Genomic DNA, 47308 nt, shown 5'->3' on the forward strand with positions numbered 1-47308 from the left:
CTTACGAAGAGCACCAAGAGCTCTTCCAGCTCCTCGCGGGTGACGCAACGGTGGCCGAGGTAAAGCGCGCCTGGGTCTCCCATCTCGATGAGTCACGCGACTTCCTGATTCATCACCTGACGCGGGAGCTCAACACGGCCAACTAAAATGCGATACTGTTATACAGGTTTACGACAGTGTGTCGAATGTGTATTTGCAGACATCGAAGTTTGGGGCAGACGTGCACCGCAGCAGACAGAATCCAGTCGCTCTCATCACCGGGGCAACCTCGGGCATTGGGGCCGAGATAGCTAGAAAACTGCACCTCGACGGGTTCACAGTTGCGATCAGCGGCCGCTCGGAGGAACGCGGAAATGCCCTGGCGCGCGATCTCGGCGCCGGCGCAACCTTCTTCAACTGCGATCTGCGCGCGCCCAACGCTCCACTCGCCCTTGTCTAGCAGGTCACACAGCTGCTTGGGCCACTTGACGTACTCGTAAACAACGCAGCCGTGGACCACACTAATGACCTCCTCGCAGTCACTGATGAGGAGATCCGCGAGACGTTTGAGTCCAACACGTTTGCGCCAATGAATCTCCTCATCGCCGCGGCGCGCAGCATGTCAGAGCACGGCACCGGAGGCGCGATCATCAACGTCACTTCGCGACTTGCGAGCATCGGCGTACCGACAATGGGCATTTACAGTGCGTCGAAAGGGGCAATGCTAGCGTTCACCAAAGCTGCGGCCGTCGAGCTCGCCCGCCACGACATTAGGGTCAACGCAGTTGCCCCGGGAATGACCCGCACGCCGCTCTACGATGAGTGGCTTGCCGCGCTTCCCTCCCCCGAGGCGGAAGCCGCGAAAGTGTCCGCCGCAATTCCGCTCGGAAGGATCGCTGAGACACAAGACGTCGCCTCGACCGTTGTGTTCCTCGCGAGTCCTGCCGCCGCATACCTCACCGGAGTGTCGATCCCGGTCGATGGCGGCTACCTCGCCCAATAGGGGCCACTCCCGCGCGCTCACTCGGTCACGACGCAAGCAGCGCCGCAACCACGTACCGCCAGACGCTTCCAAGTCGTCGGCCAGCGCACTGCCACGCATGGAACGCGTCCCCCTCTAGCCGGGTACTCAAGAGGCGGTGCGCCCCGGCGGTTCCCGGGAAGGCCCTGGCGGGCGGGCTCCGCTTCGACACCGGAGCGGCCCTTGAACGCGGACTGGCAAGCTGCTCAGCGAAGTAGCCCACATCTACCCGAGCTCGCGCTCAGTAAGCCCCACTGGTGATGCGCATCGCGCGCAGCACGCCAGATCCCGCGGGGCAGCAGTACTCCCCGGTACTGGTGGGACGCACAACAACGCTGCTCCCCAGCATCAGCCTGTCGGGCTGGCGCTGGGGAGCAGCGTGTCTCGGGAATATGCGTTACTTCATCAACTGCGGCAAGAAGGTGCTGATCTGCGGAACGAACGTGATAACCACGAGCACCGCGATGAGGGCAATGACGTACGGCAGCGCCGCAAGGCTCACCTTCTCGATTGACAGCCCGCTGATCGCCGAGGCGACGTTCAGGTTGTCGCCAACCGGTGGGGTCGCGAACCCAATCATCGAGGCCATGATCATGACGATACCGAAGTGCACCGGGTCCATTCCGAATCCAGTAACTACCGGAACCAGGATCGGCGCCATCAGAATGATGCCCGCAAGAGTCTCCATGAACATGCCCATAAAGAGCAACAGGGCAAGGATCACGAGGAGGATTATCCAGAAGGGCACCGCGAGCGTTCCAAGCCAGCCGGACACGAGCGCTGGCACACGCTCGACAGTCAGAATGCGCGCGTACGTTGACGCAGTCGCAATGATAACGAGGATCATGCCCGAGATTAGTAGCGTTGATTTGAACATCTGAGGGATGTCCGAGCGCTTCGCCTCGCGGTAGACGAGCGCGAGCACCACACTGTACGCGACAGCGATACCGGCTGCTTCTGTCGGCGTAAATACGCCGCCGTAGATACCACCCAGCACGACGATCGGCATGAGCAGCGTCCACTTGGCATCCCAGATTGCGCGACCCCGCTGCTTCCAGCTGGCCTTGGGTACCCCCGTACCAAAGCCACCCTTCTTTGCGTAGTAGCGACTCACGAAATACAACACAATGACGATGATGAGGCCAGGGACGAAGCCCGCCATGAACAGGTCGCCGATGGACGTGTTCGTGGTGATGCCGTAGATGACGAGCGGGATGCTTGGGGGAATGACGATACCAACGCCACCCGCGGTCGCGAGCACGCCGGCGCTGTAGCCACGGCTGTATCCCTCGCGAATCATCGAAGGGATCATGATTCCGCCGATTGCTGCGACCGTCGCGGGGCCCGACCCAGACAACATGGCGAACACGGTCGTCGCGAGCAGCGCCACCGCAGCGAGACCGCCGGTGATGTGCCCGACAAACGCCTTCGCGACGTCAATGAGCCTGCGCGACAGCCCGCCGTACTCCATGATCACGCCCGAGAGCACGAACAGCGGCACCGCGAGCAGCGGGTAGGAGTCAACGGCACCGAACATGGTCTGCGTGAGGTAGCTCACCGGGATGACGCCCGTAGCAAGCACGGCAAGCACCGAGGAGATACCAAGCGCGAACGCGATCGGCATGCCGATCACAAGCAGGAGCGCAAAAACGAGGAAGAGAATTGCGAGACCCATAATCAGTCGACCTCCACCTGGGACTTAGGGATGGGCTCGTTGGGGTGCTTCACGATGTCGACAAACGCGAGCACCGTGTGTTGCGCGACCCGGAACGACATGAGCAGCATGCCGAGCGTGAGCCCGAAGTAGACAAATGACATGGGAATCCGGGCGGCAGGCGACACTTGGCCGCTCGCGACCTGCTGGAGTACCTGCTGCCACGAGAGCACGAGCATGAGCAGCAGGAACGCGAGCCAGAGCACGAACACGACGATCCGGATCACGCGCTGCGCGATCGGGACTCTGGAGCCGATGAGATCAACGATGACGTTGAACCGAACGTGCCGCAGGTACTTCACCGCATAACTACCGGCAATCCAGACGAACCAGACGAGCGCGAATCGAGCAATCTCTTCTGACCAGACGAGCGGGGAGCCGAACAGGTAGCGCATGATGACCTGTGCAACCACGAGCACCGTGAAGATCACGAGCGCCGCGGATGCGAGATAGACCTCGACGTAGTCGTCGAGGTGACGCAGGATGCGTTTGAGCATGTGGATGGCTTTCTATAACAAACCGATGGGCGCTGGTAAGCCCGATGGGCCGGAGCCGGCATCGCACTCGATGCCGGCTCCGGAAGCGAATCGCTTACTTGATGGCGTCAAGGAAGGTGGTGTTGCCTGCCGCTTCGAGGATTGCCTTCAACTTCTCGGTGTCGACGTTTGCGGCGTTCGACGCATAGAACGGCACTGCCGCATCGATCCAAGCCTGGCGCTCGGCCTCATCAAGGTCGGCCACTGTGCCGCCATCTGCCTCGATCTTGCCGCGCACCTCACTGTTGATGCCAGCCTTCAACTCCCTGAGCTTGACGATCATGTCGTCCGCCGCCGTGGTAATGATCTCCTGATCTGCCTCGGGGAGTCCTTCCAGGAAGGACGAGCCGATGAGGATAACCTCCGGGTCGTAGATCCAGCGCAGCTCGGTGAGCTTCGCTGCAGGCTCAGTGAACTTCGCGGAGTAGAGCAACTCGTACGGGTTCTCAACGCCGTCAACGACTCCCTGCTGCAGGGCAGTGAAGACCTCCGGGAATGCCATTGGCGTTGGCGAGGCTCCGAGACTCTCCCAGAACGCGATGTGCATGGGAACCTGCATCGTGCGCAGCTTCTTGCCCTTGATCTGCTCTGGCGCCGTGATGGTTTCCTTGGTCATGGCGAGATTACGGAACCCGTTCTCTCCCCAACCGAGAGCGGTGAGCCCGCTTTCCTCAATGCCCTCGAGCATCGAGTCACCAATCTCACTATCGAGCACTTTGTACGCTGTCTCAGCGTCTTCGAAAATGAATGGGAAGTCGAAGACCTGGAGCGAGTCGTCAAAGTTTGCAAGAACACCAACAGACGGCGCAGTCATCTCCAGGTTGCCTGCCTGCACAGCCTCGATCATCTCGCGCTCGCCACCCAGTTGGCTGTCAGGGTACACCTCGACCGTGATGCGCCCGTCAGAGCGCTCGCTCACGAGTTCTGCGAAGTAGTCGTACGCCTGGTTCTGCGTATCCCCGGCAGAGATGACGTTGCCGAACTTGATTGTGTAGCTCTCACCCTCGGATTTGCCTGCGCCGCTGTCACCAGCTGGCGCGCACGCGGCCAGGCTGAGCGCCGCAACAATCCCGAGTGCCACTGCACCCTTGCGGTAGAACATTGTGGGGAACCTCCATTGGTCTCTGTGGCCGACTATCGGCCATCAGCGTTCGGGGCTCACAACATCGGTGAAGCCGCCCCGCTCGCAAGTTATACTGTAATACAGTCTTGCGATTGTCGTGACCATTTTTTCAAACTTCCGCGAATCGTTACCAAACTCCTGCCCGTCGACCGCCACATGCGCCCGGGGTCGGACCGCGGGGATCCGGCAGCACCAGCACAAGCCGCTGCATCCGAAACCAACACGAGTCCCTGCCTCACGAAACCGCTCCCAAAAGACGGGCGCCAAGAACAGCTAGCCTGTGTTACTGTAATACAGTTAGAGAGTCGCGACACAGAGTTGTTTCTCCCGACTTCTCAACGTCACGAGCACTACGACAGTGAAAGGCGGCTCACAGCGTGACCACGCAAGATCGCACGGTAAGGCAGTACCGCATCGCTAGCATCCCTGGCGACGGTATAGGCCCCGAGGTAGTGGACGTCTCTCGAGTCGTCCTCGACGGGGTCTCCCGGCAAGAGGGATTCAGTATCGACTGGGAAGAGCACCCCTGGGGTTCCGCGTTCTACCGCGCTACCGGAGAGATGATGCCTGGAGATGGCCTTGACCTCCTCAGCGGCACCGACGCGATCTTCTTTGGAGCGGTTGGCGACCCGGGGCTCTCAGATGCGCTCACGTTGTGGGGCCTACTCATTCCGATTCGACGCGAGTTCGATCAGTACATCAATCTCCGGCCAGTGCGGTACGTACCCGGACTCCGCACTCCCCTGCACAACGCGGCCGGCATAGACCTGATGATTGTTCGTGAGAACTCAGAAGGAGAATACTCAGAGATCGGTGGCCGCTTCGCAGCCGGCACTCCCTTTGAATTCGCCACACAAGAGGCTATTTTTAGCCGCCGGGGCGTCTCACGGGTCGTTGAGTACGCAGCCGATCTCGCACACCGTAGAAGCGGAAAAGTCACCAGCGCGACCAAGTCCAACGGCATCATTCACACAATGACGTTTTGGGACGAGATCGCAGGCGAGGTCGCCGAACAGCACACGAATCTGGAGTGGCGCAGCGTGCTCATCGACGCGCTGTCAGCAGAGCTCGTGCTCCGACCGCAGTCACACGACGTGATCGTCTGCTCGAACCTATTCGGGGACATCCTGTCAGACCTGGCATCAGCAACGATCGGATCGCTCGGAATTGCGGCCTCGGGCAACATCAACCCCGCGGGAGATACGCCGTCGATGTTCGAGTCAGTGCACGGCTCGGCCCCCGACATCGCTGGTAAGGGTATTGCGAATCCGTTCGCCCAACTCGGCTCCGGCGTCATGATGCTTGAACACTTGGGCGAACACCACGCTGCCGAGCGCATTCGGACGGCCATGGACGCGCTCGTCGCATCTGGCGAAACCACGCCCGACATCGGCGGTTCGCTTCGCACCGGCGAGGTGCAGGACGCACTTCTCCGCGAACTCGGCATCTAACCACTTCACGCCACGACTCCCCCGTTTCACAAAGGAAGAACCAATGACACGCACCCCATCGCTGTGGAGCGCTCAAGCCCACATCCCCTCGATTGTCGGCAACCAGATTGTCGTGGCTCACGCCGAGGGCTCGTATCTCACGACTGCCACCGGTCAGCGACTGTTCGACGGCACCGCAGGGCTGTGGCACACAAACATCGGCCACAGTCGCGAGGAGATGGCGCAGGTCGCCTACGATCAGATGCGCAAGCTCGAGACCTATCATGTCTTCGGCCGGTACGTGAACGACCGCGCGGTTGAACTCGCAGAAAAGCTCGTTGAGATCGGACCAATCGCCGATTCAAAGGTCATTCTTAACAGCGGCGGATCCGATTCGATCGATGTTGCGTGCAAGCTAGCGCGCCGATACTGGACGCTGACGGGCAAGCCCGAGAAGCGGGTCATCATTAGCCGCGAGCACGCGTACCACGGCCTCCATGCCTACGGCACGAGCGTCGCAGGTCTCGATTTCAATCGGGATGGTTTCGGAGTTGATTCTCTCGTCCCCGACACCGTTCGTGTGCCGAAGCATGACATTGCTGCGCTCCAGGCAGAGATTGAGCGCATTGGCGCGAAAAACATCGCAGCGTACATCGCCGAGCCGGTGATGGGCACAGGCGGAGTCCACCCACCCCAGGATGGCTACTTCGAGGAAGTGGCTCGGCTCTGCAAGGCGCACGACATTCTCTTCATCGCAGACGAAGTCATCACCGGTTTCGGCCGAACTGGGTCGATGTTTGCGACTACTCGGTACGGCCTCGAACCCGACATCGTCACGTTCGCAAAGGGCGTGACCTCGGGCTACGCGGCACTCGGCGGCATCTACGTAGCACCTCGCTTGTGGGCCCCGTTCTTTGAGCGCGGTTCGGACAGCCCTATCTACAGGCACGGCACCACGTACTCCGGTCACGCTACCGCGTCTGCCATCGCGCTGAAGAACATCGAGATCCTGGAACGCGAGGAGCTCGTCGAGGCTGCGGGCTCGCTCGAAAGCACCTTGGAAACACTGCTCGCCGATCTCAACTCGCACGAGCTCGTCACCGAGACCCGCGTCGGCGGGTTCCTCGGAGGGGTCTCACTTGCAGAGTCGGTGAGCGCCGAAGCCGTGACCAACGCAGTTCTCGACCTGGGGTTCATCACCCGACCGCTCAACGGCAACACGATCCAGATTAGCCCGCCATTTATCGCGACACCGCAGGAGCTCACCGACCTCGTCGGCGCGATTCGCACAGTCCTCGACCGCAACTAACCCTCAGCACCACACCCCAAGGAGTCACCATGACCGTGCTACGCGCATCCGCAGAGCGCCTCGCAGCTTCAACCGCCGCACTCGAAACCCTCCCCGGTTTCGCAAACCATGAGCCCAGCGCAGATGAGTTTGCCGTGCTCGACCCGTCTACAGAGCAGCGAATTGCGACCCTCCCGAGCTACTCCGCCGAATACGCGGTCGAGCAGGTCGCGATCGCCGACGAGGCCGGGCGCGCATGGGCGGCAACCACGCCTCGCTACCGGTCCGACGTACTGCACAGCGTCTACGCTCATCTCATGGCCAACCGCGACAGGCTCGCATTCGTCATCAGTCGCGAGATGGGCAAGACGCTTGCCGAGGCGCAGGGCGAAGTCCAGTACGCATCTGACTACGTTCGCTGGTACGCAGACGAGTTGCTCCGACCCGCAGGCGGGTACCGCGAGAACCCGGCTGGCGGTTCGACGATCCTCACCAAGCGTGCTCCCGTCGGTCTCGCCTTGCTCATCGCCCCGTGGAACTTCCCCATGGCCATGATTACTCGCAAGATCGCCCCCGCGCTCGCTGCGGGCTGCGGGTCTGTGATCAAGCCTGCCGGACTCACCCCGCTCACCACGCTTCTCACCGTCGAGCTCATGGCGGAGGCTGGCGTGCCGCGAGAGCTCATGCGGATCGTCACAACGAAGAACCCCGGGCCGTTCAGCGAGGCCGTTCTCGGTGACCCGCGAGTTCGCAAAATCTCATTCACTGGTTCCACCGAGGTCGGTTCGACGCTTATGGGCCTCGCCGCCAAGAACATCGTCAAGAGTTCGATGGAGCTCGGCGGCAACGCACCGGTGCTCGTGTTCGACGATGCCGACCTGGAGCGGGCTGTCGAGGGCGTGTTCCTCGCAAAGATGCGAAACGGTGGCCAGTCATGCGTAGCGGCGAACCGGATCTTCGTGCAGGACGGGATCGCCGACGCGTTCGCCGAAGCATTGGCTGAGAAGATGGCAAGCGTTCAGCTCGGAGACGCCGTCGCAGAAGGAGCCGACCTGGGACCTGTCATCGACCGCCGCGCAGTCGACCGTCTGACCGCGCTCGTCGCAGACGCGACCGATCGCGGCGCCGAGCTTCGCGCAGGTGGCGCAGCGCCCGACGAGCCGGGCTACTTCTTCGAGGCGACACTGCTTGACAGGGTGCCCGGCGACTCAGACATCGCGAACACTGAGATTTTCGGACCGGTCGCGGCAATGAGCCGCTTTGGCTCGGAGGACGAGGCAATCGCGCTCGCCAACGGAACGCCTTTCGGGCTTGCCGGATACGTCTTCACCGAAAGCCTCGACCGGGCTCTCAACGTCGCCGACAGGCTCGAGACCGGGCTTGTCGGCATCAACAACGGCGTGCCGTCAAACGTCGCCGCGCCCTTCGGCGGCATGAAGCAGTCGGGACTTGGCCGCGAGGGCAGCCACGAGGGGCTCGAAGAGTACCAGGAGATCCGTTTCTACAACATCGCACGCCGAGACACCGCTTAGTTCGGCAACGAAGCCATCTCAACACATCTCAGAACAGGAGAACCCACTATGTCCAACAGCTATCCCAATCGCGTGACGACGGCGGTCCCCGGGCCTCGGTCGCAGAGTGCTCACGCAGCGCGTCAGCAGCATGTCTCGGCCTCCGTCGGGTCGTACATGCCGATCTACATTGAACGGGCCGACGGATCGATCCTGACCGATCTCGACGGAAACGAGTTCATCGACTTCGGGTGCGGCATTGGTGTCACGTCGCTCGGCCACGCAAATGAGGCGGCAGTCGGCGCGATGCGCGAGCAGCTCGAGGCATTCACGCACACGCTGTTCACTGTCACCCCGTACGAGCTCTACACGGAGGTCGCGCGCCTCCTCGGCGAGATCACGCCGGGAGACTTCGCGAAGAAGTCGGTGCTCAGCACGACCGGCGCCGAGGCGATCGAGAACGCAGTAAAGATCGCGCGATCCTTCACCCGCCGCAACGGTATCGCGGTTGTCGAGCACGGCTACCACGGCCGCACAAATCTCACACTCGGCATGAACTACAAGGCACAGCCGTATTCAACCGGAGTCGGCCCGCGCGCCGGCGAGATCTACCGTGTACCGAACTCCTACCCGTTCCGCGATGGTGAACAAGACGGGTCGGTCATCGCGCGGAAGGCCATCAAGACGCTCGAGAAGATCTCAGGCGCAGACAACCTCGCCTGCCTCGTGATCGAGCCGATTCAGGGCGAGGGGGGCATCGTCGTACCCGCTCCTGGCTACCTCGAGACGCTGCAGGCGTGGTGCGCCGACAACGGCATTGTTGTGATCGCCGACGAGATCCAGACCGGGCTCGGGCGTACAGGCAAGCTGTTTGCGAGCGAGCACTTCGGGTTTGTCCCCGACCTCGTCGTCACCGCAAAGGCGATTGGCGCAGGTATTCCACTGTCGGCCGTGACCGGCCGCGCAGATATCATGGACGCGATTCCCGCAGGCGGGTTGAGCGGCACCTACAGCGGCAACCCTGTCGCCTGCGCGGCCGCGATCGAGGTACTCTCGCAGCTCACCGCTCCGGGCGCAATGGACCGCACAACCGAGATCGGCGAGCGGCTGCGCGCGGGTCTCGCTCAGCTCCAGGAGAAGTACCCGGTGATCGGAGACGTCCGCGGCCACGGCGCCCTGTTTGGCATCGAGCTTGTCGACGCCGATGGCGAGCCCAACGCCCCGGCGTTTGCCACTGTCAGCCAGGCCGCGCTTGCGAACGGCCTGCTGGTCATGGCGGGTGGCAGCGACGGTCACGTCCTGCGCCTGCTCCCGCAGGTGAACATCAGCGACGAGCTCATCGACGAGGCTCTGAGCATTCTCGATACTGCGTTCTCTGCCCTGTAGCACCGCAATCACACGTTGGGGCGTTCACCGGGGTCCCGGTGAACGCCCCAACGTGCTCGCGAGAGCATGGCGAGACACGCGTCGCGTCAGCTAGTTTCTCCCGGTGACGACGTCCGCGATCGTTGCGATGGGCGATGTAGTGCGTCGTCCGCGATCCTCCGCCGTGTCAGCGACCCCGTATGCCGCGTAGAGCCCCTTGGTGGCGATCCAGCGCAGCGGCTCCGGCTCCCACTTGCGCACCCGGTGCCCAACCCACGGCAGGTCTGTGAGATCCGAGTCGTTGCCGAGGATGAGATCCGCGAGGGTCCGACCGGCGAGGTTGGTAGTCGTCACACCCGTTCCCACGTACCCTCCTCCCCAGGCGAGACCCGTCGCGCGATCGAGCCCGACTGTCGCTGCCCAGTCCCGAGGCACCCCGAGCACGCCAGACCAGAGGTGCTCGATCTCCGCCCCTGCAGTCGCGGGAAAGAACCGCTGCATGATCGCCGCCAGCGTCCGCGCAGTTTCGGGCGGCGTCTCACCATCAAGGTCAACGCCCGATCCCCACTTGTAGGGCACACCGCGACCTCCGATCGCGATGCGGTCGTCAGCGGTGCGCTGCGCATACATGTAGACGTGTGCGAAGTCGCCGAGCACCTCACCGTTGTCCCAGCCGAGCTCATCCCAGACGGCTGCGTCCAGCGGCTCGGTCGCGATGAGCGACGAGTTCATTGGTAGCCACAGGCGCTTGAGCCCCTTCAATCCTGCAGTGAACCCTTCGGTCGCGCGCACCACAATCTCGGCGGTGACCACTCCGTGAGTCGTACGCACGTTGCCCGGGGTGATCTCGACAGCGCGCGTGTTCTCGTAGATTTCGACGCCGAGCCGCTCAACCGCGTCAGCAAGGCCTTTCACGAGTTTCGCGGGCTGTATCCGTGCCGAGTGGGGATGCCAGACCGCCGCGCGAGTGTTCGCTACGTTGATCTTCGCCATGGCCTCGGGCGCTTCGAGTAGCTGCAAATCCGTCGAGCGCCACGTCTGCTCGGACGCTGCAAACGCACGGATCCTGGCTTCTTGCGCCGGGGTGTAGGCGACGTTGAACTCGCCACCCTTCTGAATGTCGGCGTCGATGCCTTCGTGCGCGGCGACGCGGATCACCTCGTCAACCGTCGCGTTCATCGCGAGCTGAAAGCGCTCGGCCGCATCACGCCCGTGCTCGGCGACGTATTGCTCGCGTCCACCGGTGATGGCGTTCGTGAGCCAGCCCCCATTTCGGCCCGAGGCGCCGTAGCCAACGTGGCGCTGCTCAACGATGACGACTCGAAGGTCAGGGCGCCGCTGTTTGAGGTAGTACGCGGTCCACAGTCCGGTGTAGCCCGCTCCAACGATGGCGACGTCTGCGGCGAGCGCGCCGGGCAGTTCCGGCCGGGCCGCCGGCACCCCAACCTGCTGCCACCAGTGAGAAACCTTGCCGTTGATCATATGCTGTCCTGCTCGATTCGTTCCCCGCACGCCACTGTGCGACAGGCAACAGCGTAGCCTGGGGGTATGCCTACCCGCTACGAAGCCGCGATCCATCTCGATATTCCTTTGGAAATGGCAAAGCGCCACGGGATTCCCTCGCAGATCAGCAAGGTCGAGCTCGAGAAGATCGCCGCCGACCCGCCGGCCTGGCTCGTTCAGTCGCGGGCAAACCGCACCGGGAAGAAGCCGGTCTGGCAGACGCTCACGTGTGCGGTCTGCGGCGTGGAGGAGATCACCCGCCCGAAGAAGTGGTGGCCCGTCTTCTCGCTCCTCGCGTGCGACACCCACGAGGCAGGTGAACTGCCCCAGCCAGTCGTGGGAGCAGAGCGCTCATTCGTCTATGGTGTTGGTACTAGCTTCTTCGGTGTCGTTGACGCCGCCCCGTCGGCAGGGAGCCATTCGGGAACGTGACACTCGCGAAGGACGCGCCCTAGGGTGTGGTCATGTACCCAGACATTATGTTCTTCGCCCGCACGTTGTTCGTGCAGCTCTTCATTTTTGCTCTCATCGGCGCCGCCCTCTGGGTGATTATCAGGACTGCCGTGCTTTCGGCCCTTCGAAAGCACGCAGCTGAGCAACACGCTCTGCATGGCCCGACTCCTGGGCCGACTCCTGGGCCGACTCCTGGACAGGAGCGTTCGAGCGCATAGCGCCGCTCACAGCAGCGCTGCCTCCAGCAGAATCGCTCGACCGTTGCTGCGGAGGGAGCGAGGCTTGAGGCATGAGCGAATCATCTCAGCCACCACTCTTCACCGACCCGTACCGACGCGAACTGTTCGAGCGCCGCGTGCTCGTACTCGACGGCGAACTCAACGATGACAACGGCGTGCTGCTCGCGACCCAGCTTGTCGCACTCTCGGCCGCAGACCATTCCGCGGACATCGCGCTGTGGATTCACTCGCCGGGCGGCTCGGTGCCTGCGATGCTTGCGATCCGTGATCTGATCCGGATCATTCCAAACGACGTCTCAACCCTCGCGCTCGGGATCGCCTACAGCGCGGGTCAGTTCCTGCTCACGGCAGGCACCCGCGGAAAGCGCTTGGCGCTCCCCCATTCCCGCATTCTCATGCACCAGGGTTCGGCGGGAATTGGCGGCACCACTGTCGATGTCGAGCTTCAGGCTGCGCACCTTCGGCACACCCGCGACACAGTCCTCGGTCTCACGAGCGCCGACACCGGCCAGCCGCTTGACAGGATCTTCGAGGATTCCCTTCACGACCACTGGTACACGGCTGCGGAGGGGGTTGAGTATGGCTTCATCGACGGCATTGTTGCGTCGTTCGACGAGGTGATGCCGAGCACGACAGCGCATGCTGGATTCTCACGTGACAGAAGTGCACGCGCACACGAGACCCCGGAGGGTACACGATGAGCGAGAGCTACACGATTCCAAACGTTGTCTCGCAGAGCCCGCGTGGAGATCGCATAATGGACGTCTACTCGCACCTGCTCGGAGAACGAATCATTTACCTCGGCACCCCCATCGACGCCGGTGTGGCGAACGCAGTCATCGCCCAGCTCCTCTATCTTGACGCCGGTGGCGCCGAGTCAGACATCAACATCTACATCAATTGCGCGGGCGGCGACCCGAGCGCCATGCTCGCGATCTACGACACCATGCGTTACGTGCGGGCGCCCATCGCCACGACCTGCGTCGGCCAGGCGGTCGGGGTCGGAGCGGTGCTGCTCGCTGCGGGAGCCGCCGGGAGGCGCATGGCGCTGCCTCACACCCGCGTGATCCTCCATCAGCCCAGTAATGAGGGCAGGCGCGGGACGATCCCTGACCTCATCTTGCAGGCTGACGAGGCGGTGCGCCTGCGCGCAGACCTCGAGAGTGTGCTCGCGGCGCACTCCGGGCAGTCGACTGAAAAGCTGCGGCGCGACACCGACCATGACCGTGTCTTCACGGCGACCGAGGCGCTTGAGTATGGCCTCCTCGATCGGATCATCGTCGAGAGATAGTCTCAGCGCACGACGGGGTCGTTCGGGGCGCTCTTGTCAGCCTATGCGGCGAGCGCGAGCACAGGGGCTAGTGATGTTAGACGGGCAGAACGTGCAACTGAACGTGGAGCGGGCGACCCGCTGATTACAGACACGGCGGCCACTGATCCGGATCTGGCCTCCCCGACCCGCAACGCTTCCGTGACGGCGAGCGTCAGATCGAGGAGGGTAACCTCGAGCGCGCCGGCGACGGCCTCGATCATCTCGCTCGAGGGATCCTTGCTCCCCCGCTCCATCTCTGAAAGATACTGGGGCGATACGCCGGCTCGCTTCGCAGTGTCGCTGAGCGTCTCTCCGCGATCGTGGCGGAGCCTGCGCATCTCCGCCCCAAGCATATGGCGCCACAAGGGCAGTGGACTCTTGGCGCCAGTAGCGGGGGCATCCCTCCCATGAACTGGGCGTCCGGTCACCAGCCGGCGCGGACTATGCCGCACCGTCTCGCGAGGCCCGCCAGACTCTCGAAGCTCGGCAGCCCTTCGAAGCCCGGCTGCCCCTCGGTTCCAGGCCATCTCTCGATGCCCGGCCATATCTCGATGTCCGGCCAGGTCTGTGGGAGCGCTCTCGGTCATACCTGATCGTAGTCACGAGAGCCGCTCGCACCGAGGCCTCTCCGCCCAGAGCAGAATCCTCGCGAGCCTGGGCTCGTTGCGCGCCGGGCGGCGCAACATGCCGCAAGCCGCCCAGTTGGGGCGGGCACACTGGCAGACTGAAGCCATGGTGCAGACATTTACGGTCACAACGCGCGCCCGGGTCCCCATCGAAGACCTCTTTGACGCAGCGCTCAGCGTCGACTCCCACGTTGCGTCGATGGCGGCGACAGGCGAGCGGGCGATCGCTGGGGTCACATCGGGTGTCATGCGGCTCGGCGACAGCGTCACCTGGCGAGGCCGCCACTTTGGGATCTGGTTCACAATGACCTCACGCATCACCCATCTCGACCGCCCGAACGTCTTCGTCGACGAGCAGCAGCGCGGGCCATTCAAACACTTCCGACACGTGCACCGGTTCGAGCGCGAAGGTGAGCTCGTAGTCATGCACGACACCATCACGGTCGCGTCGCCGGTGTTCGGGGCGTTCGCCGAGCGCCTCGTGCTCGTGCCGCACCTGCGCAGGCTTATTCGCGACAGGGGCGAGCATCTCGCAGGCTCGCTCACAATACGCCCATAGCCTCACGCACGTCGCGCTACCCTATGAGGCATGGTGCACGCAGATCACACGTTCACGCACGGCGACTACACGATGAAGTTCTCGAGCTACCCTGGCCCGACTTCGCGTACGTTCGTACTGATCCACGGAATCGGCATGGGGCGCATCGTGTTCGACGAGGTGGCTGAGGTTTTGAGCGTTCAGGGCGGGGTGCTGGTGCCCGACTTACCAGGATTTGGTGACTCGCCCGAGCCCGGGACTGAGGCAACGATCCAGGACAATGCCGATCTCATTGAGCGATTCATCGCGAGCCAGGCGACTGGCGACGTCACGCTCGTCGGCCACTCAATGGGAACGCAGATCGTGGCCGAGGTTGCGAAGCAATTCCCTGGGAGCATCGACACGCTCGCGCTCATCGCCCCAACAATCAACAGGCACGAGCGAAGCGCCACCAAGCAGGCCGCACGCATGGTCCAAGACCTCTACGGAGAGTCACCAAAGGTGCTCGTGGAGGGCGTTGTCGAGTACGCGAAAACGAGCCCCTTGTGGTTCGCAAACAAGTTGCGGCTCATGCTCGACCACGAGATCGAGAACGTGTGCCCGGATATCGCCACCCCGACGCTCGTCATGCGCGGCGAAACTGATCACGTGTGTCCACGGGACTGGGTGCAGGAGGTAGCCGCCGCACTCCCCGATTCCGAGTACGAGGAGATTCCGGATCGCGGGCATGAGGCAGTCATCAAAAGCCCGGAACCCGTGGCGTCCATGATCCTCGAGTTTGTCGCGCGCCGCGCGCACCGCAGCCGCCACACTAGTTAACCACCTAATAGTATGGTCCTTAATGAATGCCCTCATGGACCACAAACACTCCCTACTCCTTGAACATGCCGGCCTCGGCAGGCCTGGCGGCGACGACTCAGACGACGGCCCAGGCACCGACCCGGGCACCGGCTCAGGCGATAACAGCCCCGACGGCAACGGCCCCATCGACAGGGCCGCCCAGAACGCTGCACTCGTCATGTCGCTGCTGCACACAGCCGCCCGGATTGACAAGGCCTGCGCGGCCGAACTCGCATCGTTTGATCTCACGGAGGCGCGCCTCAGCGTGATGCTCGTCGTCGCGCGCGAGCCGAAAGCCACACCAGCTTTCATCGCCTCCTCCATCGGAGTCACGCGGGCCGCAGTCACGGGTCTACTCGACGGCCTCGAACGCCAGGAGTACATCACGCGGCGCGGCAGCGCGAGCGATCGCCGCTCTTCCGCAATCACACTTACCTCGGCGGGGTCAGCCGCCCTCGATGACCTCGCCCCGCGCTACAGCGATTGGTTGACCGCGCTGTCGGCAGGGATCACGCAGGCAGACGCCCGGGGGACCTTCACGGCACTCGGCATCCTTCAGCAGAACCTTCAGGCGCTCGACGCCGAGGGCACACGATGACACGGGCAGGCGCTCAGCGCGGAGCGAGCCGCATGGCCGACGTCGCTGAGGAACATCTCGCGGCCCTCAATGCAGGCGAGGCCGAGGCCCGCACCCTCACGGAGGCGCTCGCAATCGACCACACAGCCCTCCTCGCCGTGACCCTCCCTGCTGCGAGCGAGGCGCTGCGAACAGCCATCGCGGAGGCGCAGCACCTCGGCATTCTCAGGCGCATGGCGACAATCGGGTCCGCGCTCGCTGCGCACCTTCCGGCGGATGAGCTTGCAGAACTCAGCGAACACCGCTCTGACACCGTGCGCGGCTGGTGGTGCTTTGCTATCGCCTCCCGCCGCGACGCCTCTCCCGCCGAGCTTGTCACCGCAGTGATCCCCCGCATCGACGACACGCGCTTCACCGTGCGCGAATGGGTGTGGATGGCACTGCGCCCGCGACTGATCGAAGACCTCGCCGGCGCGATCGATCTCCTCGCCCCGCTCACGGCGGACGCCCGGCCGAACGTGCGGAGGTTCGCGAGCGAGGCACTCCGACCCCGAGGCGTATGGGCGACACACATCGCCGACCTGAAACAACATCCCGAGCTCGGGGAACCCCTGTTGGAGCCACTCCGGGCAGATCCTGAGAAGTACGTCCAGGATTCTGTCGCGAACTGGATCAACGACGCTTCAAAGACCTCGCCCGACTGGGCGAAGAGCCTCTGCGCTCGGTGGCGCGCTGAGAGCGACACCCCAGAGACGAGGCGGATCGTTACCCGGGCCCTCCGCAGCGTTCAGGCGCCCTCGACGGACGGAGGCGCAAAGCGGTAGCGTCGCGGTAGGCTTGGATCGCTCGAGCATGAATAGGAGGTGCGATACGTGCTGCTTTCACTGTGGATGATGACGCAGTTCGCACTTCTCACGGCTGCCGTCGCATTTGGCGCAGCCGGGCCGCAGTCCCCCGTGCAGCTCGCGCTCGTTGGCGCGGCTGGCATTCTTGCGCTCGCACCAATCGTCACGGTGTTCTTGCGGGGGCGCCGACCGACAGCCGTCTGCCCAGCCCAAGCTTCTCGCAGGCGCTCCCGGGCTGCTTCCTTTCGCACGTTCCGTGTGGCTGCCGACCCTGGCACGCCAGGCTCAGCGCTCGCCCGCGCACCCTCGTTGTTTGTCCACTCCTCGGTCGAACGACGCGCACGCCACACCCACGCCGCCTAGCGCGGCACAGACGTGGCGCCGTCTCGCGGCACGTTCGTCGCCGAGGGGTCTTGCCCGCACGCACGACGAATTGAAACGAGCTTTCCATGACCCCCTCACACACGCATACCCAAATCCAGGCGCGGCCTGACGACTTCGACCCCGCACGTCGCTCCGACAAGCATGGCGCTCGCGTCAGCGCTGCCCTCCTCCTGGTTGGAGGCGCGCGATGAACATCTATGAGTTCCTCCCAATCAAGCTACTCATCCGGGGCGCGTACTGGCTCGTAACGACCCTGAGCGACCTCATCGAGCCGCTCGCCGGGGCACAGAGCGCCGCCATCGCTATCATCCTGCTCACGCTCGCCGTGAGGCTCGCCCTTATACCAGTCGGCCGATCGCAGGTGAAGGCGACAGTTGCGCGCCAACGCATCGCGCCGAAACTGGCCGAGCTGCAGCGCAAGTACAAGAACCCCGAGGTACTGCAGCGCAAGACAATGGAACTCTACGCGAGCGAGAAGGCGTCGCCTTTCGCCGGCTGCTTCCCCGTGCTCGCACAGATGCCGGTGCTCATGGCTGTATACGGGCTGTTCATTCTGCCGGAGGTTGACGGGCATCCAAATGAGCTGCTGACCAAAACGTTTCTCGGCATCCCGCTTGACGCGGGTCTCGCCGCGCAGGTGGCCGGCGGAACAGTCACCCCAACACACATCATCGTTGGCCTGGTGATCGTCGCACTCATTGGCGCCGTCACGCAGACCTCGAGGAAGCTCCTCACCCCGCCGATGCCCGAGCCGGCACCCAAACCCGCGAACCTCCCGGCAGGCATGCCAGACCTCAGCGGCATGACAAAGATGATGAGCTTCGTGCCGTTCATCACCGTCGTGATCGCGGCGATCGTGCCGCTAGCAGCCGCCCTATACTTGGCAACGACCACCACCTGGACACTTTGCGAGCGGCTCATCCTCGGCAAGATCTACGGCACCCTGCCGAGCGCACAGCGCGGCGCCACGGACGGCCGCGAGACAGGCGGGGCGCGGGGCCAGGAAGCCTAGCCCGGCCCGATCTGCCCTCGCCTGACGCGGGCAACCCACGCAGGTGCCCCACGCAGGTGCCCCACGCAGCCGCCCCACGCAGTTGGCACTTATTGTCGCCTGAGGTGACGAGAAGCGACCACAAGTGCCAACTGCGCCTGGCCGGGTGACATGGCGGTCCAGCCGCGGACGTCGCTACAGCGCCGTTGCTGGTACTCGCATTTCCCGACCCCAGGCCGCCCTCGTCGGTTTCAGGTTCGGCACGCTGAGCCCTGCAGGGGCCGCGCCGTGCACCGCACGGAACGCCCTCGAGAACGCCGGAAGATGCGCGTACCCAAGCCCGCGTGAAATCTCAGAGGGGGTCTCGCCGTCGCCCAACTGGTTGCGCGCCCGCGTCATTCGCAGCAGCCGCAACCAGGCCGAGAACTGAACGCCCGCGCGCCGCTGCACGGCGGCTCCAAGCTCGCGTTCGTCGACACCGAGCCGCGCCGCAGCACCGGTCATGCGCAGGTATGGCTCTCGCGCGTAGAGGTTCGCGACGCGGCCGAGCAGTACGTCGTCATTCGTGGTTGGCGCGCGAACCGAGCCTGAGAGCGCGGCTTGAAATCCGTGGTCTGGATCGACGTCGATAACGCCAACTTTGGTGTAGCTCGCGAGCACCGCCTCGAGCAGCCCTGCGGTTCCCAGCGACCCGATCGACGCCGGGCGCAGAGGCGCACCGATCTCGCCAGTGTGTGCGGAGCGAAACCCGAGCGGCAGAAGCATCGAGCCGCTCGGAATTCTGAACTCGTTCGGGGTTCCGGCCGGAACCACGACGGCGTCGCCTTCGGAGAGGTGAACATTCCTGCCTCCGACGACGAGATTTGCACTTCCGAGCGCCGCCCACACTGCGACGTGCGCACCGTTCACTCGGGTCCACGTGCGGCGCTCAGCCGCCTCCCACAGGTGCCCGAGCCCGATCTCTGCGGGGACGACACCCGCAGTCGCCGCAGCCGAACTGTGCCGCCACTGCCCCGGGGAGAGCCCCGTCGACTCTGAGAATGCCCGACTAAACGCTGGAACGCCGCTGTAGCCGACGGTGTGTGCGACCCATTGGAGGTCGCGGCCCTCGGCGAGCAGCTTGGCGGCCGCGCGGACGCGCTGCCGCCGCACCCAGGCTGCGACGCTCCAGCCGGTCTCGGCGAGGAAGCGGCGCTGCACGGTGCGCACGCTCCACCCGGGCACGGCTTCAGCCACCGCGTCGGCGAGACGCATCTCGGGGCGCTCAGTGAGCAGTTTTGCGAGCACCCCGAGAGCTTCGGAGGCGGGAGCAGGAGGGGGTGCGAGCCGCTCGGGGCCCCCGCCGGAGAGTTCGAGCTGAGCTGGGCCCGTAGCGCCGTCGACGTGTCCGAGCACGTTGGCGAATGCGTGCAGCAGGCTCGTGTGAGCGTGCTTTGGGACTGCAACCCTCGTCGCAAGAGCTCTGCCACCGCCTGCCACTGGGATCGGCAGCACAACCGCTCCGAGCGCCGGCCGAACGGCGACGACGTCGCCGGCGGGAACCCAGATTCCTGTGCAGGATTCGAGGCGCAGGATCTCGCCGCCAGTTTCGACCTCGGCGGCCCCTCGCAGCACGGCGTAGAGCATCGACTCTGAGAGGCGAACCCCCGGCAGCTGAACAGCTGGTAACACGATGTCATTTCCAATCAACAGATGAAAGTAAGGCTTAGCTAACTTTGAGGATAGCGCGCACCGCTGTGCCGCCACACAACACCAGGAACACTCGGAGGTTTCCCGCATGGCTAGACGCCTGCCCGCCCTTGCTGCCCTCGCAGCAGCCGCACTGCTGCTCGCTGGCTGCAGCCCAGCCGCTTCTGGCTCGCAAACGCCCGAGACGGAAGCCGCCGACACCGGCGGCGACTGGCCCCGCACCATTGAGCACGCCGCGGGCTCCACCACGATCGACGCCCTTCCCCTCCGCATCGTGTCAGTCGCACCATCTATCACGGGCGGCCTGCTCTCGCTCGAGGCTCCGATCGTGGCGACCGGAGCAGCTCCGGTCACACCGCTCTCCGACGAGCACGGGTTCTTCACCCAGTGGGCAGACGTCGCGGTCGAGCGCGGCGTCGAAGTCGCGTACAAGGATCTCGAGCTCGATATCGACGCCGTCGATCAGTTCGAGCCCGACCTCATCATCGGCTCGGCGAACGGCGGCGACAGCACGTCAGACGCATACGATCAACTCTCGGAAATTGCCCCGACGGTGCTCCTCGATTATGGCGACGCGACGTGGCAGGAGCTCACCGAGCAGATCGCCGAGATCACGGGGCTCGAGTCGAAGGCGAAGGAGGTGCTCGCGGAGTATGACGACTGGGTTGCTGGTCAGGCAACGAAGATCACGCTTCCACCGCAACCGACGACAGCGCTCGTCTACATGGGCCCTGAGGGGTCGTGGCCGTTTGACCCGGCGAGCCCGCAGGCGATGCTGCTTGAATCGCTCGGCTTCGACTACCAGCCGCCGCGCGAAGAATTCCTCACCGAGGGTCAGGGCGGCCGCGTGGGGATCCTCACGAGCGAGAACGCCCCAGACGGCCTCGCGGAGGCTGAAACCATCATGATCGTTGCGATGCTCGGGGGCGACCCGGTCGCTGAGTTCGCGAAGGATCCGCTGCTGAAAAACCTTCCCGCGCTCACAAGCGGCAACGTCTACACGATGGGCACGCAGGCCTTTCGTCTCGACTACTACAGCGCGAAGCTCACTGTAGATCTCATCGTCGACACCTTCTCGGGCTAACGCGTGGCCGCGCCCGTGACGGAGCGGAGCGCCGCGGACTCACCGCGGCGCTCAGCGGCGAGCCGCACCGCTGTTCTGGTTGCGGCGAGCGCACTCGCGCTCGCTGCAACCGCGATCCTCGGTATCGGTCTCGGTTCGAATCCGATCCCGCCGGCTCGGGTCGTTGAGGCGCTCGTGACTTACGACCCGACGCACAACGACCACCTCGTCGTCGTGCTCTCGCGACTGCCGAGAATCGCGCTCGGCGTGATCGTTGGCGCCGCGCTTGGGCTTGCGGGCACGCTCATGCAGTCGGTCACACGAAACCCGCTCGCGGACCCGGGCATTCTGGGGGTGAACGCTGGCGCCTCGTTCGCTGTCGTCATCGCGATCGCGTTTCTCGGCATCACTGACGTGAGTGGGTACATCTGGTTCTCGTTCGTCGGCGCGGCGGCTGCAGCCGCTCTCGTGTATCTCCTCGGCAGTTCACGCGGCAACGTCGGTACCCCCGTTCGGATCGCCCTTGCGGGCACCGCGGTGAGCATTGTCATCGGCGCGCTCACTCAGATGGTGCTGCTGAGCAACGATGCTGCCTTCAATAGTTTCAGGTTCTGGGCGATCGGTTCGCTGCAGGGCCGCGACTTTGGTGTCGCGTTCACTGTGCTGCCGTTCGTCGCCGTCGGAATTGTGCTCAGTCTCGCCTTGATCTCCCCGCTCAACGCGATCACGCTCGGCGATGACGTCGCGACGGGGCTCGGGACGAGCGCTCTTGGCGCCAGGATCGGTGCGGCCGTCGCGGTCGTGCTTCTCGCTGGGGCTGCGACAGCCGCGGCTGGGCCGATCGGCTTCATCGGGCTCGGCTCCGCGCACGTCGCGAGGTTCTTTACCGGAAACGAGCATCGCCGTCTGCTCCCGGCGGCGATGCTGCTCGGCGCGACCCTGCTCGTCGTTGCTGACACGCTCGGCCGTGTCGTCGTCGCACCGGCCGAGTTGCAGACAGGCGTCGCCGCCGCGCTCTTTGGCGGACCGTTGTTCGTCGCCCTCGTCCGTTCACGAAAGGTTGCTGCACTGTGACTGTAGTCTCGGGCCGCACGCTCCGAATCGGCGACTTCTCGATCCGGATCCGGCCGCGCATCATCACCGTCGGCCTCTTAGCGGCCGCGGTGCTTGGTGCCGGGATCATTGCCTCTCTCATGATCGGAACGATTCCGCTCGACGCCAGCGACCTCGTCGCCGTCCTGTCGGGCGAGGCGAAGCCGTCGCTCACCCGCTCGGTGCTCGGCAGGCGCCTGCCTCGCGCGCTCACGGCGGCCGCAGTCGGCGCACTGCTCGGCATGAGCGGCGCCGCGTTCCAGTCGCTGTCGCGAAACCCGCTCGGTTCTCCCGACATCATCGGTTTCACGTCTGGTGCTGCCACAGGCGCGGTGCTCCAAATCGTCGTGTTCGGCGGTGGCATGCTCGCGACGGCAGCGGCAGCGATCATCGGCGGGATCATCACCGCCTTCGCTGTCTATTTCCTCGCCCGCCGCGACGGCGTGACCGGCGGGCTCAGGCTCGTACTTGTTGGCATCGGCGTTGGCGCTGTCGTGAGCGCGTTCTCGTCGCTGCTGATCGCGCGCGCAGACATCAACGACGCGATGGTCGCACAGCTCTGGAGCGCCGGTTCACTGCTGGGCCGGGGTTGGCTTCATGCCGCTGTCGCGATCGCGGCGCTCGCGCTCGTCGCTCCCCTCCTGCTCACACTCGGGCGAAGCCTCGCCCTCATGGAGATGGGCGATGACGCTGCGCACAGCGTCGGCGTACGCGTCGAGCGAATCCGGTTCGTTGCCCTCATCGTCGGGGTCGTCGCCGCAGCCGCTGCCGTCGCCGTCGCCGGCCCGATCGCATTTATCGCGTTTGCGGCCGCCCACATCGCGCGTCACCTTGCGCCGGTGCCTGGCGTGCTTGTCGGACTCTCCGCAGTCGTTGGCGCGGTGCTTCTCACCGGCGCTGACCTGCTCGCGCAGAATCTCGACGTCGGCATGCGCACACCTGTCGGCCTCGTCACGAGCCTGCTCGGCGGCCTCTACCTGCTGTGGCTGCTTGCCCGGCGCATCTGAACGGAACCTCACTATGTCACGCAATCCCACTTCATCGTCCACCGCTCACGGCCTCGCTGCCACAGATCTCGAGCTCGGATACGGCCGCCACACCATCGTCAGGGAGCTCTCCCTCGAAGTGCCGCCCGAAGGCTTCACAGTCATCATCGGACCGAATGGCTGCGGCAAGTCGACGCTGCTTCGCGCCCTATCGCGGATGCTGAAGCCCCGAGGCGGGGCTGTCACCCTCGATGGTGCAGACCTCGCTGGAGTCCGCACCAAGCATGTCGCGCGGCGCATCAGCACCCTGGCGCAGGCCCCAGCAACTCCGACCGCGATCACTGTCTCGGACCTCGTCGCGCGCGGCCGAAATCCTTACCAGAGCATCCTTCGACAGTGGAGCACGGCCGACGACGATGCCGTCACGCGGGCACTCGCAGAGGTCGAGATGACAGCGCACGCCGAGCGTCTCGTCGAGGAGCTCAGCGGTGGCCAACGGCAGCGCGCTTGGCTCGCGATGGCACTCGCGCAGGAGACGCCGATCCTGCTGCTCGACGAGCCGACAACGTATCTTGACATCTCCCACCAGGTCGACGTGCTCGATCTCTGTTCGCGGCTGCATGCTGCGGGCCGCACGCTCGTCGCCGTGCTGCACGACCTAAACCTTGCCGCGCGCTACGCGACCCACATCGTCGCGATGCGCGCAGGCGAGATCGTCGCGCAGGGGCCGCCCGATTCGCTCATCACGCCTGCGCTTCTCAGGGATGTATTTGAGCTTGAGGCACTCGTCATCGAAGACCCAGAGACGGGCCGGCCGCTCGTCGTGCCACGCGACACCCGCACGCACGCCCCTCGACCACAGACTTCCCGACCACAGACCTCCCGGCAACACACTTACCCACCACGCACTTTTCGACAATCACCACGCCGCGAGCCAATCGCGGCAGAACAGGAGCCAGCATGACCGACACCCATGACACGAGGGCCGCGACAGGCACGTCGCAGCTCGTCACCTCCCCAGCGACGCAGTCAGAGGACCACAACCGAGGCCTCCAGCTCGGCACAGCGACGATCGAATCGTTCGCCGACGTCACCCCCGAGCTTGCGCGAGTCGTCGTCAGTATCCCTGACCTAGCCGCCGAGCCGAACTGGGTGCGCCCCAACGTCGCAATCCGCTTCTATCTCGACGAGCGCTTCGAGAGCGCAACGCGGGTCTACACGGTCCGCTCCGCCAATGTGGCGGCGGGCACCATTGAAGTCGATGTCGTGCGCCACGGCGCCACGAGCCCGATGATGCTGTGGCTCGACACGCTCCAGGTTGGTGACACCGTGAAGTTTGGCGGCCCGCGTCCGCACTTCGATATCCCAGAAACTGGCGGCCGCGATGTCGTCATCTTCGCCGACGCAACCTCGATCCCAGCGCTGTACGCGATTCTGGATCAGGCCGACCAAGGGCTCACCGGGCGCGGGTGGGTCGCCACGAGCGATGAGCACGCGTTCTCCGAGCTCCCGGCACTCCCGGGCCTCACCCTCACGCGGGTTGCGCCGGGTACGGGCTTCGCCGACGAGCTTGCGACGCTGCCACACCCAGGCAAGGTCGTTGTCTGGGGCGCCGGTGAGCGTGACGAGATGAGAGCTGTCAGATCGTTCTTCCGCAACGACAACGGCCTCGCGAAAGATGATGTCGCTGTCTTTGGGTATTGGAGGCGTGGGACCACAAACACTCAGATTGATATGCAACGTCTGCAGGCATACGAGGCCGCGCTCGCCGAGGGAAGGTCTGTGCACGACCTCGACGATCTCGCGCTCGCAATCTAGCGCGGGCAGGCGGGCCCAACGGGATTCCAGTTCAGCGGGCTCAACGACGCGGGCCACCCGATGCTGCCGAGCTGCATTTGGGTGGCCCGCCGCTGCCCCTGCACCTCGGGACAGCCGCGACAAGCATCATCCTTTTGGATGACACAGAGTTCAGCCTCGCCCCCGATGCCTGAACCCGCGGGCACTGGTGTAGTTGGGGGTATGGATGACAGCTCACCTCGCAGACGGTTTTCAGACGCCCTCACCTCACGCCGTGGGGCGTGGATCTCGCTCAGTGTGGTGCTGCTCGTGCTCGTAGCACTTTTCGGCGTGTTCGGGAGCGCGAAGGCCCCCGCGCGAAACGCGCAGGCCCCAGACGACTCGGAATCGACTCGCGTGAGCGAACTCCTCGCCGAGTTCCCGGGCGCCGATCAGCAGTCAGTGCTCGTCGTCGCGGAACGTGGCGACGGCGGCGCACTCACGGCAGCCGACACTCAAGCACTGTCAGCGCTGTTGCCTGTGCTGCAGAATCATACCTCCGCCGAACCGACAGGGCCGATGGTGAGCGATGACGGCAGGGCGGCTCTACTCGTCACGCCCATCACCGTCGGTGAGACGAATACCGACACCGCCGAGGTGATCAGCGATATCCGGGCCGAGCTCGCAGGCAACGCGATCTCCGGCGTCACGCTGCAGGTCACCGGGGGCCCGGCCTTCGGCGCCGACATCGCCGCCGCGTTCGAGGGTGCAGACTTCACGCTCCTGCTCGTCACAATCCTTATCGTCGCGGTGCTGCTCATCGTGACGTATCGCTCCCCCGTGCTGTGGCTCGTGCCGCTCATCGTCGTCGCTCTGGCCGACGGACTTGCCGGTCGCGTTACCGCAGCCGCAGGTGCCGCGTGGAACCTGCAGTTTGATGCCGGCATCATCAGTGTGCTTGTCTTCGGCGCAGGCACGAACTACGCCCTACTGCTCATCTCGCGCTACCGTGAGGAGCTGCTGCGAATCAACGATCACCGGGCCGCCCTCAGCACTGCGTGGCGGAAGACGCTGCCCGCGATCCTCGCCTCGAACGTCACAGTCGTTGCTGCGCTCGCGACCCTCATTCTCGCCGTCATTCCTGGCAACCACGGCCTCGGGGTGTCCTCGGCTATCGGACTCGTTATCGCACTCGGCGCCGTCCTGTTCCTGTTGCCGCCGCTCCTCGCAATCTTCGGACCGAAGGTGTTCTGGCCGTTCGTCCCCCGGCCCGCAGCTCCCGGCAGCGAGACCCGTCAGGCCCGCCAGGGCGTGTGGCGCGGGATCGCGACGAGGGTCTCCCGGCGCCCGGTCGCGAGTTTGGTTGCTGGCCTTGCGCTTCTCGCGGTGATGGCCGCCGGTCTCTTCGGCACCACCGTCGGACTCGACCAGGTCGACAAGTTCCGCGGTGGCTCGGAATCCGCGAGCGGCCTCGAAACGCTCTCAGCGCATTTCCCCGCAGGCGAGGCGCAACCGATCTTCATCGTGACGCATACGTCGACCGCCTCAGAAACCGTTGCGGCAGTAAGCGCCGTTGATGGTGTGGTGCGCGCCCACCCGATCGGCGAGAGTACCGACGGCACGCTCTCGAAGATCATGGTGACAAGCGAGTACACGCCAAGCAGCGAAGAGAGCCTCGCCCAGATCGTCGACCTTCGCGAAGCGGTGTCTGACATTCCAGACACGCTCGTCGGCGGAGCCGTTGCCACCGACGTCGATGCACGCGCAGGCGGCCAGCAGGATCTCCTGCTCGTCGCACCGCTCGTCCTTGCAATCAGCTTCCTCGTGCTCACGTTCCTCCTGCGTTCGCTCGTGGCGCCCGCGATCCTGCTCGTCGTGAATCTCGCGAGCGCGCTCGCCGCAATCGGTGCCGGCGCGTGGCTGAGCCGGGTCGTGTTCGGCCAGCAGGCGCTCGACCTGCAGGTGCCGCTGCTTGCCTTCCTATTCCTTGTCGCGCTCGGGATCGACTACACGATCTTCCTTGTGCACCGTGCCCGATCAGAAGCGAAGGTTCATGGCACCCGCGACGGCATGATCGAGGCAGTCGCGCACACAGGAAGCGTCATCACGAGCGCCGGCATCGTGCTCGCGGCCGTCTTCGCGGCGCTCGGAGTGCTGCCGCTCGTGACGCTCGGGCAGCTCGGGCTCATCGTCGGCGTCGGCGTGCTCGTCGACACTCTCGTCGTGCGTACAGTCATCGTGCCGGCGCTCTTCACCCTCGTCGGCGATCGGATCTGGTTGCCCGGAAAACCAGCGACACGCGAGACAATGAAGCCATGAGTCTCGTAGACGCACCGCTACCCCGTGGGCACGCGCCGAGCGGCCGACCGTCCGAGCCGACGGTGCGGGCGATGGAGGTTGGCCAGCACCTCATTGCCCTCGCGCTCACGATCATCGGCGCGATCCGCGCAGTCGGAGACGGTGTCCCGGCCGCGGCGGCGATCACCGCCGGGCTCGCGATACTCGCCTGGCACACCGCCGGCACGTTCTTGCCGCGCAAGACGCTGAGCCCAAACGCCGTCGTGTGGTGGCTCGTCGGGTTCGCAGCGGTCTGGATCGCCGCCGTCGCGGTCTCCCCCGAATTTGTCTGGCTCGCATTCCTGCTGTGGCTCCTCGCCGGGCATCTGCTTCCGCTGCGTTGGGGCGTCGCATTCTCAGTGTTCGTGTTCGCGGTTGTCGCGATCGCGCCGATCCTGCACCACGGAACAACGAGCTATGCGAACCTGTTCGGTCCACTGATCGGCGGCATCTTCGCCTTTGGGATCTCGCGAGGCTATCTCCAGCTGCTGCACGAGGCGGCCGAGCGGGAGCGACTCGTGACGTCGCTGAAACTCGCTCAAGCCGAGATGTCTGAGCTGCAAGACGAGCTCGCCGTCGCCCAGCGGGAGGCCGGGGCGATCGCCGAACGGACGCGTATCTCCAGGGACATCCACGACACTATCGCGCAGGCACTCTCGTCGATCCGCCTCATCGCTCACGCCGCAAACAGCCGCACCGAAGATCCCGCCGCTGCGCTCTCCCTCAGACAGGTCGAGAGCCTCGCGAGCGACAGTCTCGCCGATGTTCGCAGGATCGTCGCAGAGTTGCTGCCAGCAGAGCTCGAAGACGGCGCGCTCGCGGCTGCACTCGAACGCATCCTCGACAGGGCCCGCGATGAGGCCGGCATAGCGGTTGAACTCCACGTGGACGAGACGCTGCCACTGCTACCAACGGAAGTCGAGGTCGGCCTGTTGCGTAGCGCGCAGTCCGCCCTCGCCAATGTGCGGCTCCACGCGGCCGCCACGCGCGTCGTGGTGAGCCTCATTGACGCCGGCGATACGGTCCGCATGGATATCATCGACGACGGCCGCGGCTTCGACGTCGCTGAATGGGATCAGAGTTCCACCATCGGGGCATCAAGCTACGGGCTGCGCTTCATGCGCAATCGGCTTCGCGAGCTCGGCGGCGGCCTCGACGTCGAAAGCGGCCCGGGCGAGGGCACGGCACTTTCGGCCTACCTCCCAATCCGCGCCGCCGATACAGGCGCCGCCTCAGGCACTCACCCAGGAGACGAGGAACCCGCATGACCATCACAGTGCTTCTTGTCGACGACCACCCAGTCGTTCGCAGCGGGCTGCGCGCTGTACTCGACAGCAGCGTCACAACAGCTGGCGTCACGACAACCGGCGGCGGCGTCGTGGTCGTCGGAGAGGCGGCGACAGGCGAGGCAGCGGTGGCGCTCGCTTCCCAGCTTCGCCCCCAGGTCGTGCTTTGCGATCTGCGGCTTGGTGACGGGATCGACGGGATCCAGACCACGGCGGCGCTCCGCGCGCTGGACCCCGCACCCGCGGTGCTGATGCTCACCACGTTCGACCGCGACGCCGAAATTCTCGGAGCCATCGAAGCCGGCGCTGCAGGGTACCTACTGAAAGACGTCGCACCCGAGGTCATCGTCGAAGGAATCGAACGCGCCGCGGCCGGCGACATGTTCCTCACCCCAGACATCGCCTCGCGCGTGATCAAAGGCATGCGAGATCCGCTTCCGAAGCTCACCGACCGCGAGGTCGAGGTGCTGCGGCTGCTCGCGACAGGCGCCGCAAACAAGGAAATCGCGCGGGCGCTGTTCGTGACCGAGGCGACAGTCAAAAGTCACGTCGCCCACATCTTCACGAAGCTCGACGTCGATAGCAGAGCCCGCGCAATTCACCTCGCGCAAGAAACCGGCCTGATCTAGCCGCGATATCCCTCGCCCTCCCTGGTGCACGGGAGGGATGTGCGAGCGCGCCCGAAACCGTCCGCACCAACTCTTTTCCCAGCCAATCGATCACCAACAGTTGAAAGGTCACCACCATGAAGAAACTCCTCAATGCTGCGTTCATCTACATGCTTATCGGAGTCGCCTCCGGCCTGTTTTACCGCGAGTTCACCAAGTTGAATGACTTCCCAGAGGGGCAGTTCACTCAGCTTGGACTCGCGCACACCCACCTGCTCACGCTCGGGTTCATCGTGCTGCTCATCGCGCTAGCTCTCGAGAAGACTTTCGCGCTCAGCGCGACACCAAAGCTGTTCGCCTGGTTCTTCTGGCTCTACAACGCTGGCGTCGTGCTCACGTCAGCAATGCTCGTCTGGCATGGCAGCCTCACCGTGCTCGGTGAGGAGTCCTCGAAGATGATCTCCGGTATCGCGGGTCTTGGCCACATGCTCCTCACCGCCGGCATGATCGTGTTCTTCGTTGCGCTTCGCAAGGCCGTCGCGCGCTCGCACGCGGGCGCCGGAGCGGCGGGGGTCGCGGCATAGGTAGCACGCGATCGCGGCCGTATCGACAGCGCCCCACCCCGACAGTCGTCGCGGCGGGGCGCTGTCGCTTCCGCAGCCCAGGGCAGCTACGCTTGACAGCACCACGACGTTACGGAGGCCACCGTGAACTCACCCGAGGCTAACGGGCCAGAGGCGGACCCGGCCGGTCCAGAGCTCACCGCACCATGATTCGCACACCTACAGGGGAAACAGGGGAAGCAATGAGCACCACATCTCGAATCGTTGTCACAGGGTCGTCAGGTCTCGTGGGCTCCGCACTCGTCGACGCGCTGCGCGCCGACGGCGTCGCCGTCACGCGGCTCGTCCGGCGTGAGCCCGCACACGCTGGAGAGGTGCAGTGGCACCCCGGTGAGCGCCAGCTTGATCCCGCGGTCCTCGCCGGTGCCGGAGCAGTGGTGAACCTCAACGGCGCAAGCATCGGGCGGTTGCCCTGGGGGCGCCGCTACCGCGAGGTACTGCGCAGCTCACGACTCACTCCGACGGCCACAATTGCCGCCGCAGTCGCGCAGCTTGGCGCCGACGCGCCGCTCTTCGTCTCGGCTTCGGCGGTCGGGTTCTACGGAGATAGGCCCCGCGAAGTGCTCACCGAGCATGCTGAACGCGGCGATACGTTTCTCGCCGACCTCAGTGCCGAATGGGAGTCGGCTGCCCTGGAGGCTGGCCCCGGCGCACGGGTGGCGCTGCTCCGCACCGCCCCAATCATCCACCGGAAAGGTGTCCTGAAACCGCTCGTGCTCCTCACTCGGCTCGGTCTCAGTGGGCCGCTCGGTGGCGGCGGGCAGATTTGGCCATGGATATCGCTCGCCGACGAAGTGCGCGCGATCCGCCACATCATCGACAACCAGCTGACGGGCCCTGTTAACCTCACCGGCCCCACGCCCGCGAGCGCGAACGTTATCGGAGAGGCGATCGCTGCCGAGTTGCGCCGCCCCTACGTGCTCCCCGCGCCCGCCTGGGCTTTGCGGCTTGGTCTCGGGCGTGACGCCGCAGACTCGCTGCTGCTTAGTGACGCAGACGTTCGGCCGGAGGCACTGCTCAGCTCAGGATTCGAGTTCGCGCACGCACACGCAGCGGACGCCGTCCGCGCCGCGCTTGCGGGCTGACGGGCTAACGGGCTGACGCCCTGACACCCTGACACCCTGACGATCAGCTCACCGCTCCCGCGACGTACCCCGTATCGACTCGTATGCCGCTAGCGCGCGCAGTCTGGTCTCGCGCAGGTCGACGAGTTCGGGCAGCATAATACTTTCAGGCGCCCAGCGATCCACGTACTCCCCAGAGGCGTCAAACTTCTTCTGCTGCGTCGCGGGGTTGAAAATGCGAAAGTACGGCGCAGCGTCGACACCGCAGCCCGCAACCCACTGCCAGTTGAATGGGTTGCTCGCTGCGTCTGCGTCGACAAGTGTGTCCCAGAACCAGGCTTCTCCAACTCGCCAGTCCGTGAGGAGATTCTTCGTGAGAAACGAGGCCGCCACCATTCGAACCCGGTTGTGCATGAATCCCGTCTGCCACAATTCGCGCATCCCGGCGTCGACGAGCCCGAACCCGGTCTCGCCGCGCTGCCACGCCCCCACTGTGTCTGGATCGTATGCACGCCACGGGAAGCCGTCGTACTGCGCGTTCAGTCCTCGCTCGTGCAGCCGCCCGTTGTGAAAGGCAGTGTACGAGGCGAACTCTCGCCACCCGAGCTCCGACAGGAACCCGCCAGCGCTGACGCCCGAGTCAAGCGTCCGATGCCAGACCGTGCGGGGGCTGATCTCGCCCCAGCGGAGGTGCGGTGAGAGCTCGGACCCGACGTCGAGGGCAGGGGTGTCACGACCCGCCTCGTACCCGGCAGCTCGTTCAGTGAGAAATCGATCGAGCTTAGCGAGTGCGGCCTCTTCCCCCGGTTCCCAACGCTCCGCGAGGCCACCAGCCCAGTCTGGAGAGGTTGGCTGGAGCTCCCAGTCCTCAAGTACATCGCTGACCGGTGTCACGTCGCTCGCGCGAAGGCGTTCGGGCGCAGGCTCGGGCGGCGCCGGGGAGGGCGCCGCAAGGCAGGCCCGCCAGAACGGCGTGTACACGCGGTATGGGCCGCCACTTCCGGTGAGCACTGTCCATGGTTCAAACAGGATCCCACCTTGGAACGACTGAGCTGCGACCCCGCGTTCCCGGAGGGCAGTTTTAAGCCGAGCGTCGAGGGCTCGCTCGTCACCGTAGCGCCGGTTCCAGTAGACACGATCGGCCTGTGCCTGCTCGACGATCTCCGAAACGACACGCTCGGCCGGGCCTCGCCTGAGCACAAGCGGCACACCGTGCACCGCGAGACTCTCGCGCAGTCTGCTCAACGACTCGTGCAGCCACCACCGTGCGGCGCCCCCAAGCGGCCGCATCTCGGGGCTCTCCTCGTCAAGCACGTACAGGGCGACGATTCCACCCGAATCGGCGCTGCCTGCCCGCAACGCGGCATTGTCGGTGAGCCGAAGATCGTCGCGAAACCAGATGAGTGCCGTCACGGAACCAGGATAGCGGCGGTCAAGCCGATCCGGTGAGGGACGTTCCCAAAGCACTGCGCACGGCTGTGCATACCGCACGCATCGACGCGAACCGAGCCACGCTCACGAGTGCGCTCAGGCACAAACATCCACCGCATCCGACGAAATTCGTGTTGGCTAGAGGAAACCGCCCAGGTGGCGCAATAGCAGACGAAGGAGTCACAGTGAGTCGCATAGATCTCAACGGCCAGAACGCAGCAGCGCACCGCGAGGGGTTCAACAGCTGGCCAACGCTCAAGACGCAGGGTGTCACTGTCGTTGAGCTCTCCGATGATTTCACCCGCGCGGAGCTCAGAATGGACGTCACCGAAGAGAACGCCAACTACATGGGCACGGCTTTCGGCGGATCGCTGTTCTCGATGCTCGACCCGTTTCTCGTCATCATGACGATCAATCAGCTCGGCCCTGGATACGTGGTGTGGGACAAGGCTGCCGAGATCGAGTTCGTCTCCCCCGGGCGTGGCTCTGTCTACGCAACGGTCGAGATGCCAGCGGCCACGGTCGCTGAGCTGCGAGAGGCCGCCGCTGGGGGCGCGAAGGTGTTGCGCTGGTTCGAGATTCCAATCATTGGCGAGGATGGCGAGCTTGTCGCATCCGTGCGACGTCAGCTCTACGTGCGCGAGAGGCGCACTGACGCGTAGCGGACAGAACTTCAGCGACGCCAGCATCTCGCCTTGTGGACCGGGCCGTCCGCTGATAGGGTTCGTGCGGGCAGCCTCAAGCTCCCCACATGAAGTCTTCGACCGAAGTGAGGTGATATTCCGTGACAAGTGACAGTTGCAGTCCTCGGCCGGATATCGCGTTCGCTCGCTTCGCGCTTCTAACTGCGTAGCTGCATTCTCGCCGTCCGGCTCCATCACGGGTGCCGCCACAGTGTACGGCGCCCGCATTCTCATTCGCGCGCGCTGAGTTGGCACGCGTGCGCTCGCAGCCAAGGAGCTACGCCATGACGACCACACAGCAGACCCCACAGCAGACCCCGCAGCCCAAGACGCAGGACGAGCTCGTCGACAGCATCACCCAGCTGTACGCGGCACGCGATCTCAGCGCGATTACTCGCGAGCTCGAACCGCTGCACGCCCAAGACATCATTCCGGTGTTCGAGCGACTGAGCGACAAACAGCGTGCCGTCGTGTATCGCCTGCTGCCGAAGGACAAGGCGGCTGAGGTCTTCGAGATCCTCGATCCGGCGCTGCAGAGCGACCTGCTACACGGACTCCAAGACGCCGAGGTCGCCCAGCTCTTCGTCGACCTCGACCACGACGACAGGCTGTGGCTACTGGACGAGGTACCTGCTGCCCTCGCGACGAGGCTTCTGCGTGGCCTCCCCGAGGAAGAACGCGTGCTCACCTCTGCGCTCCTGGGCTACCCGCAAGGCAGCGTCGGTCGGCGCATGTCGCTCGAATACGTGTCGACGCGCGCGTCGTTCACCGTGGCCGAGACGCTTGAGCGCGTGCGTGGACGCCTTGACGACGCAGAGACTGTCTACACAATTCCTGTGCTCGACGACTCGCGGCACGTCGTTGGAGTCGTGAGCCTGCGCGAGTTGCTCGCCGCAGACGGTTCGACTGTTGTCTCTGACATGATGAGCCAGGTACACACCGCCGAAGCGGTTGAGGAAGCCGAGCAGGCCGCGAGGCGCTGCGCCGACCGCGGGCTGCTCGCCCTGCCGATCGTCGACCTCGAGAATCGTCTCGTCGGAATGCTGACAATCGATGATGCGATCCGGATCCTCGAACTCGAGGAGAGCGAGGACGCCGCGCGCCAGGGCGGCACCGAACCACTGCGTCGCCCCTATCTCTCAACCCCTGTCGGCGCGCTCGTGCGGTCACGCGTTATTTGGCTGCTTGTGCTCGCGGTCGGCGCGACGCTCACCGTGCAAGTACTGTCGGTGTTTGAGGCGACGATTGAGCAGGTCACAGTGCTCGCGCTGTTCGTCCCCCTGCTCATCGGGACAGGCGGCAACACAGGCAACCAGGCCGCCACCACAGTCACCCGTGCGCTCGCGCTTGGCGACGTCGGGTCGCGCGACTTCTGGCGGGTACTCACCCGCGAGCTGCGCACTGGTGCGATGCTTGGCCTGCTGCTTGGAGCGCTCGGCTTTGCCATTGCCGCGGTCGCCTTCTCGCCCCAGATCGGGCTCGTTATCGGCCTCACCCTGCTCGCGGTCTGCACGCTCGCGGCCGCCGTCGGCGGGTGCATGCCGCTCCTCGCCCGCGCGGTGAAGGTCGACCCAGCTGTGTTCTCCAACCCGTTCATTTCGACGTTTGTTGACGCACTCGGCCTCATCATCTACTTCCTCATCGCACGCACTGTGCTCGGGCTGTAGCCGCCACTGTCGGCGAGGTTTGCAATGACAGACTCTCCCTCCTCGCTCCCGATGGGGCCGTTTGATCGCGTGCTCATCGCTGGCCTCACTGGCTCCGGTAAGACGACACTCGCCAGGCGTCTTGCCGGAGCATGGGACCTCACCCACGTCGAGCTCGATAGCCTCTACCACGGCCCCGATTGGGTGCCGAGAGAGACGTTTCTCGACGACGTCGCCAGGTTTGCTTCGACCGAGCGGTGGGTCACCGAGTGGCAATACACGAGCAAAGGAGCAGGCGGCATTCTTGAACCGCGCGCGCAGCTCGCCGTGTGGCTCGACTATCCGTGGCGGGTGGCGCGCAGGAGGCTCATTCGGCGCACCGTCTCACGGAGCGTCACGCGCGCGGAACTGTGGAACGGCAACCGCGAGGGATCTCTTCTCCGCCTTTTCGACCGCGACCCCGAAAAGAACATCCTCGCCTGGCAGCGCAAGACGCGCAACAACTGGCGTGAGCGAATGCCCGCTGCACTGGAGCGAAACCCCCACTTGACCCTCGTGAGGCTTAAGTCGCCGGCACAGACTGACGCCTGGGTCGAAGGGCTGCGCGGCCGCTCCCCTACCAGCCCTCGGTGAGCACCCTGTCGAGCTGCGCAACCATGAAGTCCGCACTCTCCGTGCTGAGGGTCAAAGGCGGCTTCACCTTCAACACATTTGATCGTTCAGACGTCGTGAGCACGACGACGCCGAGTTCCCTCAGGCGCTCGCAAATGGCCGCGGCCTCAGCGGTCGCGGGCTCCATCGTGGCGCGGTCGCGCACAAGCTCGACGCCAAGGTAGAGGCCCTCGCCGTGAACCGGGCCGACGATGTCATGGCGGTCGGCAAGCTCGCGGAAGCCGGATGCGAGCCGTTCGCCGACAGTCGCCGCGTTCTGCTGCAGCTGCTCGTCGCGCATTGCGTCGAGCACTGCGATGCCGACGCGGCACGACAGCGGGTTGCCGCCAGCCGACGAGAAGAACTGCCCCTGACTCGCAAGCGCGTCGGCGATCTTCTTTGAGGTGATGACGCCACCGATCGGGAAGCCGTTGCCCATGGGCTTGGCGATCGTCACAATGTCTGGGGTGACGCCTGACTGCTCGAAGCCCCAGAACGATGAGCCCATTCGGCCAAAGCCAACCTGCACTTCATCCGCAATGCAGAGCCCGCCCGCTGCACGCACTCGCGCGTACGCGTCGCGCAGGTAACCGTCTGGCAGCAGCACGCCGCCGGCATTGCCAAGCACTGACTCGCAGATGAAGGCTGCGACCTCTCGCCCGTTACGCGCGAGCTCGTCGAGGTCGTTCCCGAGGTCAGCGGCGTACCGAGCCCCGACCGTAGCGTCCCCGGCCTCGCCGCGGTACGTGCCGCGGAAACGATTCGGCACGTCGGCGACGTGCACCCAGTCAGGGCGGTTTTCAAGCGCGTATGGGTTGTCGTAGGCGCTCGTGGTGACCGCGTCGCTCGCCATAGTCCAGCCGTGGTAGGCCTCGCGCAGCGCAACAACGGTCTTGCGGCCTGTCGCGGCTTGGGCGAGGCGGAGCGCCAGGTCGACCGCCTCGGAGCCGCTGTTCACAAGCAGCACAGTGTCGAGTTCCGAGTCCGCTGGGAGGAGCGCAAGGAGTCGCTCGCTGTACTCGGCGAGCTCGCGGTACAGGAAGCGGGAGTTCGTGTTCAGGATCCTGATTTGACGGCTCATCGCGTCGGCCACGCCCGGGTGGCCGTGGCCGAGACCGGTCACGTTGTTCACCATGTCGACGTATGTGCGCCCGGTCGTGTCGACAAGGTGATGCCGCCAACCGCGCTCGATCTGCATCGGGCTCTCGTAGTAGCGCTCCTGCGCGCTCGCGAAGATCTGCGCCCGGCGAGCCAGTTCGTCGCCTGCCTCATCGCGCTGCGAAAGGGACGCGAGCGAGAGCAGCGGGGCAGGATCCTGCGTGAGGCGCCGCCAAGCAGCGACACGCTCCGGCGCGACGAACTGTGCGCGGCCAGGCGCTGGCCCGTCAATATCGAGGATCGCGGGGGCGAGCCCCGACACCGCGTCTGCACGGCACAGCATCACCGCGATGGCACGCGGGTCGTCAGATGCACCGAGCTCGCCAACGGTGTCGCCCGTGCCGACCTTCGAACCCGCAGCAACCGTCGGAACCGCGCCGTCGATAGAGAGGAACCAGCCATCGCCGGCGTCGATGAGGAGCCCGCGAGTGGTCGCCGTCACGACGGTGCCTGCGACAGGTGCGGCAACTGTCATTGCGACGCCCGGTGCAATCCACGCCTCGGTGCCGATCGGCCAGGTGGGAGCACCATCGACGGCGTCGATCGCTGCCCGGGTGAGCCTGTAGACGCCGTATGGAAATACAGCGGCTGCCGCCCCGGTGACGAACGCATCGTCAACGAGATCTTGCTCAATCTGAGTGGCGAGCCACTTCCCTGCGTCGAGGGCATCGGATTCCACACCGGGGTCGAGCACGACGACCTCGCCTGACAGGTCAGGCAACAGCGCACGCAGCGGTGGCTGTGGTTCGCCCGACGCCGGAGGCGCTACCGCGACGGCCGCCTGCAGCTGGAGGCCGCCGCCGCCAGGCTGTCCGATAAAGCCGAGAAGCGCGAGCACCTGCTCAGTCATCTCGGTCTGCGGAAAGCGGGTCGCAGCGTCGAAGATCGCCTGCTCGCCCGCGATACGATCCCGGGCGTAATCGTTGCCTCCGTCGATCTCAAGCTGGCGCCAGCCGCTCGCGACGAGCAGCGCCGAGCGAAGCACGACGAGCGGCCAGAGGGCGCGCGCCTCGGGCTGGGCGATCGGCGCCGATTCGTTGAAAACGCTCACGGCATCGAGCACACGGACTGGGCGGGCGGCGTCGTGGTGCAACAGCGACGAGAGCGTGACTGCAAGCTCTGCGATGCGCCAGCCGTACGAGAGGTCGCCAAGGTCGAGCACTGTCTCAGGGTGCACGCGTGAGTCGTCGCCCACCACACCGACGACGTTGTCGTCGGTCAGATCCCCGTGGATCGCCTGCACAGGGAGTTCGGCTGCGACGAGCTCAAGCGATGCCTGCGCCTCGGTGGCTGCTGCGAGCACGCGCTCCCGGAGCCCCTCATCAGTGATTGCCGTCGCGAGCTTCAACGTGTGCTCGTGCGCTACACGCATGTCCCACATGTGCGAACGCTCAAGCCCTTCGTGCGAGAGCCCAGCGAGGGCATTCACCGATGCAGCGGCGAGCGCCCCGAACTCGCGGATCACTACAGGCGCGAGATACCCGCAGTCGACAAGCGACCCGCCAGAAACGAACTCGCTCCGGCGCACGGCAAACTCGCCCCAGCGCTGGACGAGGTCGCCATTGAGGCCGGGGAGCACGCTGGGAACGGCAACACCAGCTGCACGGAATGCGTCGAGCGCGAGGTGCTGAGCCTCACGTGCCGACTCCTCGAATACTGGGTGGTCGACACGCAGCACAGTGCGCGAGCCGTCCGCTGCCTCGAGAACGAAGTTTCGGTCTTGGTTACTCCCGAGCTCACGAGCCACGACGTCAACGCCGTAGTGATCGCTCGCTATCGCGGTTGCGTCAGCCTCGGAAACGTCAGGCCGAACAAGGCCACCACTCGGTTGCACCACAGGAAACCACCTTTGCACTTGCGCTTGGCGCGCTCAAACGATTCTGAGCAGAGTGTATCGCTTGGCTAGGGCCTCAGTCATACTGCGCCCCGATTGCGGTGTGAGAACCCCAGCGGTCAGCGACGAATTACTCGGTGTCAGCGAAAAGCGCAGCAATTGCAGGCGCAAGCTGCGTAAACGCTCGAGTTCGATGCGACACGAGGTTCTTCTCCTCGGGCCGCATCTCTGCTGCCGAGCGGCGCTCTCCCTCCGGCATGAAGATCGGATCGTAGCCAAAGCCGTTCTCACCGACCGGCGCGGTGAGCAGCGACCCCTGCCAGACGCCAAGCTCGCACACCTCTGACCCGTCAGGGGTCACCAGTGCTGCGGCACACACGAACCCGGCTCCGCGGTGCTCCTCTGCGATATCGGAGAGTTGCTCGAGCAGCAGGGTGACGTTCGCCTTGTCGTTTCGGGCGTGCCCGCCCCAACGCGCGGAAAAGATTCCGGGGCTGCCGCCGAGCACCTCGACAGCGATGCCAGAATCGTCCGCGAGCGCGGGCAAGCCCGTGTGCGCTGCCGCGGCACGGGCTTTCAATAGTGCGTTCGCCTCGAAACTCAGCCCGTCCTCAACTGGCTCGGGTCCGTCGTAGCCGACGAGCTCGATCCCTGGGATCAGTGGCTCAAGGACCGCCCGCAGCTCGATGAGCTTGTTGGCGTTGTGTGATGCGAGAACAAGGGTACGTGACATTGGTAGCTCCAAACATTACTTCCGCGCGCTGTTCCCCGGCAGCGCACGGCCATCAAAATGGTTCGCCGTACGACGAGACCTACTCGGCGAGCGCGCCCTGCTGCAGTGCGGCGAGCTCAGACGTGCTCAGGAGTGCGAGGTCGAGCAGCGAATTCAGCTCGGCCCGGTTAAAGGGCGAACCCTCTGCCGTGCCCTGGACCTCGACGAAGTCCCCTGCGCCCGTGACAACAACGTTCATGTCGGTCTCGGCCCCCGAGTCTTCGATGTAGTTCAGGTCGCTCACAGGTACGCCGTCGACGATGCCGACGGAGACTGCCGCGACTGTGTCGACGAGCGGCTTCGCGTTGCGGGCGATGTGCCCGTTCGCGCGAGCCCACTCAACGGCGTCGGCGAGGGCGACGTATGCGCCCGTAATCGATGCGGTCCGGGTACCACCGTCAGCCTGCAGCACGTCGCAGTCGATGACGACTGTGTTCTCGCCGAGCGCCTTCGTGTCGATGATCGCGCGCAGGCTCCTCCCGATGAGACGGGAGATCTCGTGCGTGCGCCCGCCGATCTTGCCACGGACAGACTCGCGCTGCATGCGCTCGTTTGTCGACCGTGGCAGCATCGAGTACTCGGCTGTGACCCAGCCGGTGCCCTTGCCCATGAGCCAACGTGGAACGCCCGGTGTAAACGAGGCGGTGCAGAGTACCTTCGTGTTTCCGAAAGAAATCAACGCGGATCCCTCGGCCTGCGCGCTCCAGCCGCGCTCAATCGAGACTGGGCGCATCTGGCCCGGGGTGCGTCCATCAACGCGGGTAATCTCGGTCATGTTTCCTCCGAACAGTTGGTTCTATCGTGGCGAGTGGCGACCACATGGCAACGTGGCTGCCTGTCGAGGCATGTCATGCGCGGCCGGTGCGCCGCAGCAGCGCTCATCGGTTAGGGAGAATCGTCCACCTGCGGTCGCTGGGCAACGACAGGAGCCGTGCCGTGAACGATCGGGCCAAGCGAGTCACCGCCGATGCCAAGCATCCGCTTCGCGAGCCGAACGAACTCGCTCGTGTCGCCGCCAGTCGTCTCGTACCGAATAGTAGGCGGCCCGGCCTTCGGATCCCGCAGCAGGTGGTGCTCGGTAAGCTTCTCGAAGACAAGATTCGCGGTCTCGATGTCGCTCGACACGAGTGCAACTCCCGGCCCAACCACCTGCCGAAGCGCTCCGCGCAAGAACGGGTAGTGAGTGCATCCAAGCACGAGGGTATCGATATTGTTCGCAATCAGTGGCGCAAGGTACTGCTCGGCGACGCGCAGGGTCTCCGGGCCACTCGTCTGCCCGGCTTCCACGAGCTCGACGAAACGGGGGCACGCCTGCGAGCTGAGCGTCACCTCGGGGCTCGCCGCAAAATGCTCGTTGTAGGCGCCCGACTCGATCGTCGCAGTCGTGCCGATCAATCCAATCTTGCCGTTGCGGGTAATCGAGAGCGCACTCCGCGCTGTCGGCCCGATGACCTCAACGACTGGTACGTCGTACCTTTCGTATGCGTCGCGAAGCACGGCGGCGGAGGCCGTATTGCACGCGATCACCAGCATCTTCACCCCCGACTCAACGAGACCGTCGAGGATGCCGAGCGCGAGCTCGCGAACCTCGGCAATGGGCCGCGGCCCGTAGGGGGTGTGCGCGGTGTCGGCTGCGTACAGGATCGACTCGTTCGGCAGCTGATCTCGAATCGCTCGTGCGACCGTGAGGCCCCCAACGCCCGAGTCGAATACGCCGATGGGAGCATCAGCCGAAATGGTGCGTGTACTCACGGGTTCAAGCTTACCCGCTGGCCGCGGGCAACAATGCTCCGACGGGGCGAGCGGTGCAGTCGAGACGCGCTACTTGATCCATGTCTTGCGGTGAAAGCCTGTGAGCCCGTGCTCAGCTATCCCTGCGTAGTGCGCTGCAGCGCCATAGCCCTTGTTCGAAGCCCACCCGTAGTGCGGGTGATCCTCGTGTGCGGCGCGCATCACCGCATCGCGGGCCGCTTTTGCACGTACCGACGCCGCGGCGACACTCGCACACGCGCGGTCCGCACCGACCCGGGTGACGACATTCAGCGGGGCACGCAGTACCGGGCTCAGCCAATCATGTGATCCATCAAGCACGATGAGGGCTCGGTCGACTGACACCCCAGCCGTATGCAATTCAAGCAGCGCACGGCGGGCCGATTCACCGAGCATCGCGGTGATCCCGTGCTCGTCAATCTCGTCGGCGGTCGCGAAGCCGACAGCCCCGGGCCCCCACTCGTTCACGAGCGGGGCAATCGCCTCGCGCTTCTTTTCGCTGAGCAGCTTCGAATCCCGGAGCCCCTCGGGAAACGCCTCGACACCCAGGGGCACGGCGTGCGCCCCCACTGCGACAGGCCCCGCGATCGCGCCACGGCCAACCTCGTCGAGTCCGATGACGAGTTCGGCCCCCGCCGCAAAGGCGGCGAGTTCGACCTCGAGCGTCGGATCCTTACTGGGCGAGGCAGCGCTACTCGGCACGGGCCTCGTCAACCCCGGTGAACGTTGCATCCGGTCGCGTCATCCAGCTAAACCTGTCGAGCGGCCAGTTCAACAGAAACGCCCGACCAACGATCTCCGACTCAGAGACGAAGCCTTTCCCTGGCTGATCCTGGTTGTAGCGTGAGTCCTTGCTCGCGTAACGGTTATCGCCGAGCACCCACACCGACCCCTCAGGCACCGTCACATCAAAATCAATGTCTGACGCGCGCGTCTTTCCCTCAGGGATCACAATGTACGGTTCATCCAGAGGCACACCGTTGACCTCGACGCGGCCGTTCGCGTCACAGCAGGTCACGCGGTCCCCGCCGACGCCAATCACTCGCTTCACGACATAGTCGTGGGACGTGTCGGCGGCGAGCCCGACTGCCTGCAGCAGCTGCTCAAACGGGCTCGGCGTCGTCGCCATAGCCTTCGGATACAGCCAACCACCCGGATCCTGGAAGACGACAACATCGCCCCGTTGCACGTCGACGACATTGGGAACGAGCTGGTTCACAAGGATCCGGTCGTTCACCTGCAGCGTCTGTTCCATCGAACCCGACGGAATGTAGAAGCTTCGCACGAGGAAGGTCTTCAGCAGGAAGGAGATCAAGAACGCGACAATCAAAATGATGACAAGATCTCGGAGGAAGCCGAGCAGGCCTCCCCGCCGTCGTTCCGCAGTCTCACTCATACGTGCTCACATTCTTCGTCGCAGACCGCATGCGGAACGCGCACGGCAAAATCAACAGTACCGACAGTTCAGGCCCCCAGCCTGTGAAGGGGCGGAGGGCCTGAACCAAAAAGCGTTGCGCTTACGCGTCGCGCTTCTCCTTGATCTTCGCCTTCTTGCCGGTGAGGCCACGGAGGTAGTAGAGCTTCGCACGGCGAACATCACCGCGCGAAACAACCTCGATCTGCTCAATCGTCGGCGAGTGCACGGGGAACTTACGCTCCACGCCCACCTGGAAGCTGATCTTACGAACAGTGAAGGTCTCACGAACGCCCTCACCGTGGCGCGAGATAACGACGCCCTGGAACACCTGAACACGCGAGCGGTTACCCTCGATAATGTTCACGTGAACCTTGACGGTGTCACCCGCGCGGAACTCGGGGATGTCGCTCTTGAGCGACGGGGCATCGACGTGGTCGAGCTTCTGCATGATGATCTCTCTCTGCGCCCGCCGCAAGTCGGTACGCGGAATAAATGTTCAAAGAATTTGCGTGCGTTCACGGTGAGTGCGAAACCCTTGCGGCAGAGTCGCACCGTGGCACAAGGATCTATTATGCCACATCATCGGCAGACGAGGCATTACCTGCTGCGCGAAAAGTCCCCTCTGCGCCGCACGCTGTGGCGGGCCGTAAGAAAGGCTCCGTTCGTGCCATGCTCGATGAGATCGAGGTCGAGACGGCGCGGAAGCAACGGTCGCCCGCTTCCGAGCGTCACTGGTGCGATTGAAATATGAACCTCGTCGAGGAGGCCAGCGTCCGAGAATTGACCCGCAAGGTCGCCGCCACCCACCACCCAGAGATCTTTGCCGCCGGCGACGTCTCGCATCGCGTCGTAGACCTCCCGAACATCCCCGCGAGCAAAACGCACGTCCGCGGCACCACCTGCGCCTGGCGATGCCGGCGCGGTGAGGCCGCGTGTTGTGAGCACCCAGGCCGGCATGTCGTACGACCACCCGCCATGCGCGAGCACCCATTCGTAGGTGGTTGACCCCATCGCGATCGCGCCGACGTTCGCAATGAACGCTTCGTAGTCGTTTCCCCCACCAGGCGTCTGTTCTTGCGACAGCAGCCAGTCGAGCGAATCGTGCTCGTCGGCGATGAAACCGTCGAGCGAAGAGGCGACGTAGTAGATCAGGCGAGACATATGTGTTCCCTTCGAGGTGGTGACTGGGTCTAGGCTTCGCCGCGCCGGGCGCGCAGCCAGAGGATCGGATCACCGGCGTCGCGTTCGAGACCGTGTTCGGCGAGCATGCCGCGCGCGAGCTCCCGTCGGTGTGCTGCGTAGTGCAAGACGTGGGCGACGACGCCGCTGAGCTGAAAGCTCTCCGGCGGGACACACAGCGCGTCGATCACCCTGGCTTGCCAGTCCCCTGTGCGGCTGATCTCGCGCACCCTTGCGATCCATGCCTCCGACGCGACGTCGTGCCGAGCGACAAGCTCAGCGAGCACGCGCGGCGAATCGAGCTCAACAGGTGCCGGAGCAGTGCGCCCGTCGAGCACTGCAAGCCACGTCTCCTTCGCGAAGACAAGCCCGGCGAGCACCGCCGCGATGCTCGTTTCGTCGCCTGCCCAGTCGAGCACACGCTGTCCCGGGCGTTGCGGCCGAGTCGTGACTTCTGGGGGCAGTGCGGCCGCGAAGGCGAGAAGCGCGGCCGAGTCGTCGACGTCATGCAGCAGTTGCTGCTCAAGGAGCGGATCTGTCTGGCCGCCGTGCCCCTCGATCCAGATCGCCATCGGCGGGTGGAAATGGATCCCGTTCGCGCTTGGGAGCCAGTGGCCAGCCCCCTGCGCGCTCGGCGGGTGGCCGAAGGCTTTGGAGTACGCGCGACTGAAGCCCTCGGCTGAGTCGTATCCCGCGGTGATCGCCGCGTCGATCACGCTCGCTCCACCCCGCAACTGCCAGGCTGCCCGTTCGAGAAGCACGCGCCGGCGAAGTGCCGCGGGCGACTCACCGGCGGCCTCAGAAACCGTTCGGGCAAAGTGAAAACGGGATGCGTGTGCGGCGCCGGCCATGTCGTCGAGTGTCGGGTTCGACTCATCGAGGACGGCGTCGAGGAGCTCGCGGAGGCGGTCGGGCTCGGAAGTCGTCATGACTCTAGTCTGACTCCCGCTGGGCCACTGCGCATGACCGATCTTGCGCAACGCTACGCGGCAGGCCCCGGTCAGGTTGTGCACTGACCGCCCGTGCGTGGGTGCGGGCGCCTGCTGCGGGCGTCGGCTCCGAGTGTCTGCTGCGAGTGTCTGTGGCGCCTGAGAGGATCGAGGTATGGCACATCTCGACAACACCACCCTGACCAGGGCGCTCACGGTGCTGCGACAGCTCACGGGCTCCGTCGACGCCGAGTTTCATCCCGGCCAGTTCGAGGCGATCAGCGCCCTCGTTGATGACGGTCGACGCGCCCTTGTCGTGCAGCGAACGGGGTGGGGAAAGTCCGCGGTGTACTTCGTCGCGACAGCGCTACTCCGCGCTCGCGGAGCCGGGCCGACACTGCTCGTCTCACCGCTCCTCGCACTCATGCGCGACCAGGTCGAGGCTGCGGAGCGAGCGGGGGTGCGGGCAGCCGCAATCAACTCAGCGACGTCAGAGGAGTGGGAGGATATTGAAGATCGCCTCGCACGCGACGAAATCGACGTGCTGCTTGTCTCGCCGGAGCGACTCAATATCCCCCGATTCCGCGAAACTCAGTTGCCCAAAATACTCACTCGCATGGGTCTCATGGTGATCGACGAGGCGCACTGCATCTCAGATTGGGGCCATGATTTCCGCCCGGACTACCGGCGAATCGCAACGCTGCTGGCTGGCCTTGAGCACCACGTGCCTGTACTCGCAACCACCGCGACGGCCAACGCCCGCGTCGTCGCCGATGTATCCGAGCAGCTCGGCACCGACGTGCTCACCCTGCGCGGCACGCTCGCACGAGACTCATTGCGGCTTGGCTGCCTGCGCCTGCCTTCGGCGGAGGCTCGGCTCGCTTGGCTCGTGCAGCATCTCGGAGGCTTCTCGGGCAGCGGGATCGTCTACGCGCTCACCGTGTCTGCCGCTGAAGACACCGCTCTCCTGCTGCGCGACGCAGGGTACGAGGTCGCAGCGTATACGGGCCGCACTGACCCTGAGGAACGGGCGCGGCTTGAATCCGCCCTCAAGAACAACGAGGTGAAAGCGCTCATCGCTACGAGTGCACTCGGCATGGGGTTCGACAAGCCAGACCTCGGTTTCGTACTCCACCTCGGCGCCCCTTCCTCCCCCGTCGCCTACTACCAGCAGGTCGGGCGTGCAGGTCGTGGCACGGCGCACGCTGACGTGCTCCTCCTGCCGGGCGCGGAAGACGCCGCAATCTGGCGGTACTTCGCGACGGCTTCGATGCCTGATCCTGAGCGTGCGCGGGCAGTCATCGAGGCGCTCGGTGCCCCTGACTCGCCACCGCTCTCGACACCGGCTCTTGAGGCCAGGGTTGACCTGCGACGCACACAGCTCGACCTTCTGTTGAAGGTGCTCGATGTTGATGGCTCCGTGAACCGGGTCTCCGGTGGGTGGACGGCGACAGGCGCCGAATGGACGTACGACGCCGAACGCTACGCGCGCATCGCGGCGGCTCGAGACGCCGAACAGTCGGCAATGCTCCGCTACGAGCGCGGCGAGACGTGTCGCATGGCCGAACTGCAGCGCGAACTCGACGACCCGACGGCGACTGACTGCGGGCGCTGCGACGTCTGCGCTGGCCCCTGGTATCCGACCGAGGTGACGGGCGACGCGGCGGCGCGAGCGACGACTCGACTCCGACAGGCCGGCGTGCCAATCGAGCCGCGCGGCCAGTGGCCGACTGGAGCGGACCGTCGCGGAGTCAACGTGCGCGGGCGCATCGCGCAGAACGAGCGCGCAGAGCCCGGACGTGTGGTCGCGCGCCTCACCGATCTCGGCTGGGGTGGCGCGCTGCGGGAGCTCTTCGCGGCCGGAGCCGCCGACCAGGCAATTCCGGAGCCGCTGCTTGGCGCGGTGCTCACGACTCTTCGTGACTGGCCGTGGGAGACGCGCCCAGTCGGAGTCGTCGCGATGCCGTCCCTCACTCGCCCGACCCTCATCAGCAGCACCGCTGCAGCGATCGCAGAGCGTGGCAAGCTACCGTTTCTCGGCACCCTCGACTTCGCAGACGACCGCCCCGTGACAGCTCCCGGCGGCAACAGCGCATTTCGGTTGGCCTCGGTGTGGGGCCGGTGGTCGCTGGGCCCCGAACTCGCAAGTGTCGTCGCACGTGCTCCCGGCCCGCTTTTACTCGTCGACGACCTCGTTGACAGCCGCTGGTCGTTCACCGTCGCTGCGCGCGAGCTCCGACTTGCCGGTGCTCCGCAAGTGTTGCCGTTCGCCCTCGCATCGGTGGGATAGCGCCGACCCAGGGTCGTCGCGCGGGCCCACGCATGGCCGTGGAGTGTGCCTGCCTGGGGTCGCCGGGCGGGCCCACCCAGGGCCGTCGCGCGGGCCCACCCGGGGTCATCGGGCGGGCCTACCCAGTGATCGCCGGGCGGGCACTTCACGGATCGCTTCGTGAGTCGCGTGATTGCCTGGCTCAAATCTGCCAGGCGACTATTGCTCGCGATCGCCGCCGAGCCGAATCAGTCCGTGACTTGCCCGGGGCACAGGCGTTATGCTGCAGCCATGGACAGCACAGCTGCACAGAGTTTCACCGATCCAGGTTTGCACGAGCTCGGGATCGACGTTCCGCTCGCCGGTGACACCGGCCCCGTGGAAGGGCGCACGAAGCTCGCCGCGTGGGGGCTTGGCGTCGCAGGCACCCTCGCGTTCGCGACACTCGTCGTCGGCGCGATCGCGGTGGTGAACTGGGCGCTCCCCTACGTGCACTACATCTACCTTGCGCTCGTCGGCGGGGGCCAAAGCCTGTAACGCTGGCGCGTCGCTCCCGGGCGGCCCGGGGCTTTCCCGGGAGTGAGCCGGGCACGCCGCGAGAGGTGACCCCGGCTCGAACCTCGCGCGGATGTACACGGTTCCTGCAAGTGCACACGATTCTGACCCGAAGCAAGCGGGCGGGTTCAGGTTGCTAGTGCAACACCCTGAACCTTGAATGGAATCAACATGGGTGTACACCATCCCTGGGAAACCCGACTCGCGGTCTACGC

At 65.0% G+C, this 47308-nt stretch carries 46 protein-coding genes and 1 pseudogene (1 of these 47 cut by a window edge); 31 read left to right on the top strand and 16 right to left on the bottom strand.

Translation table 11 applies throughout. From position 1 onward, the window contains the following. Positions 1–146 carry the end of a GntR family transcriptional regulator gene (locus ACF07D_RS08870; protein ID WP_391504644.1) on the top strand. It extends 529 nt beyond the left edge of the window, so the window shows 146 of its 675 coding nt (coding positions 530–675); its start codon lies beyond the left edge, outside the window; it ends in the stop codon at positions 144–146. Positions 147–220: 74 nt separating this feature from the next. Further along, a pseudogene (locus ACF07D_RS08875) lies at positions 221–982 on the top strand (SDR family NAD(P)-dependent oxidoreductase). A 415-nt stretch (positions 983–1397) separates the two neighbouring features. Here the strand turns inward: ACF07D_RS08875 and ACF07D_RS08880 are convergent. The 3 genes from ACF07D_RS08880 to ACF07D_RS08890 form a co-directional block, all read right to left on the bottom strand. Next, positions 1398–2675 (bottom strand): TRAP transporter large permease, encoded by a 1278-nt coding sequence (locus tag ACF07D_RS08880; protein ID WP_119284014.1) that lies wholly within the window; start codon positions 2673–2675, stop codon positions 1398–1400. Between the two features lie 2 nt (positions 2676–2677). Continuing rightward, positions 2678–3211 carry a TRAP transporter small permease gene (locus tag ACF07D_RS08885; RefSeq protein ID WP_119284015.1) on the bottom strand — a complete coding sequence of 178 codons (534 nt, stop codon included), beginning with the start codon at positions 3209–3211 and terminating at the stop codon, positions 2678–2680. Between the two features lie 94 nt (positions 3212–3305). Next, the gene (locus tag ACF07D_RS08890; protein ID WP_391504645.1) at positions 3306–4352 is read right to left on the bottom strand and encodes a TRAP transporter substrate-binding protein; all 1047 of its coding nucleotides are present in this window, start codon (positions 4350–4352) and stop codon (positions 3306–3308) included. A gap of 398 nt (positions 4353–4750) precedes the next feature. Between ACF07D_RS08890 and ACF07D_RS08895 the strand changes: the two genes are divergently transcribed. From ACF07D_RS08895 to ACF07D_RS08910, 4 genes are read left to right on the top strand one after another with little or no spacing between them, the layout of a single operon-like run. Beyond that, positions 4751–5824 (top strand): isocitrate/isopropylmalate dehydrogenase family protein, encoded by a 1074-nt coding sequence (locus tag ACF07D_RS08895; protein ID WP_391504646.1) that lies wholly within the window; start codon positions 4751–4753, stop codon positions 5822–5824. Between the two features lie 43 nt (positions 5825–5867). Next, positions 5868–7112 carry an aspartate aminotransferase family protein gene (locus tag ACF07D_RS08900; RefSeq protein WP_391504647.1) on the top strand — a complete coding sequence of 415 codons (1245 nt, stop codon included), beginning with the start codon at positions 5868–5870 and terminating at the stop codon, positions 7110–7112. A 29-nt stretch (positions 7113–7141) separates the two neighbouring features. Continuing rightward, positions 7142–8623, top strand: coding sequence for an NAD-dependent succinate-semialdehyde dehydrogenase (locus ACF07D_RS08905; RefSeq protein ID WP_391504648.1), 1482 nt, complete (start codon positions 7142–7144; stop codon positions 8621–8623). 48 nt (positions 8624–8671) lie between these two features. Continuing rightward, positions 8672–9988: an aminotransferase class III-fold pyridoxal phosphate-dependent enzyme gene (locus ACF07D_RS08910; protein ID WP_391504649.1), complete on the top strand. Its 1317-nt coding sequence runs from the start codon at positions 8672–8674 to the stop codon at positions 9986–9988. A gap of 90 nt (positions 9989–10078) precedes the next feature. On the opposite strand, the gene ACF07D_RS08915 is transcribed toward ACF07D_RS08910, so the two are convergent. Further along, positions 10079–11449: an FAD-binding oxidoreductase gene (locus ACF07D_RS08915; protein ID WP_119284021.1), complete on the bottom strand. Its 1371-nt coding sequence runs from the start codon at positions 11447–11449 to the stop codon at positions 10079–10081. Between the two features lie 66 nt (positions 11450–11515). Here ACF07D_RS08915 and ACF07D_RS08920 point away from each other — a divergent pair, with 66 nt between their 5' ends. The 4 genes from ACF07D_RS08920 (at position 11516) to ACF07D_RS08935 (ending at position 13453) form a co-directional block, all read left to right on the top strand. After that, positions 11516–11902, top strand: coding sequence for a hypothetical protein (locus ACF07D_RS08920; protein WP_119284022.1), 387 nt, complete (start codon positions 11516–11518; stop codon positions 11900–11902). 32 nt (positions 11903–11934) lie between these two features. Beyond that, complete coding sequence (locus tag ACF07D_RS08925; protein ID WP_391504650.1) at positions 11935–12141, top strand: hypothetical protein; 207 nt, start codon at positions 11935–11937, stop codon at positions 12139–12141. Positions 12142–12212: 71 nt separating this feature from the next. Continuing rightward, complete coding sequence (locus tag ACF07D_RS08930; protein WP_391504651.1) at positions 12213–12863, top strand: ClpP family protease; 651 nt, start codon at positions 12213–12215, stop codon at positions 12861–12863. Beyond that, positions 12860–13453, top strand: a complete 594-nt coding sequence (locus tag ACF07D_RS08935) for an ATP-dependent Clp protease proteolytic subunit (RefSeq protein WP_119284025.1) — start codon at positions 12860–12862, stop codon at positions 13451–13453. The genes ACF07D_RS08930 and ACF07D_RS08935 overlap by 4 nt, the downstream gene beginning before the upstream one ends. 41 nt (positions 13454–13494) lie before the next feature. Here ACF07D_RS08935 and ACF07D_RS08940 read toward each other — a convergent pair whose 3' ends face one another. After that, positions 13495–13812 (bottom strand): helix-turn-helix domain-containing protein, encoded by a 318-nt coding sequence (locus ACF07D_RS08940; RefSeq protein ID WP_391504652.1) that lies wholly within the window; start codon positions 13810–13812, stop codon positions 13495–13497. Positions 13813–14206: 394 nt separating this feature from the next. Between ACF07D_RS08940 and ACF07D_RS08945 the strand changes: the two genes are divergently transcribed. From ACF07D_RS08945 to ACF07D_RS08970, 6 genes are all read left to right on the top strand, one after another. After that, positions 14207–14659, top strand: coding sequence for a cyclase (locus ACF07D_RS08945; RefSeq protein ID WP_391504653.1), 453 nt, complete (start codon positions 14207–14209; stop codon positions 14657–14659). A gap of 30 nt (positions 14660–14689) precedes the next feature. Continuing rightward, positions 14690–15457 carry an alpha/beta fold hydrolase gene (locus tag ACF07D_RS08950; RefSeq protein WP_391504654.1) on the top strand — a complete coding sequence of 256 codons (768 nt, stop codon included), beginning with the start codon at positions 14690–14692 and terminating at the stop codon, positions 15455–15457. A gap of 34 nt (positions 15458–15491) precedes the next feature. Continuing rightward, a complete protein-coding gene (locus ACF07D_RS08955) occupies positions 15492–16076 on the top strand; it encodes a MarR family winged helix-turn-helix transcriptional regulator (RefSeq protein WP_391504655.1) in 585 nt (194 codons plus the stop codon). Beyond that, positions 16073–16879 carry a DNA alkylation repair protein gene (locus tag ACF07D_RS08960; RefSeq protein WP_391504656.1) on the top strand — a complete coding sequence of 269 codons (807 nt, stop codon included), beginning with the start codon at positions 16073–16075 and terminating at the stop codon, positions 16877–16879. The genes ACF07D_RS08955 and ACF07D_RS08960 overlap by 4 nt, the downstream gene beginning before the upstream one ends. A gap of 48 nt (positions 16880–16927) precedes the next feature. Continuing rightward, the gene (locus ACF07D_RS08965; RefSeq protein ID WP_255807887.1) at positions 16928–17263 is read left to right on the top strand and encodes a hypothetical protein; all 336 of its coding nucleotides are present in this window, start codon (positions 16928–16930) and stop codon (positions 17261–17263) included. 208 nt (positions 17264–17471) lie between these two features. After that, entirely contained in the window at positions 17472–18296 is an 825-nt protein-coding gene (locus ACF07D_RS08970) for a YidC/Oxa1 family membrane protein insertase (RefSeq protein WP_391504657.1), read from the top strand. Positions 18297–18470: 174 nt separating this feature from the next. Here ACF07D_RS08970 and ACF07D_RS08975 read toward each other — a convergent pair whose 3' ends face one another. Beyond that, positions 18471–19964, bottom strand: coding sequence for a helix-turn-helix domain-containing protein (locus tag ACF07D_RS08975; RefSeq protein WP_391504658.1), 1494 nt, complete (start codon positions 19962–19964; stop codon positions 18471–18473). A gap of 88 nt (positions 19965–20052) precedes the next feature. Between ACF07D_RS08975 and fepB the strand changes: the two genes are divergently transcribed. The 10 genes from fepB to ACF07D_RS09025 all read left to right on the top strand — a co-directional run bounded on the left by fepB (position 20053) and on the right by ACF07D_RS09025 (position 30820). Continuing rightward, positions 20053–21048 carry a Fe2+-enterobactin ABC transporter substrate-binding protein gene (gene fepB, locus ACF07D_RS08980; protein WP_391504659.1) on the top strand — a complete coding sequence of 332 codons (996 nt, stop codon included), beginning with the start codon at positions 20053–20055 and terminating at the stop codon, positions 21046–21048. A 15-nt stretch (positions 21049–21063) separates the two neighbouring features. Continuing rightward, the gene (locus ACF07D_RS08985) at positions 21064–22101 is read left to right on the top strand and encodes a FecCD family ABC transporter permease (protein ID WP_391504660.1); all 1038 of its coding nucleotides are present in this window, start codon (positions 21064–21066) and stop codon (positions 22099–22101) included. After that, complete coding sequence (locus ACF07D_RS08990; protein ID WP_391504661.1) at positions 22098–23126, top strand: FecCD family ABC transporter permease; 1029 nt, start codon at positions 22098–22100, stop codon at positions 23124–23126. The genes ACF07D_RS08985 and ACF07D_RS08990 overlap by 4 nt, the downstream gene beginning before the upstream one ends. A gap of 13 nt (positions 23127–23139) precedes the next feature. Beyond that, entirely contained in the window at positions 23140–24069 is a 930-nt protein-coding gene (locus ACF07D_RS08995; protein WP_391504662.1) for an ABC transporter ATP-binding protein, read from the top strand. Beyond that, entirely contained in the window at positions 24066–24923 is an 858-nt protein-coding gene (locus ACF07D_RS09000; RefSeq protein WP_391504663.1) for a siderophore-interacting protein, read from the top strand. Before ACF07D_RS08995 ends, ACF07D_RS09000 begins: the two co-directional genes overlap by 4 nt. Positions 24924–25124: 201 nt before the next feature. Further along, the gene (locus tag ACF07D_RS09005) at positions 25125–27200 is read left to right on the top strand and encodes an MMPL family transporter (RefSeq protein ID WP_391504664.1); all 2076 of its coding nucleotides are present in this window, start codon (positions 25125–25127) and stop codon (positions 27198–27200) included. Next, on the top strand, positions 27197–28486 hold the full coding sequence (locus ACF07D_RS09010; RefSeq protein ID WP_391504665.1) for a sensor histidine kinase: 1290 nt from the start codon (positions 27197–27199) through the stop codon (positions 28484–28486). Before ACF07D_RS09005 ends, ACF07D_RS09010 begins: the two co-directional genes overlap by 4 nt. After that, positions 28483–29133, top strand: a complete 651-nt coding sequence (locus tag ACF07D_RS09015) for a response regulator transcription factor (RefSeq protein ID WP_119284040.1) — start codon at positions 28483–28485, stop codon at positions 29131–29133. Before ACF07D_RS09010 ends, ACF07D_RS09015 begins: the two co-directional genes overlap by 4 nt. Positions 29134–29249: 116 nt before the next feature. Then, positions 29250–29696 (top strand): DUF2871 domain-containing protein, encoded by a 447-nt coding sequence (locus ACF07D_RS09020; protein WP_391504666.1) that lies wholly within the window; start codon positions 29250–29252, stop codon positions 29694–29696. A gap of 221 nt (positions 29697–29917) precedes the next feature. After that, the gene (locus ACF07D_RS09025) at positions 29918–30820 is read left to right on the top strand and encodes a TIGR01777 family oxidoreductase (RefSeq protein WP_391504667.1); all 903 of its coding nucleotides are present in this window, start codon (positions 29918–29920) and stop codon (positions 30818–30820) included. A 48-nt stretch (positions 30821–30868) separates the two neighbouring features. Here the strand turns inward: ACF07D_RS09025 and ACF07D_RS09030 are convergent, their stop codons facing one another. Then, positions 30869–32212 (bottom strand): cryptochrome/photolyase family protein, encoded by a 1344-nt coding sequence (locus ACF07D_RS09030; RefSeq protein ID WP_391504668.1) that lies wholly within the window; start codon positions 32210–32212, stop codon positions 30869–30871. A 203-nt stretch (positions 32213–32415) separates the two neighbouring features. Here ACF07D_RS09030 and ACF07D_RS09035 point away from each other — a divergent pair, with 203 nt between their 5' ends. The 3 genes from ACF07D_RS09035 to ACF07D_RS09045 all read left to right on the top strand — a co-directional run bounded on the left by ACF07D_RS09035 (position 32416) and on the right by ACF07D_RS09045 (position 35192). Beyond that, the gene (locus ACF07D_RS09035) at positions 32416–32892 is read left to right on the top strand and encodes a PaaI family thioesterase (protein ID WP_391504669.1); all 477 of its coding nucleotides are present in this window, start codon (positions 32416–32418) and stop codon (positions 32890–32892) included. A 305-nt stretch (positions 32893–33197) separates the two neighbouring features. Continuing rightward, the gene (gene mgtE, locus ACF07D_RS09040; RefSeq protein WP_391504670.1) at positions 33198–34580 is read left to right on the top strand and encodes a magnesium transporter; all 1383 of its coding nucleotides are present in this window, start codon (positions 33198–33200) and stop codon (positions 34578–34580) included. A gap of 24 nt (positions 34581–34604) precedes the next feature. Further along, positions 34605–35192 carry an AAA family ATPase gene (locus tag ACF07D_RS09045; RefSeq protein ID WP_391504671.1) on the top strand — a complete coding sequence of 196 codons (588 nt, stop codon included), beginning with the start codon at positions 34605–34607 and terminating at the stop codon, positions 35190–35192. Here ACF07D_RS09045 and ACF07D_RS09050 read toward each other — a convergent pair. From ACF07D_RS09050 to ACF07D_RS09090, 9 genes are all read right to left on the bottom strand, one after another. Then, positions 35176–38205, bottom strand: a complete 3030-nt coding sequence (locus ACF07D_RS09050) for an aminotransferase (RefSeq protein ID WP_391504672.1) — start codon at positions 38203–38205, stop codon at positions 35176–35178. The genes ACF07D_RS09045 and ACF07D_RS09050 overlap by 17 nt on opposite strands. 127 nt (positions 38206–38332) lie before the next feature. Beyond that, positions 38333–38935, bottom strand: a complete 603-nt coding sequence (gene rdgB, locus ACF07D_RS09055; protein ID WP_119284049.1) for an RdgB/HAM1 family non-canonical purine NTP pyrophosphatase — start codon at positions 38933–38935, stop codon at positions 38333–38335. Between the two features lie 79 nt (positions 38936–39014). Then, the gene (rph, locus tag ACF07D_RS09060) at positions 39015–39749 is read right to left on the bottom strand and encodes a ribonuclease PH (protein WP_391504673.1); all 735 of its coding nucleotides are present in this window, start codon (positions 39747–39749) and stop codon (positions 39015–39017) included. A gap of 110 nt (positions 39750–39859) precedes the next feature. Beyond that, complete coding sequence (murI, locus tag ACF07D_RS09065; RefSeq protein WP_391504674.1) at positions 39860–40726, bottom strand: glutamate racemase; 867 nt, start codon at positions 40724–40726, stop codon at positions 39860–39862. 69 nt (positions 40727–40795) lie between these two features. Continuing rightward, positions 40796–41446, bottom strand: a complete 651-nt coding sequence (locus tag ACF07D_RS09070; RefSeq protein WP_391504675.1) for a ribonuclease HII — start codon at positions 41444–41446, stop codon at positions 40796–40798. Further along, positions 41436–42140, bottom strand: a complete 705-nt coding sequence (lepB, locus tag ACF07D_RS09075; protein WP_119284053.1) for a signal peptidase I — start codon at positions 42138–42140, stop codon at positions 41436–41438. The genes ACF07D_RS09070 and lepB overlap by 11 nt, the downstream gene beginning before the upstream one ends. Before the next feature lie 121 nt (positions 42141–42261). Further along, the gene (gene rplS, locus ACF07D_RS09080) at positions 42262–42609 is read right to left on the bottom strand and encodes a 50S ribosomal protein L19 (protein ID WP_119284312.1); all 348 of its coding nucleotides are present in this window, start codon (positions 42607–42609) and stop codon (positions 42262–42264) included. 149 nt (positions 42610–42758) lie between these two features. Continuing rightward, a complete protein-coding gene (locus ACF07D_RS09085) occupies positions 42759–43322 on the bottom strand; it encodes a dihydrofolate reductase family protein (protein WP_391504676.1) in 564 nt (187 codons plus the stop codon). A gap of 29 nt (positions 43323–43351) precedes the next feature. Then, positions 43352–44269 carry a helix-turn-helix transcriptional regulator gene (locus tag ACF07D_RS09090; protein ID WP_391504677.1) on the bottom strand — a complete coding sequence of 306 codons (918 nt, stop codon included), beginning with the start codon at positions 44267–44269 and terminating at the stop codon, positions 43352–43354. Positions 44270–44444: 175 nt separating this feature from the next. Between ACF07D_RS09090 and ACF07D_RS09095 the strand changes: the two genes are divergently transcribed. Together ACF07D_RS09095 and ACF07D_RS09100 are read left to right on the top strand one after the other, a co-directional pair. Next, positions 44445–46559 carry a RecQ family ATP-dependent DNA helicase gene (locus tag ACF07D_RS09095; protein ID WP_391504678.1) on the top strand — a complete coding sequence of 705 codons (2115 nt, stop codon included), beginning with the start codon at positions 44445–44447 and terminating at the stop codon, positions 46557–46559. A 270-nt stretch (positions 46560–46829) separates the two neighbouring features. After that, positions 46830–47075, top strand: coding sequence for a hypothetical protein (locus tag ACF07D_RS09100; RefSeq protein ID WP_391504679.1), 246 nt, complete (start codon positions 46830–46832; stop codon positions 47073–47075). The last annotated feature ends 233 nt before the right edge of the window (positions 47076–47308 follow it).

This window comes from Leucobacter sp. NPDC015123 (assembly GCF_043080205.1).
Lineage (GTDB): Bacteria > Actinomycetota > Actinomycetes > Actinomycetales > Microbacteriaceae > Leucobacter > Leucobacter aridicollis_A.

What these genes read in the sequence shown, in the direction of transcription:
- ACF07D_RS08880 (WP_119284014.1), bottom strand. Translation starts at nt 2,675, where the DNA reads ATGGGTCTCGCAATTCTCTTCCTCGTTTTTGCGCTCCTGCTTGTGATC.
- ACF07D_RS08885 (WP_119284015.1), bottom strand. Translation starts at nt 3,211, where the DNA reads ATGCTCAAACGCATCCTGCGTCACCTCGACGACTACGTCGAGGTCTAT.
- ACF07D_RS08890 (WP_391504645.1), bottom strand. Translation starts at nt 4,352, where the DNA reads ATGTTCTACCGCAAGGGTGCAGTGGCACTCGGGATTGTTGCGGCGCTC.
- ACF07D_RS08900 (WP_391504647.1), top strand. Translation starts at nt 5,868, where the DNA reads ATGACACGCACCCCATCGCTGTGGAGCGCTCAAGCCCACATCCCCTCG.
- ACF07D_RS08905 (WP_391504648.1), top strand. Translation starts at nt 7,142, where the DNA reads ATGACCGTGCTACGCGCATCCGCAGAGCGCCTCGCAGCTTCAACCGCC.
- ACF07D_RS08910 (WP_391504649.1), top strand. Translation starts at nt 8,672, where the DNA reads ATGTCCAACAGCTATCCCAATCGCGTGACGACGGCGGTCCCCGGGCCT.
- ACF07D_RS08915 (WP_119284021.1), bottom strand. Translation starts at nt 11,449, where the DNA reads ATGATCAACGGCAAGGTTTCTCACTGGTGGCAGCAGGTTGGGGTGCCG.
- ACF07D_RS08920 (WP_119284022.1), top strand. Translation starts at nt 11,516, where the DNA reads ATGCCTACCCGCTACGAAGCCGCGATCCATCTCGATATTCCTTTGGAA.
- ACF07D_RS08925 (WP_391504650.1), top strand. Translation starts at nt 11,935, where the DNA reads ATGTACCCAGACATTATGTTCTTCGCCCGCACGTTGTTCGTGCAGCTC.
- ACF07D_RS08930 (WP_391504651.1), top strand. Translation starts at nt 12,213, where the DNA reads ATGAGCGAATCATCTCAGCCACCACTCTTCACCGACCCGTACCGACGC.
- ACF07D_RS08935 (WP_119284025.1), top strand. Translation starts at nt 12,860, where the DNA reads ATGAGCGAGAGCTACACGATTCCAAACGTTGTCTCGCAGAGCCCGCGT.
- ACF07D_RS08940 (WP_391504652.1), bottom strand. Translation starts at nt 13,812, where the DNA reads ATGCGCAGGCTCCGCCACGATCGCGGAGAGACGCTCAGCGACACTGCG.
- ACF07D_RS08945 (WP_391504653.1), top strand. Translation starts at nt 14,207, where the DNA reads ATGGTGCAGACATTTACGGTCACAACGCGCGCCCGGGTCCCCATCGAA.
- ACF07D_RS08950 (WP_391504654.1), top strand. Translation starts at nt 14,690, where the DNA reads ATGGTGCACGCAGATCACACGTTCACGCACGGCGACTACACGATGAAG.
- ACF07D_RS08955 (WP_391504655.1), top strand. Translation starts at nt 15,492, where the DNA reads ATGGACCACAAACACTCCCTACTCCTTGAACATGCCGGCCTCGGCAGG.
- ACF07D_RS08960 (WP_391504656.1), top strand. Translation starts at nt 16,073, where the DNA reads ATGACACGGGCAGGCGCTCAGCGCGGAGCGAGCCGCATGGCCGACGTC.
- ACF07D_RS08970 (WP_391504657.1), top strand. Translation starts at nt 17,472, where the DNA reads ATGAACATCTATGAGTTCCTCCCAATCAAGCTACTCATCCGGGGCGCG.
- fepB (WP_391504659.1), top strand. Translation starts at nt 20,053, where the DNA reads ATGGCTAGACGCCTGCCCGCCCTTGCTGCCCTCGCAGCAGCCGCACTG.
- ACF07D_RS08995 (WP_391504662.1), top strand. Translation starts at nt 23,140, where the DNA reads ATGTCACGCAATCCCACTTCATCGTCCACCGCTCACGGCCTCGCTGCC.
- ACF07D_RS09000 (WP_391504663.1), top strand. Translation starts at nt 24,066, where the DNA reads ATGACCGACACCCATGACACGAGGGCCGCGACAGGCACGTCGCAGCTC.
- ACF07D_RS09005 (WP_391504664.1), top strand. Translation starts at nt 25,125, where the DNA reads ATGGATGACAGCTCACCTCGCAGACGGTTTTCAGACGCCCTCACCTCA.
- ACF07D_RS09010 (WP_391504665.1), top strand. Translation starts at nt 27,197, where the DNA reads ATGAGTCTCGTAGACGCACCGCTACCCCGTGGGCACGCGCCGAGCGGC.
- ACF07D_RS09015 (WP_119284040.1), top strand. Translation starts at nt 28,483, where the DNA reads ATGACCATCACAGTGCTTCTTGTCGACGACCACCCAGTCGTTCGCAGC.
- ACF07D_RS09020 (WP_391504666.1), top strand. Translation starts at nt 29,250, where the DNA reads ATGAAGAAACTCCTCAATGCTGCGTTCATCTACATGCTTATCGGAGTC.
- ACF07D_RS09025 (WP_391504667.1), top strand. Translation starts at nt 29,918, where the DNA reads ATGAGCACCACATCTCGAATCGTTGTCACAGGGTCGTCAGGTCTCGTG.
- mgtE (WP_391504670.1), top strand. Translation starts at nt 33,198, where the DNA reads ATGACGACCACACAGCAGACCCCACAGCAGACCCCGCAGCCCAAGACG.
- ACF07D_RS09045 (WP_391504671.1), top strand. Translation starts at nt 34,605, where the DNA reads ATGACAGACTCTCCCTCCTCGCTCCCGATGGGGCCGTTTGATCGCGTG.
- rdgB (WP_119284049.1), bottom strand. Translation starts at nt 38,935, where the DNA reads ATGTCACGTACCCTTGTTCTCGCATCACACAACGCCAACAAGCTCATC.
- rph (WP_391504673.1), bottom strand. Translation starts at nt 39,749, where the DNA reads ATGACCGAGATTACCCGCGTTGATGGACGCACCCCGGGCCAGATGCGC.
- lepB (WP_119284053.1), bottom strand. Translation starts at nt 42,140, where the DNA reads ATGAGTGAGACTGCGGAACGACGGCGGGGAGGCCTGCTCGGCTTCCTC.
- rplS (WP_119284312.1), bottom strand. Translation starts at nt 42,609, where the DNA reads ATGCAGAAGCTCGACCACGTCGATGCCCCGTCGCTCAAGAGCGACATC.
- ACF07D_RS09085 (WP_391504676.1), bottom strand. Translation starts at nt 43,322, where the DNA reads ATGTCTCGCCTGATCTACTACGTCGCCTCTTCGCTCGACGGTTTCATC.
- ACF07D_RS09090 (WP_391504677.1), bottom strand. Translation starts at nt 44,269, where the DNA reads ATGACGACTTCCGAGCCCGACCGCCTCCGCGAGCTCCTCGACGCCGTC.
- ACF07D_RS09095 (WP_391504678.1), top strand. Translation starts at nt 44,445, where the DNA reads ATGGCACATCTCGACAACACCACCCTGACCAGGGCGCTCACGGTGCTG.
- ACF07D_RS09100 (WP_391504679.1), top strand. Translation starts at nt 46,830, where the DNA reads ATGGACAGCACAGCTGCACAGAGTTTCACCGATCCAGGTTTGCACGAG.